The 56,892-nt window shown below is 59.2% G+C and carries 58 protein-coding genes and 2 tRNA genes (1 of these 60 running past the window's edge); 12 read left to right on the top strand and 48 right to left on the bottom strand.

Annotated elements, in window-relative coordinates; genetic code table 11:
* Nucleotides 1-44: 44 nt before the first annotated feature.
* Nucleotides 45-1,286, bottom strand: coding sequence for a DUF445 domain-containing protein (locus tag BFN67_RS01865; RefSeq protein WP_080917942.1), 1,242 nt, complete (start codon nt 1,284-1,286; stop codon nt 45-47).
* Nucleotides 1,287-1,496: 210 nt separating this feature from the next.
* Between BFN67_RS01865 and speB the strand changes: the two genes are divergently transcribed.
* From speB to BFN67_RS01850, 3 genes are read left to right on the top strand one after another with little or no spacing between them, the layout of a single operon-like run.
* Nucleotides 1,497-2,480: an agmatinase gene (gene speB, locus BFN67_RS01860; RefSeq protein ID WP_080917867.1), complete on the top strand. Its 984-nt coding sequence runs from the start codon at nt 1,497-1,499 to the stop codon at nt 2,478-2,480.
* 31 nt (nt 2,481-2,511) lie between these two features.
* Complete coding sequence (gene argC, locus BFN67_RS01855; protein WP_080917866.1) at nt 2,512-3,444, top strand: N-acetyl-gamma-glutamyl-phosphate reductase; 933 nt, start codon at nt 2,512-2,514, stop codon at nt 3,442-3,444.
* Nucleotides 3,441-4,286: an aminoglycoside phosphotransferase family protein gene (locus tag BFN67_RS01850; protein ID WP_080917865.1), complete on the top strand. Its 846-nt coding sequence runs from the start codon at nt 3,441-3,443 to the stop codon at nt 4,284-4,286. Before argC ends, BFN67_RS01850 begins: the two co-directional genes overlap by 4 nt.
* On the opposite strand, the gene BFN67_RS01845 is transcribed toward BFN67_RS01850, so the two are convergent.
* Nucleotides 4,276-5,367 carry a COX15/CtaA family protein gene (locus tag BFN67_RS01845; protein WP_080917864.1) on the bottom strand — a complete coding sequence of 364 codons (1,092 nt, stop codon included), beginning with the start codon at nt 5,365-5,367 and terminating at the stop codon, nt 4,276-4,278. The two genes, BFN67_RS01850 and BFN67_RS01845, sit on opposite strands and share 11 nt — an antisense overlap.
* A 163-nt stretch (nt 5,368-5,530) precedes the next feature.
* Here BFN67_RS01845 and BFN67_RS01840 point away from each other — a divergent pair, with 163 nt between their 5' ends.
* Nucleotides 5,531-5,746, top strand: coding sequence for a DUF2842 domain-containing protein (locus BFN67_RS01840; protein WP_080917863.1), 216 nt, complete (start codon nt 5,531-5,533; stop codon nt 5,744-5,746).
* 108 nt (nt 5,747-5,854) lie between these two features.
* Nucleotides 5,855-7,051, top strand: a complete 1,197-nt coding sequence (locus BFN67_RS01835) for a GNAT family N-acetyltransferase (protein ID WP_080917862.1) — start codon at nt 5,855-5,857, stop codon at nt 7,049-7,051.
* A 28-nt stretch (nt 7,052-7,079) separates the two neighbouring features.
* On the opposite strand, the gene BFN67_RS01830 is transcribed toward BFN67_RS01835, so the two are convergent.
* A complete protein-coding gene (locus BFN67_RS01830) occupies nt 7,080-9,299 on the bottom strand; it encodes a GumC family protein (RefSeq protein ID WP_080917861.1) in 2,220 nt (739 codons plus the stop codon).
* Between the two features lie 207 nt (nt 9,300-9,506).
* Between BFN67_RS01830 and BFN67_RS01825 the strand changes: the two genes are divergently transcribed.
* From BFN67_RS01825 to BFN67_RS01810, 4 genes are all read left to right on the top strand, one after another.
* The gene (locus BFN67_RS01825; RefSeq protein WP_080917860.1) at nt 9,507-10,070 is read left to right on the top strand and encodes a polysaccharide biosynthesis/export family protein; all 564 of its coding nucleotides are present in this window, start codon (nt 9,507-9,509) and stop codon (nt 10,068-10,070) included.
* A gap of 1 nt (nt 10,071) precedes the next feature.
* Entirely contained in the window at nt 10,072-11,208 is a 1,137-nt protein-coding gene (locus BFN67_RS01820) for a glycosyltransferase family 4 protein (RefSeq protein WP_080917859.1), read from the top strand.
* Nucleotides 11,209-11,295: 87 nt separating this feature from the next.
* On the top strand, nt 11,296-12,831 hold the full coding sequence (locus BFN67_RS01815; RefSeq protein ID WP_080917858.1) for an undecaprenyl-phosphate glucose phosphotransferase: 1,536 nt from the start codon (nt 11,296-11,298) through the stop codon (nt 12,829-12,831).
* The gene (locus BFN67_RS01810) at nt 12,828-14,051 is read left to right on the top strand and encodes an O-antigen ligase family protein (protein WP_080917857.1); all 1,224 of its coding nucleotides are present in this window, start codon (nt 12,828-12,830) and stop codon (nt 14,049-14,051) included. The genes BFN67_RS01815 and BFN67_RS01810 overlap by 4 nt, the downstream gene beginning before the upstream one ends.
* Nucleotides 14,052-14,089: 38 nt before the next feature.
* Here the strand turns inward: BFN67_RS01810 and BFN67_RS23815 are convergent, their stop codons facing one another.
* From BFN67_RS23815 to nusG, 18 genes are all read right to left on the bottom strand, one after another.
* On the bottom strand, nt 14,090-14,311 hold the full coding sequence (locus BFN67_RS23815; RefSeq protein WP_139788983.1) for a hypothetical protein: 222 nt from the start codon (nt 14,309-14,311) through the stop codon (nt 14,090-14,092).
* Between the two features lie 117 nt (nt 14,312-14,428).
* The gene (locus BFN67_RS01805; RefSeq protein ID WP_080917856.1) at nt 14,429-17,593 is read right to left on the bottom strand and encodes an AsmA family protein; all 3,165 of its coding nucleotides are present in this window, start codon (nt 17,591-17,593) and stop codon (nt 14,429-14,431) included.
* A gap of 168 nt (nt 17,594-17,761) precedes the next feature.
* The gene (locus tag BFN67_RS01800; protein WP_080917855.1) at nt 17,762-19,084 is read right to left on the bottom strand and encodes an O-antigen ligase family protein; all 1,323 of its coding nucleotides are present in this window, start codon (nt 19,082-19,084) and stop codon (nt 17,762-17,764) included.
* 11 nt (nt 19,085-19,095) lie between these two features.
* Nucleotides 19,096-20,268, bottom strand: a complete 1,173-nt coding sequence (locus tag BFN67_RS01795; RefSeq protein ID WP_080917854.1) for a tetratricopeptide repeat protein — start codon at nt 20,266-20,268, stop codon at nt 19,096-19,098.
* Entirely contained in the window at nt 20,243-22,666 is a 2,424-nt protein-coding gene (locus BFN67_RS01790; protein WP_080917853.1) for a GumC family protein, read from the bottom strand. The genes BFN67_RS01795 and BFN67_RS01790 overlap by 26 nt, the downstream gene beginning before the upstream one ends.
* 125 nt (nt 22,667-22,791) lie before the next feature.
* The gene (locus tag BFN67_RS01785) at nt 22,792-23,550 is read right to left on the bottom strand and encodes a polysaccharide biosynthesis/export family protein (RefSeq protein ID WP_080917852.1); all 759 of its coding nucleotides are present in this window, start codon (nt 23,548-23,550) and stop codon (nt 22,792-22,794) included.
* Entirely contained in the window at nt 23,547-24,365 is an 819-nt protein-coding gene (locus BFN67_RS01780) for a tyrosine-protein phosphatase (protein ID WP_080917851.1), read from the bottom strand. The genes BFN67_RS01785 and BFN67_RS01780 overlap by 4 nt, the downstream gene beginning before the upstream one ends.
* Nucleotides 24,366-24,623: 258 nt before the next feature.
* Nucleotides 24,624-25,136, bottom strand: coding sequence for a hypothetical protein (locus BFN67_RS01775; protein WP_139788982.1), 513 nt, complete (start codon nt 25,134-25,136; stop codon nt 24,624-24,626).
* A 90-nt stretch (nt 25,137-25,226) separates the two neighbouring features.
* Nucleotides 25,227-25,691: a hypothetical protein gene (locus BFN67_RS01770; RefSeq protein ID WP_080917849.1), complete on the bottom strand. Its 465-nt coding sequence runs from the start codon at nt 25,689-25,691 to the stop codon at nt 25,227-25,229.
* 6 nt (nt 25,692-25,697) lie between these two features.
* Nucleotides 25,698-26,825 (bottom strand): glycosyltransferase family 4 protein, encoded by a 1,128-nt coding sequence (locus BFN67_RS01765; protein ID WP_080917848.1) that lies wholly within the window; start codon nt 26,823-26,825, stop codon nt 25,698-25,700.
* Between the two features lie 136 nt (nt 26,826-26,961).
* Entirely contained in the window at nt 26,962-28,023 is a 1,062-nt protein-coding gene (locus tag BFN67_RS01760) for an EpsG family protein (protein ID WP_158083459.1), read from the bottom strand.
* A gap of 25 nt (nt 28,024-28,048) precedes the next feature.
* On the bottom strand, nt 28,049-29,179 hold the full coding sequence (locus BFN67_RS01755) for a glycosyltransferase family 4 protein (RefSeq protein WP_204842112.1): 1,131 nt from the start codon (nt 29,177-29,179) through the stop codon (nt 28,049-28,051).
* On the bottom strand, nt 29,176-30,384 hold the full coding sequence (locus BFN67_RS01750) for a glycosyltransferase (protein WP_080917845.1): 1,209 nt from the start codon (nt 30,382-30,384) through the stop codon (nt 29,176-29,178). The genes BFN67_RS01755 and BFN67_RS01750 overlap by 4 nt, the downstream gene beginning before the upstream one ends.
* A gap of 190 nt (nt 30,385-30,574) precedes the next feature.
* Nucleotides 30,575-30,898 carry an acyltransferase gene (locus tag BFN67_RS25160; RefSeq protein WP_425349730.1) on the bottom strand — a complete coding sequence of 108 codons (324 nt, stop codon included), beginning with the start codon at nt 30,896-30,898 and terminating at the stop codon, nt 30,575-30,577.
* Nucleotides 30,899-31,178: 280 nt separating this feature from the next.
* The gene (locus tag BFN67_RS01740) at nt 31,179-32,462 is read right to left on the bottom strand and encodes a lipopolysaccharide biosynthesis protein (RefSeq protein ID WP_139788980.1); all 1,284 of its coding nucleotides are present in this window, start codon (nt 32,460-32,462) and stop codon (nt 31,179-31,181) included.
* Nucleotides 32,463-32,541: 79 nt separating this feature from the next.
* Complete coding sequence (locus BFN67_RS01735; protein WP_245295124.1) at nt 32,542-33,855, bottom strand: sugar transferase; 1,314 nt, start codon at nt 33,853-33,855, stop codon at nt 32,542-32,544.
* Nucleotides 33,852-34,298: a VanZ family protein gene (locus BFN67_RS01730; protein ID WP_080917842.1), complete on the bottom strand. Its 447-nt coding sequence runs from the start codon at nt 34,296-34,298 to the stop codon at nt 33,852-33,854. The genes BFN67_RS01735 and BFN67_RS01730 overlap by 4 nt, the downstream gene beginning before the upstream one ends.
* Before the next feature lie 138 nt (nt 34,299-34,436).
* Complete coding sequence (gene nusG, locus BFN67_RS01725; RefSeq protein ID WP_245295123.1) at nt 34,437-34,955, bottom strand: transcription termination/antitermination protein NusG; 519 nt, start codon at nt 34,953-34,955, stop codon at nt 34,437-34,439.
* Between the two features lie 547 nt (nt 34,956-35,502).
* Between nusG and BFN67_RS01720 the strand changes: the two genes are divergently transcribed.
* A tRNA-Pro gene (locus BFN67_RS01720) sits at nt 35,503-35,579 on the top strand.
* Nucleotides 35,580-35,785: 206 nt separating this feature from the next.
* Here BFN67_RS01720 and BFN67_RS24260 read toward each other — a convergent pair.
* Together BFN67_RS24260 and BFN67_RS24255 are read right to left on the bottom strand one after the other, a co-directional pair.
* A tRNA-OTHER gene (locus BFN67_RS24260) sits at nt 35,786-35,861 on the bottom strand.
* Nucleotides 35,862-35,868: 7 nt separating this feature from the next.
* Nucleotides 35,869-36,033 (bottom strand): hypothetical protein, encoded by a 165-nt coding sequence (locus BFN67_RS24255; protein ID WP_158083457.1) that lies wholly within the window; start codon nt 36,031-36,033, stop codon nt 35,869-35,871.
* Between the two features lie 352 nt (nt 36,034-36,385).
* Between BFN67_RS24255 and BFN67_RS01710 the strand changes: the two genes are divergently transcribed.
* Together BFN67_RS01710 and BFN67_RS01705 are read left to right on the top strand one after the other, a co-directional pair.
* The gene (locus BFN67_RS01710; protein ID WP_080917839.1) at nt 36,386-36,622 is read left to right on the top strand and encodes a helix-turn-helix domain-containing protein; all 237 of its coding nucleotides are present in this window, start codon (nt 36,386-36,388) and stop codon (nt 36,620-36,622) included.
* A gap of 65 nt (nt 36,623-36,687) precedes the next feature.
* On the top strand, nt 36,688-37,179 hold the full coding sequence (locus BFN67_RS01705; protein WP_139788979.1) for a hypothetical protein: 492 nt from the start codon (nt 36,688-36,690) through the stop codon (nt 37,177-37,179).
* Between the two features lie 199 nt (nt 37,180-37,378).
* On the opposite strand, the gene BFN67_RS23810 is transcribed toward BFN67_RS01705, so the two are convergent.
* From BFN67_RS23810 to BFN67_RS01590, 25 genes are all read right to left on the bottom strand, one after another.
* Nucleotides 37,379-37,561, bottom strand: coding sequence for a hypothetical protein (locus BFN67_RS23810; protein ID WP_139788978.1), 183 nt, complete (start codon nt 37,559-37,561; stop codon nt 37,379-37,381).
* Nucleotides 37,554-38,408 carry a hypothetical protein gene (locus BFN67_RS01700; protein ID WP_080917837.1) on the bottom strand — a complete coding sequence of 285 codons (855 nt, stop codon included), beginning with the start codon at nt 38,406-38,408 and terminating at the stop codon, nt 37,554-37,556. The genes BFN67_RS23810 and BFN67_RS01700 overlap by 8 nt, the downstream gene beginning before the upstream one ends.
* A 125-nt stretch (nt 38,409-38,533) precedes the next feature.
* A complete protein-coding gene (locus tag BFN67_RS01695; protein ID WP_080917836.1) occupies nt 38,534-39,043 on the bottom strand; it encodes a GTA-gp10 family protein in 510 nt (169 codons plus the stop codon).
* Nucleotides 39,043-39,708, bottom strand: coding sequence for a hypothetical protein (locus BFN67_RS01690; RefSeq protein ID WP_139788976.1), 666 nt, complete (start codon nt 39,706-39,708; stop codon nt 39,043-39,045). The genes BFN67_RS01695 and BFN67_RS01690 overlap by 1 nt, the downstream gene beginning before the upstream one ends.
* 14 nt (nt 39,709-39,722) lie before the next feature.
* Nucleotides 39,723-41,408: a tape measure protein gene (locus tag BFN67_RS01685; protein WP_080917834.1), complete on the bottom strand. Its 1,686-nt coding sequence runs from the start codon at nt 41,406-41,408 to the stop codon at nt 39,723-39,725.
* Nucleotides 41,398-41,697, bottom strand: coding sequence for a hypothetical protein (locus tag BFN67_RS01680; RefSeq protein ID WP_080917833.1), 300 nt, complete (start codon nt 41,695-41,697; stop codon nt 41,398-41,400). Before BFN67_RS01680 ends, BFN67_RS01685 begins: the two co-directional genes overlap by 11 nt.
* The gene (locus BFN67_RS01675; protein ID WP_080917832.1) at nt 41,694-42,215 is read right to left on the bottom strand and encodes an HK97-gp10 family putative phage morphogenesis protein; all 522 of its coding nucleotides are present in this window, start codon (nt 42,213-42,215) and stop codon (nt 41,694-41,696) included. The genes BFN67_RS01680 and BFN67_RS01675 overlap by 4 nt, the downstream gene beginning before the upstream one ends.
* A 314-nt stretch (nt 42,216-42,529) precedes the next feature.
* Entirely contained in the window at nt 42,530-42,772 is a 243-nt protein-coding gene (locus tag BFN67_RS01670; RefSeq protein ID WP_080917831.1) for a cold-shock protein, read from the bottom strand.
* Between the two features lie 210 nt (nt 42,773-42,982).
* Nucleotides 42,983-44,101 (bottom strand): phage major capsid protein, encoded by a 1,119-nt coding sequence (locus BFN67_RS01665; protein WP_080917830.1) that lies wholly within the window; start codon nt 44,099-44,101, stop codon nt 42,983-42,985.
* A 12-nt stretch (nt 44,102-44,113) separates the two neighbouring features.
* Nucleotides 44,114-44,470, bottom strand: coding sequence for a hypothetical protein (locus BFN67_RS01660; RefSeq protein WP_080917829.1), 357 nt, complete (start codon nt 44,468-44,470; stop codon nt 44,114-44,116).
* On the bottom strand, nt 44,457-44,957 hold the full coding sequence (locus BFN67_RS01655; protein WP_139788975.1) for a hypothetical protein: 501 nt from the start codon (nt 44,955-44,957) through the stop codon (nt 44,457-44,459). The genes BFN67_RS01660 and BFN67_RS01655 overlap by 14 nt, the downstream gene beginning before the upstream one ends.
* Before the next feature lie 203 nt (nt 44,958-45,160).
* Nucleotides 45,161-46,294 (bottom strand): hypothetical protein, encoded by a 1,134-nt coding sequence (locus tag BFN67_RS01650; protein WP_139788974.1) that lies wholly within the window; start codon nt 46,292-46,294, stop codon nt 45,161-45,163.
* A 635-nt stretch (nt 46,295-46,929) separates the two neighbouring features.
* Nucleotides 46,930-47,103 (bottom strand): hypothetical protein, encoded by a 174-nt coding sequence (locus BFN67_RS24250; RefSeq protein ID WP_158083455.1) that lies wholly within the window; start codon nt 47,101-47,103, stop codon nt 46,930-46,932.
* Nucleotides 47,104-47,363: 260 nt separating this feature from the next.
* Complete coding sequence (locus BFN67_RS01645) at nt 47,364-48,845, bottom strand: YfjI family protein (protein WP_080917826.1); 1,482 nt, start codon at nt 48,843-48,845, stop codon at nt 47,364-47,366.
* Nucleotides 48,842-49,552 carry a DUF7146 domain-containing protein gene (locus BFN67_RS01640; protein WP_245295122.1) on the bottom strand — a complete coding sequence of 237 codons (711 nt, stop codon included), beginning with the start codon at nt 49,550-49,552 and terminating at the stop codon, nt 48,842-48,844. Before BFN67_RS01640 ends, BFN67_RS01645 begins: the two co-directional genes overlap by 4 nt.
* Nucleotides 49,553-49,653: 101 nt before the next feature.
* Nucleotides 49,654-50,064: a hypothetical protein gene (locus BFN67_RS01635; protein WP_080917824.1), complete on the bottom strand. Its 411-nt coding sequence runs from the start codon at nt 50,062-50,064 to the stop codon at nt 49,654-49,656.
* Complete coding sequence (locus tag BFN67_RS25280; RefSeq protein WP_080917823.1) at nt 50,061-50,270, bottom strand: helix-turn-helix transcriptional regulator; 210 nt, start codon at nt 50,268-50,270, stop codon at nt 50,061-50,063. The genes BFN67_RS01635 and BFN67_RS25280 overlap by 4 nt, the downstream gene beginning before the upstream one ends.
* 77 nt (nt 50,271-50,347) lie before the next feature.
* On the bottom strand, nt 50,348-50,761 hold the full coding sequence (locus tag BFN67_RS01625) for a hypothetical protein (protein WP_080917822.1): 414 nt from the start codon (nt 50,759-50,761) through the stop codon (nt 50,348-50,350).
* A complete protein-coding gene (locus BFN67_RS01620) occupies nt 50,761-51,993 on the bottom strand; it encodes a tyrosine-type recombinase/integrase (protein ID WP_080917940.1) in 1,233 nt (410 codons plus the stop codon). The genes BFN67_RS01625 and BFN67_RS01620 overlap by 1 nt, the downstream gene beginning before the upstream one ends.
* A 513-nt stretch (nt 51,994-52,506) precedes the next feature.
* The gene (locus BFN67_RS01615) at nt 52,507-53,046 is read right to left on the bottom strand and encodes a MerR family transcriptional regulator (protein WP_080917939.1); all 540 of its coding nucleotides are present in this window, start codon (nt 53,044-53,046) and stop codon (nt 52,507-52,509) included.
* 174 nt (nt 53,047-53,220) lie between these two features.
* Complete coding sequence (locus tag BFN67_RS01610) at nt 53,221-53,544, bottom strand: integration host factor subunit alpha (protein ID WP_080917821.1); 324 nt, start codon at nt 53,542-53,544, stop codon at nt 53,221-53,223.
* A gap of 129 nt (nt 53,545-53,673) precedes the next feature.
* Nucleotides 53,674-54,645 (bottom strand): beta-ketoacyl-ACP synthase III, encoded by a 972-nt coding sequence (locus tag BFN67_RS01605; protein WP_080917820.1) that lies wholly within the window; start codon nt 54,643-54,645, stop codon nt 53,674-53,676.
* A gap of 10 nt (nt 54,646-54,655) precedes the next feature.
* Nucleotides 54,656-55,726, bottom strand: coding sequence for a phosphate acyltransferase PlsX (gene plsX, locus BFN67_RS01600; protein ID WP_080917819.1), 1,071 nt, complete (start codon nt 55,724-55,726; stop codon nt 54,656-54,658).
* A 121-nt stretch (nt 55,727-55,847) separates the two neighbouring features.
* Complete coding sequence (locus BFN67_RS01595; protein WP_080917818.1) at nt 55,848-56,399, bottom strand: YceD family protein; 552 nt, start codon at nt 56,397-56,399, stop codon at nt 55,848-55,850.
* On the bottom strand, nt 56,389-56,892 hold the 3' portion of the coding sequence (locus BFN67_RS01590; protein WP_080917817.1) for a ubiquinol-cytochrome C chaperone family protein. Its footprint extends 69 nt past the window's final position; the window shows 504 of its 573 coding nt (coding positions 70-573); its start codon lies off the right edge, out of view — the gene reads right to left on this strand; the stop codon is at nt 56,389-56,391. Before BFN67_RS01590 ends, BFN67_RS01595 begins: the two co-directional genes overlap by 11 nt.

Raw genomic sequence — 56,892 nt, 5'->3', positions numbered from 1 at the left:
CTCATCGCCAAAACCGCCACAGGATAGGCAACAAACGCCTGTCGTCAATCGATGACAAACCGTTCCAATCCATAGAGTACAATTCCGGCCAAACCGCCAACAATCATGCCATTGAAGCGGATATATTGCAGGTCGCGACCGACATTGATCTCGATAAGCCGCGTAAGTTGCGCGAAATCCCAGCTCTTAACCTGATCGGCGATGAATTTCGACACGCCGCTCTTCTGGTTTTCCACGAATGAACCCAGCGCTACAACGAAACCCTGGTTCATGTCGTCCCGAATTTGCGGATCGGCTGTGAGTTGCTTGCCGATCTCCACGAACATGCCGGTCATCTGTCTGCGAATCGTCGAATCGGAGGCCGCCGCATCCTGTTCGATGAACTGCCGAAGGCTTTCCCACATCGTACCGGCCAGGCCGGTGAATTCCGGGCGCGCCATAAAATCCCGCTTCAGCAATTCAGCGCGGCGAGCATACTCTTCCGATGTTTTCAGCTTCTCGACAAAACGCCTGACGAAATGATCAAATTCGCGCCGCATGGGGTGAACGGGATCGGCATACACCTCCTCCAGCAGCGAACTTGCGGAGGCAACGATCTTTTTCAAAAGATAGGCATCGGCACGAAACAGGTTGAACAGCGACGGCAATTCCTCCCGGACCTTGTCGCGCATTGCCGTCAGCGCCTGCTCGTCATTGAGAAAGCGGCCGATCACCTTAATGAATTCGTCGAATAACATCTGATGGCGGCGTTCATCCGTGAAAGTGGACAAAAGCTCGGCAGCCAGCGGCGCAACCTGTACCTTTTCGATCTGCGCCCTCATGCGGGCGGCGACAAAGTCGCTCAATCCGGATTGCTCGACTGCGGTGAGCATTTGCGGAACCAAACGCGCGACGAAGCGCGAAAGCCCGGCGGACCGCTTCTCATCCGTCAGCCAGTCTGCGACGAGGACCGCGAAATCGACCTCCTCTAGCTTTTCGCGCACCGGACCGGGTGCCAGGAAGTTTATTTCGATGAAGCGACCGAGATTGTCCGCTATCCGGTCCCGGTTGGCCGGAATAATGGCGGTATGCGGGATAGGCAGGCCGAGCGGGCGCTTGAACAGCGCGACCACCGCATACCAGTCTGCCAACCCGCCGATGATGGCTGCTTCCGCAAACGCCGCGACGAAGCCCAGTCCCGGATAGCGCCCTTCCAGTATTTTCGCGGCGATAAACAACGCCGCACAAAGGCCGAGTGCGCCCGCCGCAACGATTTTCGTGCGTCGCAGCGCGGCAAGCTTCGCCATGCTGTCGGCGTCAACCGTCACATCGGCTGGATTTCGAATCGATTCTGGCACGGTCACTGCTCCGCTTTCCCTGACGGGCTGAACCTATCCGAATAGCATTTCGACAACCAAAAGCCTTTCGTCCTTTTCTCAGGAAAGGTCGGCAAAAGGCTGGCAAGTCGTCGGCCGGGACTGTAGTTGTTCCACCCCGACCAAATGGAGACGAGCCCGATGGCGAACCGCAACATCGATAACGCCTTCACCGCCCGTGGCAGCAAGGGGGCTTCATACGAGCCGACCTATGCAGGAGCGCTGTCATTCATGCGCCGCCGCTACACCAAGAACGTCAAGGAGGCGGATGCGGTCGTGTGGGGCATCCCGTTCGACGCCGCCGTCACCAACCGGCCGGGCGCGCGCTTCGGACCGCAAGCCATCCGTCGCGCCTCCGCCATCTTCGACAACGACCCGCAATATCCCTTTGCCCGCGACCTGTTCGAAAACCTCGCCGTAGTGGATTATGGCGACTGCCTGCTCGACAGCGGCAATCACGCCGGGGCACCCGCCGCCATCGAGCGCGAAGCGACTAAAGTCCTGAAATCCGGTGCGTTCCTGCTGACACTGGGCGGCGACCACTTCGTCACCTATCCGGTGCTGAAAGCCTATGCCGCCATTCACGGCCCGCTGGCGCTGGTACAGTTCGACGCGCATCAGGACACTTGGCCGGACGACGGCAAGCGCATCGATCACGGCTCTTTCGTTACCCGCGCGGTCAGAGAAGGCATCATCGACGCCGACCGCTCGATCCAGATCGGCATCCGCACCCATGCCCCCGACACGTTCGGCATCAAGATCCTGCATGGCCATGAGATCGACGAAATGCGCGCCTCCGACATCGCTTATGCCATTGTCGAGCGCACAGGCGGCAGGAAGACCTATGTCACCTTCGATATCGACTGCCTCGACCCGGCCTATGCGCCCGGCACCGGCACGCCGGTGGCCGGCGGTCCTTCCTCGGCACGCATTCTTTCGACGCTGCGTCAACTCGGCCAGATCGATATTGTCGGCGCCGATATCGTGGAGGTTGCGCCGGCCTACGATCACGCCGATATAACGGCCATAGCGGGCTCGACCGTGGCCCAGCACTATCTGGGCCTTCTGGCTGAGCGCAAGGCCCGGCTCTCCGGCACCGAGCCGGATCAGGGCCTGAACATCTGAATCTCGGGTTTTGAATACTGGAACGGCAGGCATGACACAAAAAATCTTCATCGACGGCGAGCACGGCACGACCGGCTTGCAGATCAGGGCGCGGCTTGCCGAGCGCAACGACATCGAGATCATTTCGGTGCCCGCCGAGCGCCGCAAGGACCGCGACGCCCGCGCCGAGTTCCTCAACGCCGCCGATATCGCCATTCTGTGCCTGCCGGATGACGCTGCCAAGGAAAGTGTGGCGCTGATTGCCAATGACACGACACGCGTCATCGATGCCTCGACCGCCCATCGTACAGCGGACGACTGGACCTATGGTTTTGCCGAAATGGACCGTGACCAGGCCGGGCACATCGCTTCAGCCAGGTGGGTCGCCAACCCCGGCTGCTGGCCGCAAGGACCGATCGCCATGCTGCGACCGCTGGTTTCAACCGGCCTCGTACCGGCCGATTATCCGGTTACAGTGAGCGGCATCTCCGGCTATTCCGGCGGCGGTCGCACGATGATCGAGGCCTATGAGGCGAAAGGTGAAAACGCTGTTGGATTCATGCCTTACGGCCTCACTCTCAAGCACAAGCATGTGCCCGAACTGCGTCTTTATGCCGGGCTTTTACAAGATCCGATCATGCAGCCGGCGGTCGGCAATTTCGCCCAGGGCATGATAACCGTCGTGCCGTTGCAGCTTTCACAACTGCCGCGCGTGCCGAAGGGCGCAGACCTGCACGCGGCCATCGCCGATCACTATGCCGCAATCAAGAATAGTGCCGTGGAAGTCGCACCCTTCGAGATTGTCGAGCGTCTGCCGGAACTCCAGCCGGAAGAATACAACGACACCAACCGTATGAAGCTCCATGTCTTCGCCAATGACGACCGGGCACAGGCCCTGCTGGTTGCCGTCTACGACAATCTCGGCAAGGGCGCTTCAGGCGCCGCCGTGCAGAATCTCGACCTGATGCTGGGCCTTGGCGCGTGACGGCTGCATCCAGCTTTCCTGCAAGCTGGAATGCCGATAATGCCATCCTGATCGCCGAGACATTTTCCAGCCGCATCTTCAAGGTGCGGTTGGCCGATAGCACGCCGGCAATCGTCAAGGCCCTGAAACCGTTCGACGATGCCGAGGACGAATTGCGCGGCGCACATCTGCTCGCCTGGCGTGACGGTGTCGGTGCGGTACGGATTCTCGCCCAGCACGGCCGAAACATGCTGCTCGAATATGCCGGCGAGACGATGCTTACTCATGTTCTGCAAGGCGAAGGCGACAATGCCGCCAGCGAAATTGCCGCCGAGGTGATGGCGAAGCTGCATTCAGCCTCCAGCCAGCCCGTCCCGCCCGATCTCCAGCCGCTGCGAGAGCGATTCCGCGACCTGTTCGCCAAGGCACAGGCTGACGACAGAGCCGATCGAAAAAGCCTTTACGGCGAAGCCGCATCCCTCGCAAAGCGGCTCTTGTCGAATCAGGATGATATCCGCCCGCTACATGGCGACCTGCACCATGAAAACATCATGCACGGTAGGCGCGGCTGGCTGGCCATCGACCCCAAGGGCGTCCTCGGCGATCCTTGCTTCGATGCCGCCAACATGCTCTATAATCCGCTGGACCGCGACGATCTGTGCCTCGATCCCACACGCATCGCCGACATGACGAAAATCTTTTCGCGCCGGCTCGGCCTTGACCCACGCCGCCTGCTCGACTTCGCCTTCTGTTATGGTTGCCTGTCAGCGGCCTGGCATGCGAGCGACGGCAACGACACGGACGAGAACCGTGAACTCGCCGTGGCCGCAGCTATCTCCAGGGTGCGCGCGCTCAACTTCTGACGACGATCTCGTGCGGTAGCGGATAGGCGCCCTTGGTGCCGCGCCAGTGTGCCGTGGCGAAGATCAGCACCACCATGGCAATCACCTGATGGGTCAGCGCCACATCGAGCGGCACATGCATGAGCAGCGTGGCGACGCCAAGCCCCGCCTGTGCGAGTGCCAGCGCCAGCAGCACCCAAGCCCGCCGCGCATGGGTCGAGCCCGGCAAGGCGCGGCTGGTGGCGATTGCATGCCACAAGATCACCACCAGCACCGTATAGGCAAACATGCGGTGGATGAACTGCACGGTCTTCGGATTCTCGAACAGATTGCGCCAGGCAGGCTCGATAACAAAAAGGTCGCCCGGAATGATCGCGCCATCCATCAATGGCCAGGTATTGTAGGAAAGCCCGGCATGCAGGCCGGCAACCAGCCCACCCAGATAGATCTGGAACAACACCATCAGCACCAGAATGCCGGCAAAGCGTTGCGTGCCGCGCGGCGCCGGCTCCTGCGAATAGGTCGCCAATCCGCGCGCAATATAGGCCGTTGCAATGATGATGATGCAGGCTGTCGTCAAATGCGTCGCCAGCCGGTATTGGCTGACCGACACGCGATTGACCAGTCCCGAGGCCACCATCCACCAACCGATGGCGCCTTGCAGACCGCCCAGAACCAGAAGCCCGACGAGGCGCGGCTTCAGCCTGTTTTCGAGCCGTCCGGTGAGCCAGAAGAACAGCAGCGGGATGGCTACCAGGAAGCCGACGCCCCGCGCCAGAAGCCGATGCGACCACTCCCACCAGAAGATGCCCTTGAACTGGGCCATGGTCATGCCTTCGTTGATTTCGCGATATTGCGGAATCTGCTGGTATTTCTGGAACTCTTCCTGCCACTCCTGTGCGTTGAGCGGCGGGATGACACCATGGATCGGCTGCCATTCGGTGATCGAAAGGCCCGACCCTGTCATGCGCGTGGCTCCACCCACCATGACCAGCCCGACCAGCACAACAAGCACGACATAAAGCCAACTCCGCACCAGCAAGCGGTTGTGCAGATCGCGATCGCGTGCCAGTTCCGGTGCGGTTTGTGCGAGAGCAGTCATGGATAAGCCTTCCCGGCGGATGAGAGCCGTGAATGGAGTGGACCATAGGGCCTGCACAGGCAAGATCATAGAGCGCGGCACGCCGTCGCGCCGGTTTCACCGCCTTGCACCCGGCATCGGCTGGCCTTATGCGATAGCCTTACAAAAGGCAAGATGACTGAATATGCCCATTCGCCTGAAGAAGCTGATCGGAACCATTCTCCTCGTGGCGCTCGTCGTGGTCTATGCCATCGTGGCCACGCTGGTGGCTGTGGCGCGACTGGCCGAAGCCGGCCCCCTCGCCCATTTCCTATTTTTCCTGATAAGTGGATTTCTATGGGTCCTGCCGGCCATGGGCATCATCAAGTGGCTCATTATCGAGCCACCTGCGAAGAATTGACGATTCTCATGCCGATCAATTCTTTCATATTTCGCGGCTAGAGTCCGGACCTGCTAATCTGGCCGGATGACGGGTGATCGGGCCGGCAGCGAGACAGGGCACACACGAATGAGCGGCGCGACGGCGTCAAACCGGCTGGAGAATCTTGCCGAGACCTCCCTGGAGGAGATTTCGGCCACCCTTACTGCGTCCGTAGCAAGCCCTGTGAATACGGCCGCGCTCGCCGCCTATATAGAATTTTGCGAAACGGCGCATTTCGCCCCTGCGCAAAGCCCCGCATGGATCCGCCACTGGGTCGATCAGGTCGCGCCAGACGCCGTGATCGCGACGCTGAATCACCGCGGCAAGCCGGTTCTCATGCTTGCGATGGAAATTATCCACCAAGGCCCTTTCGCGATCGCACGCTTCATGGGCGGCAGCCATGCCAATGGCAATTTTCCGACTAACGACCCGCGGTGGGCCGATGTCGCCGCGATGCCGACAACCCTGCGCCCCTTGTTCAAGGCAATCGCCGGGGCACGACCGGACATCGACCTCATTTCTCTGGAGCGCTTGCAACCCGACCTTAATGGCGTGGCCAATCCCTTGCTGGTTCTGCCCGGCCAGCACAGTCCGAATGTTTCGCTTGCGGTCGATTTAAAGGGCGGCTTCGATGCAGTGCTTTCTCGCATCAGCGGCAAGCGCAAATGCAAGAAGCATCGTTCACAGACCCGTAAATTTGAGGCGCTCGGCGGCTATCGTCGGCTATGCGCCTCCTCGCCCCGAGAGGTGCGGCAGTTTCTCGACACCTTCTTTGCGATGAAGGAAGCACGCTTTCGCCGAATGGGGATTACGGATGTCTTCGCCAGCGCAGACATTCGCCGCTTCTTCACCGCCCTTTTCATCGACGCGCTCGACGAACCAGAGCCATCTTATGTCCTGCACGCGCTTGAAGTTCAAGGCAAGCTCCGGGCCGTCACCGGCTCCAGTCGCTCCGCGAAGCGCCTGATTTGCGAATTCGGAGGCATATCGGAAGACGAAACGACCCCGATCGGGCCTGGCGATTTCTTGTTCTTCGAAAATATCAGGGAAGCGTGTGAACAGGGCTTCGACACTTACGACTTCTCGGTCGGAGACGAGCCGTACAAGCGGCAATGGTGCGACACCGAAACCTGGCAGACGGACGTACTGGTACCGCTCACCGCAAAGGGCCAGATGCTGGCTTTCACTCTGCGTCGTACGGCCCGGCTGAAATCCATGGTCAAGAACAGTCCCGCGATCTGGAGATTCGTAAAGCGACTGCGCAAAAACACCGGCCCTCGCTGAACCGGCGTTTTCTCGACGAACGACACCGCTATGCTGCGGAGCGTCCCGGTATTGGCGTCCCCGGTGTCTCACCGCCAACCGGCGTGACCAATATCAAATCCGGATAGCCATTCTCGATCAACGACACGGCAGCTTCGGTGACTGCATCGGTTGGTTCCAGCACGCTGACCAGCACAACAGTGCCGTCGCCATCAGCCAACCTGCGAATTGCCCAGGCGTCTGTCGGGCCACACTCCACCGCCACCAGATCGTAGGCTGTGGCCAACGATTGCATGATGATTGGCAACCGATCGGCCGCACGCATGGCGCGCACGGGGTCGGCAGTGCCGACGGGGATAACATGGCAATCGGAATAATGATCGGAATGGATCACGTCGCTGAACTGGGCTTGCGAAGCCAGCAAATTGGTGATGCCCGGAAACAGGGCGCTGTCCAGCATGGCGCGGGATGCCGCACCCGACGCCGTGAGATCGAGCAAAAGCACACGCCAGCCGGCATCAGCCACCGCGCGCGCCACCAGAATGGAACTCGCCGCCGCTTCGTCGCCTTCCGGCGAGACGAAAAGCGCGCGGCGCGCGCGCCCCGAGATCAGCTTTTCAGCAGCGCCGTCAATATTGACCTCGCCAAGGCTGGAGTTGGCGAGCGGGATATTATTTTCCAGTTGACGAGTCGCGTCGGCATCCGGCTGCCTTGCATCTTCAACAATAGCTGCCGCCGGTTCCTGTTCGGATTCGACCTCTGTCCGGGAATCGGGCTTCGGCTCGATGATTGGGGTGGCGGGTATTTCGACCGTCTCCGGCTCCGAGACTGGCATATTCACCTGTTCGACATCAGCGAAACGCGCGCCGGGCGCTGGACGCATGGCCCGACCCGAAAACAGCTCGCGCAGCAGCGTGCCGACCGCCATCAGCAACAATGAAGCAGCAAAAGCCGCACCAACAATAGGCACGATCTTAGGAAAATAGGGTTGAGCCGGGATGATCGCCCGCGAAAACACCCGCGCATCGACAGGCAGGTAATTACGGTCCTGCCGCGATGCCGCCTCGCGATAACGCGTCATATAGGATTCCAGCAATTGCCGCTGGGCGGTCGCCTGGCGCTGCAACGCGTTCAACTCGACCTGCTCTTCACCGGCCCGCGCCGAGGCAGCCTTCAGCTTGTTGACCTCGGCAATGAGTTGGTCTTCGCGGGACTGCGCGGTCTTGGCCTCGGTTTCGAGGCTTGCCAGCACCTTCTGCGCTTCCACTTGGATTTGCCGGTCAAGGTCGGCAAGTTGCGCACGCAAGCCCCGAATGCGCGGATGATTGTCGAGCAGCGTGGTGGACAAATCGGCAATCTCCGACTTGATCTCGACTTGCCGCTCGCGCAGACGTTGGATGAGGCTCGAAGACAACACCGCCGGGATGGCACCCAGGGAACTGCCTCCATTCAGCGCATTTCGCACACTGTCGGCCGTCGCCTCTGCCGAGGCTCGGCTGGCGCGCACCCGCGACAATTCGCTGGAAATTTCCGAAAGCTGCTGGGTAGCCAGCACCGCATTGTTCTGACCGATCAGGAGATCGGAACTGGCGCGATAGTCGGCGACCTTGGCTTCGGCGTCCTTCACCTTCCTGGAAAGATCAGCGATTTCCGGGGCCAGCCATTCCGTCGCCGCAGTGTTGGATTGCAGCTTGGCGTGGCCCTGCATCGCGATATAGGCATCGGCTATAGCGTTAGGCACCTCGGCAGCCAGCCGGGGATCCTGCGACGAGAATTGAATGACGATAACACGTGAGTTTTCAACATTATAGACGCTAAGCTTCTCGCGAACTTTCTTCAGGACGCGCTCATCCGCCGTTGTTTCACCCGCATCGGTCTGGAGGCCGACGGCCGTCATCAACCGACCGAGCGCCGACACTTTCGCACCGTCGAACTCCGGCAGTTTTGCCAGCCCTAGCTTTTCCGCAACCTGCTTGAGTATATCAGTCGAACCTATCAACTGAACCTGACTGGCCACCCCCTCCGCATCGAGGATGGGACGGTCGCTGTCAGCGCCGGCATTGGGGCGGGTGAAGACGGACTCGCGCGTCTCGATCAGGAGACGCGCTTCGGACTGGTATTGCGGCGTAGCGAACCACGCCGCGAGAAAGGCAATTCCCGCCACGGTGATGCCGACCAGGAGAATACGCAGCGAATTTCGTCCAAGGCTCGCAAAAAGCGCGCCCAGATCGACATCGAGGTCGGCCGCCGCCGATTGATTGCCTGACATTGCCTGCTTCCCGACGAGAGTCGGAACGCACCGTAAACAAGTATGGTAACTCCCGAGTTAATGCCGGTGGCGCGGAGAGTACGCAGCAGTGGCGGCTCGTAGCCGCTTTACCTTTACCGGGCATTAACCCTAACAGGAGGATAACAAGCGCAATTATTAAGCCTGCTGCGACACTCACGGCGGCCAGCCGAAGGTTATGACCCGGTCATGAAACGCACCGCTGCCCTGCTACGCGCTCTTGCCGCCGTCTCGTTGCTGGCGGGATGTTCCAGTTACCGTCCGGCACCGCCCGCCTTCCATGCAGTGCTGGCGCAACCCTATCATCTCGGCGCCGGCGATCAGGTGCGTGTGACCGTCTTCGAGCAGGATGGACTGTCCAATACCTACAGCGTCGATCAGTCGGGCTATATTTCATTCCCGCTTGTCGGTGCGGTTCCGGCGCGAGGCCATACCACGAAACAGCTTGAACGCGAGATCGCGAATAAACTGCGCCAGGGCTACATCCGCGATCCCGATGTATCGGTGGAGGTCGCGCGCTACCGGCCTGTCTTCGTCATGGGTGAAGTCGGGGCCGCCGGTCAATACTCCTATGTTCCGGGCCTCACCGTCCAGAAAGCGGTAGCCATGGCTGGCGGTTACAGCCCACGAGCCAATCAGGAAAGCGTCGATATCACCCGAGACCTCAACGGTAAGGTCCTGACAGGCCGCGTCGCCACGTCCGATCCTTTGATGCCTGGCGACACCGTCTACGTTCGTGAACGCCTCTTCTGACGTGTCAAACGGAAAACTCCGGATCGTTCACTGCTTCCGCGCTCCGGTTGGCGGCGTCTTTCGCCATGTGCGGGATTTGGCGGCGGCACAAGCGGCGGCGGGCCATTCGGTTGGTATCGTTTGCGATTCCAGCACCGGCGGCGACTTCGAGGAAAAATTGTTCGCCGCCATGGGCGACTGCCTCGCGTTGGGCGTCCATCGAATCGCCATGCAGCGCCATGTCGGACCAAGCGATATCGCCTCTGCATGGCGCAGCTTTCAGATCATCAGGAAATTGCGGCCGGATGTGCTGCATGGTCATGGCGCGAAGGGCGGCGTTTTTGCCCGTCTGTTCGGCTCACTGTTGCGGGTTCCACGGTCTCGCGTGGCCCGTCTTTATTCGCCGCATGGCGGCAGCCTCCACCATGATGAGGCATCACTGGCAGGAAAGTTCTACTTTACGTTGGAACGCGCCATGTGCCGGCTCACCGATACACTGCTGTTCGTCTCCGAATATGAACGACAGACCTATATTCGAAAGATCGGCAAACCCCGCGTGCCGAATACCCTGATCTATAACGGCATACAGCCCGGCGAATTTGAGCCCGTTCCCGCGCGGCCGGGCGCCGCCGATCTTCTTTACATCGGAACGATGCGCGACCTGAAAGGGCCGGACATTTTCATCGACGCCGTTGCAATGGCCCAAACACAGTTGGGCCGCAATGTCACGGCTGTGATGGTCGGCGACGGCGCCGATCTCCCACGTTATAAAGCGCGGGTTGCGCAACATGGCCTCACCGATCGCGTTCGCTTCCTGCCATCGATGCCGGCGCGTGACGCCTTTGCGCTCGCACATCTGGTCGTCGTTCCCTCACGCGCGGAGGCTATGCCCTACATCGTGCTGGAGACACTTGCCGCAGGCAAGCCAATGATAGCAACGGCGGTTGGCGGCATACCGGAAATCTTCGGCATCAACTCCCCGGCGCTGGTCCGGCCCGATCCTGCTTCCTTGGCCGAAAAGATCGCCGCCGCTCTGCCCGACCTCGATGCCTACAGCAGGATGATGCCTCAACCCGTTGAAGTGAAATCTCATTTTGGTACCGACGTCATGGCGGCGGCTATCGAGCGAGCCTACTTCGGCGCGCTGCAACGGAACTGATTCAAAGCGACCGATTGTTTCAAGGGTTTTTTAGCCCTCCCGTGCTAACGCTCGATAAGCGCTAGCGAATGTTTCCGTGGTACTTCCATGAATGAGATAGATCCGGCCAGCCGCTTCTCCATGGAGGCGGTGCGCAAATTCGAAATCCCGGACGAAGATCAATCCTCCTCGGGGTTAAACAATGTCGCCCGCAAGGTCGCCTCGCAGTATCGCCGAGACACCATGTCGCCTGTCATGGTCAGCGGCATCCTCCGATTGGTGGAATTCGCTCTGCTTTTCCTCTCGGGCATCGTCGTCTATTTCGGATGTATCGGCTTCTTCAGCTACCTTCCCTGGCAATATGCCTTGATTATTTTCGGCATGTCCGCGTTGACAGTAACACTGCTGGAACTGTCCGAGTGTTACCAGGTGCCGGCATTGATGCGTCCCGCCACCAATTTCGGCCGTATCCTGCTGGCTTGGGCTGCCAGTTTCGCACTCACCGCACTCGGCGCCTTTGTCCTCAAGATGTCGGAGGATTATTCGCGCCTGATGTTCGGCATCTGGTTCGTCGCCGGCTTCGTTGTCGTCTTCGGATTACGCCTTGTCATGGCGCACTTGATCCGAAATTGGGCACGCAACGGCAGCATGGAGCGTCGCGCCATTATCGTTGGCGGCGGCAAGGCCGCGGAATCACTTATCCGCTCGGTCGAACGGCAACCTTACAACGATATTCGTATCTGCGGTATCTTCGATGACCGCGACGACACCCGATCGCCGCCCATTGTCGCTGGCTATCCCAAACTCGGCACCATCTCCGAACTGATCGAATTCGCACGCATCGCCCATATCGACATGATGATCGTATCGTTGCCGATCACAGCCGAGCGGCGCGTTCTGCAACTCTTGAAGAAGTTGTGGGTGCTGCCGGTGGATATCCGGCTTTCGGCGCATTCCAACGCGCTCCAATTCCGTCCCCGCGCCTATTCGCATATCGGTTCGGTGCCGATGCTCGATATCTTCGACAAGCCGATCAACGACTGGGATTCGGTGGCCAAACGTGCCTTCGACATCGTCTTCAGCCTGCTCGGCATTCTCGTGTTTTCACCGATCATGCTTGCGACAGCCATTGCCATCAAGCTCGACTCGAAGGGGCCTGTTCTGTTCAAGCAGAAGCGCCATGGCTTCAACAACGAGATCGTCGAGGTCTTCAAGTTCCGCTCGATGTACACCGACAAGGCGGACCCTTCAGCACGCAATGCCGTCACCAGGAACGACCCACGTGTCACGCGCGTCGGTCGCTTCATCCGCAAGACCTCGATCGACGAATTGCCACAATTCTTCAACGCGCTGGTCGGCTCCCTTTCGCTGGTCGGCCCTCGCCCGCACGCAGTTGCAGCCCAATCGCACAACCGGCTTTATTGCGAGGTGGTCGAAGGCTATTTCGCGCGCCATCGCGTCAAGCCGGGCGTGACGGGTTGGGCGCAGATCAATGGTTGGCGCGGCGAAGTCGATAATGACGACAAAATCCGCATGCGCACCGAATACGACCTTCAGTATATCGAGAACTGGTCGCTGCTGTTCGACCTCAAGATTCTGTTCCTGACGCCCATCCGCCTGCTCAATACGGAAAACGCCTATTGAGCGCGCTGACCCATGAACTACCGCCGGCCGCGATCAACGCCAAGCTGATCGCGCTCATCACCAGCGGCGCCGTATTCCTCGGAATTTTCCTGTCCGGCTTCGTGATCGACGAGCCCGCGCCCTATGACCTCTATCTGGCAGGCCTGATTGTGACATGGGCGCTGTTCGGGCTGCGCATCTCACGCCCCGTCACGCCGCTTCTGACGCTTCTGGTGCTTTTCAACATCGGCGGCATGCTTGCCATGACCCAGATGGCAGACCTGGCGCAGACACCGCTCTATCTGGCCGTATCGCTGTTTCTTGCCCTTTCGGCCGTCTTCTCCGCCCTCATCATCGAAGCGCGTCCCGATTTCTATCGCCTGATCTTCGTTGCCTATGTGGCTTCGGCGGTTATGACGGCGCTGCTCGGCATAGCCGGTTATTTCAACATGTTCCCCGGCTCCGACATCTTCACCAGATATGACCGCGCCACCGGCGCCTTTCAGGACCCCAATGTCTTCGGGCCATTCCTGGCGCTTCCGGGCATCTATCTGCTTTACCTGCTGTTGACCGGCCCTGCCCGGCGCATACCCTTGCTGGCATTGCCGCTGCTCATCATCTGCGGCGGCATCTTCTTTTCCTTCTCGCGCGGTGCCTGGGGTCTCTTTGCCGTATCCGCGGTCTTGCTTGCCGGCCTTCTATTCCTGCAAAGCCGCAGCGGTCGCTTCCGTCTGCGCATCATTGTCATGGCGATCGTCGCGATAGCCCTCATCCTGATCGCGATGATTGCCGTCTTGCAAATTCCCGGCGTGGCCGACATGCTCTCGACCAGAGCCAAACTTGAACAGGACTACGATGCGGCGCGGATGGGCCGCTTCGCCCGCTATTCAATTGGTTTCATGCTGGCCCTGGAACACCCTTTAGGCATCGGCCCGCTGGTCTTCGGCAAGATATACGGCGAAGACACACATGATATCTGGCTGAAGACACTGATGGATTATGGCTGGCTGGGCTTCGTTTCCTACCTCGCCCTGACCTGCTGGACCTTGGCCGCCGGCTTTCGGCTTTTGCTACGAAACCGACCGTGGCAGCCTTATGTGCTGTGTGCCTACATCGTCTATGTCGGCCACATCGCCCTTGGCACTATCATCGATACCGACCATTGGCGCCATTTCTATCTGTTGCTTGGCTTGATTTGGGGCGGCATCGCACTGGAATACCGCTATCAGCGCGGAGGGTGACAGTTTTTCGTCAGAAACAGAAAGATCGAAGTGACCGATTATTGAACAGGCACTTCGTCCCCGTCCACAGCGCGAAGCCTTAACTGTTCCGCCACAAGCACCAGTACGGCGTCGACAACATGGTTTCGATCCCATCCGGCAGCCACGGCCAGTTCAAGTAATTTCGTGACTGAAGGCTCCAGGGCGAACTGGCAATCTCTTTGGTAGTTGGGATGAGTAAGAGGATGATCAGGTGGATTGATCCGGTTCTTACTTGTCATTCTCGGTCCACTTAAGGTCGCTCCTCCAGCCCTTTGCGCTCGCAATAGTTGCGCGCTGCGTCCGCTTCGTCAATCTCGCCAAAAGGTACAGCGTTAATGACCTGTGCGGCTAAGGAATTAACGCAAAAGCTGATCGAGAAGAGAACCGATTTCGCCCTTTGGCGAAGCGTCCGGTACTGACGACTCTTGTGGCACCGCCGGGCTCGCCGCAGGTTGCATCGAAGTTCCGGCCTGGCCTTGTTGGGCTGCCTCCGTACCTGCATTCGGGGCGACGCCCGGCGACGGTTCTGGTTTTGCAGCTTTCCCCTTGATGAGATCGCCGATGATCGCCTTGGCGGCACTTCCGGCATCGCTTTGACCAGCACCTGGCTGGCCCTCGTCCTGCTGTCCGGTGCTCTGGCGCTGCCCCGACAAGGCACCGCCTATGATATCGGCCAATCCCGAGCCCGTGCCGTTGCCGGCGTCATTCCCGCCGCCCTTGATCAGATCGCCGATCAGGTCGGCGGCTCCCTTGCCGCCGCTGCCTGAGCCCGCTTGCCCTGGAAGCAATTTGTCGAGATTGAGCTTTTCGGTCGGCAGGCCGAGCCGGCTCAACATCTCCAATGCTCCCTTCGGATCCTTCATAAGCTTGCGCAAATCGGGATAGATTCGAGGTGCCGAAAGCGAGCCATCGACTATGACCGGCACGCCTATGCCCTTTGCTTCGACATTTCCACCCTGTCCGGACAGTGAGGCGACAACCCGCGGGTTAAGATGAATTTCGAGCGTCTGCCCGGCGAGATCGATCGTGCCCGCGCCGTCCATTCGCACAAGCGGGCCAAGCAAGCTGATATCATTCGTTTCGGCGATGCCGTTCTTTATGGCAAAGGAGGCGCCAAGTTCAGTGAACGTCGTCTTCTTACTTTCGTCCTGCTTGAAGCCGCTGGCAAGCAGTCCGACCAGATTGTTGTAGACTTCCGCAATGTCTATGCCGCGCAACGCGCCGTCGCTGAACTTCACCGACGCGTTGCCGTCGAGCGAGCGCCGCAAGGCCATGGTGGTTTTTCCGGCTCCCGAAATAGCGATCGTCGTATTGAGCTTGCCCTCGAGTCGGTCGAAGCCGGCGGCATCGTCAAGCAGCGGTGCCGCGGCCACACCGGCAATCGCCATGTCGAGCTTGATTGCCGGAACCTCTCCTGATCCGTCCGCCGACATCTCAGCCGTGACTGTGCCGCCGTAAAACGGACTTTGCGACACAGTCAGATCGGCAACTCCGTCCCTGATGACCAGCGTGGTTTTCACGGGTCCGGCAAAGACCTTGCCGTAACCGATCTTGTCGGCAGCAACATCGATCTTTGCATCCAGCCCTTTTAGAAAAGAAAGATCGAGGGGCGCATCGCCAGGCCTTGAGGATTTTTGCTTTGTGCCCGCAGTGCCCTCTGCCTCGCCGGCAAGGGCCGCAAAATCGAGCTTCTCGAAATTGAGCGACGTGCGGATATCGAGCGGCGTTCCAAGTTTGAGAGATCCCTCGCCCGATGCCTTCACCCCATTCAAAGCGACGTTCGTCTTCGAAAATGTCACGCCTTGTGGACTGGCGTCTACGGTGCCCTTGAAATCGAAGGCCTGCAAACCGCCGGCACCATTTTGGCCAAGCCATTTCAGGAGTCGATCCACCGATGGCGATGCTGCGGAAACCTGTCCCTTGAATGTACCGGCGCCGCTCACAGTACCGTTCACGCTGGCGCGCAAGTAATTCGATGCGACAGAAAGACTGACCGGCCCTGATGCCTCGGCGATAGAGGAACTGGACAGGAAATCGGCCGGAGCGAGCTGCGACTGGAAAGCCACTTCCTGGCCCTGCCAGGTGAGTTTTCCCACCAGATCGACAGGTTTGCCGATATCTCTGATTTTCATGTCCGCGTTCAGCCCGGTGATGTCGCCGGGCGGCTGGGCGTCATTGCCGGCAAGCGCCGCCATCGAAACTTCGCCCTGTCGGATACCTACGGTCCCGCTCAGATTGAGGCTTTCGCGCAACCGTTCGGTCGTTAGTCCGCGAAAGGCAAAAGCCGTATTGACAGTCACCTTTCCCGTCATGGGAACAGCCTGCCCGAGCAGTTTCGCCATTGCGCCGATATCAAGGCCCGAACTGACGATCTTGCCCTGCATGACAGGCACAGCCTTGCGCACGTCAGTCGAGACCGATGCGGCAATGCTGCCGGCATCGAGGCCAAGATGCTCCAGCTTCGCTTCAAGCTGCCCGTTATCCAGGGTTCCCGAAAGTTGGACGTTGGATGCCGTAAGCGCGCCGCTGACCAGTTGCTCGATCGTGACGCTAATATCGGCATCGATATTCGACAACATGAGCAGGTTTGGTTCGCCAGAACTGCCGGTGGACGCGGGTGTCTCGCTCTCGTCTGCGTCACCAGCCTCGGCCAAGGCTCCGATGTCGACACGTTTCGCCGTCAGATCGGCCAGAAAGCGAGACCGCTCTCCGGGTTGAAACAGCACATCCAACTGGAAAGCCTGACCGCCAAGATCGAATTTCCCGCCTCTGATCTGATAGCTGCCATTTGCGTTCAGACGAATTTCACCGCTGGCGCTAATCGCGGCAACGAGAGGAGATGGCGCACGCTCGATTGCCGCCTCAAGGGAAATTTTTGCCGGTTGCCGCTGAAGGATGGGTCTGAGTGCCGAGAGCGTCCCATCCAGTTCCATGCGCCGCCCATCTTGCGTGGCCGCCAGCGAGAAGGCGACCTCCCGGTCGAGATCCGGTGCTTTCAAATCCACATCGATCCCACTGATCGTGCTCGAGTTTCCCGCACCGCCAACGGTGGTCAGACTGCCGTTTTCAATCGTGATGCGATTGACCGCCAATCGCTCCAGCGTGTCGACAAGCGAGGCAAAAGGATCGATCTTCGTCTTGTCGGATGGCGCCTGCCGCGCTTCCGCCTTCGATGCGGACGAAGTGATCGTGACAGCCGGATCAACGAGTGCGATGGACTGAATCTCGAACTTGTCAGACCATAGCGAGGACATCGTGATCGCGGTCGAAAACCCGGGCACCACGATGGAAACATCGCCCTCGCCGGTCGCTACGCTGACGTCCTTGGCAACCACCGCCAGGCCGGGCAGGAATGACAACCGCACCGGCCCTTCCAGCCTGATATCCATGCCGCTTGCCGACGACAATTGCCGCCCCAATTCGGAGCGCGCCCAGTCAGTCGAGATCAGCGTGGGAAGGACGAACAGCAGCCCGACAGCGACGGTCGCGACGATAATAAGCGAGGCGGCAATTTTTTTCATGTCGATCAGCCAGCATGATCGGAAAGAATCAAGTCCGGATGACCATACAACAGCGCGCGCCGGTTTTCATAACCGCCCCGCCTTCGGCCCGATGCGTCTTGCTCCAGTAATGAAGCGATGTGGGACGGAATGCCACGACAATCGGGGCGCAATGTTGGGCAATTACAATTATGGCGGCAAGATCTCGGGCGGCAGACGATCATCATCTGTCGGCGGCTGCATCCCCACATCGGCAAAGAACAAGGCATTGAAGAAGGCGAAAATCATCGCGACCGCCATGGTTCGCAAGGAATAGTCCACCAGCGAATGCAGCAGGATGACGACGATTGAGAGCAGTGCAAGGCGTTGCAGAGGGCGTTTGCCGACCCGAATTGCTCGCATCACCACCGCAGCGGCATAGATGCATAGAATGATGCCGGCGGAGACCCCGCCCTCGAGCAGCAGTTCCAGAAAATCGTTATGGGCATGGTTGACATATTGGACATGCACCATGTCGCGGGTTTCATAAAACGGATAAACCAGATCGAACGTGCCAAAGCCGGTGCCCCACAGCCAGTTGCCCTGAATGGCGCGCCAGGTGGTAAGCGCGAATTCCCGGCGCCCGAAATCAGGGTCGAGCTGTTCGGCACCCATATGGATGAAAGCGCCATAGCCATAGGCAATAAAACCGGCGGCCAATGCCAAAAGGACGATGGTGCCGACACGGCCTCGCCAGATCAGCGCGCCGACGGAAACGGCGACCACGCCCATGCCGATCAGGATACCGGCACGCGAGCCGGCAGCCAGCAGGACGAGGAAGATCAGCACCAGCAGAATGGTCGCGAGCGCCGGTCGGCCGCGGAAGAAGCCGAAATAAACGATAAGCGGGATGCTCGAAAACACCAGCGTCGAAAAATGGTTCACATTGGCGAACATGCCGACCATGACGCTGTAGCCGAGAAGATCGCCCAGGGTGGTGTTGCCGCTGAACGAATATTGCAGGCCGGCGGCGATCAGATTGCAGATCAGGCCGATGACGAAGAACGGCAACAGGCCAGCGAGGTTTTCGTGCGACAGGCTGGTCGCGGCCATGAAGAACAGGATCGGCACCAGCGCAAATATCACCGCCTCGATCGTGCGCGCCACGCTGAGGCTGATGGGCGCGGAGTCGATGGCCGGAAGGTCTGAATTGACGAATGGCAACAGGGCGGCGGGCCGGCCCCACTCAAGGGTCGAGACCGGAAGCGGCAACAATTGCACAATGCCGGCGAGCAGAACCAGCGCCCCCACGAAAAGGCCCCAACGCGCGGCCCTGGATGAGGCGCCGCCCAGCAGCACATAGGTGGAGCCGGCGATGATAAGCACCTGGAGAATGGCATCGACCAGAACGCCACGCTGCGTGGCGCCGCCGACAAGCAGGCAGGCCAGCAGGCACAAGCCCAGAACGATGCGCCGGCTGCGCCCTTCTTGCCCGATGGCGGCAGGCGCTGCGGATAAAGCCGATTCAGTCATGCCGGATGCGCTCACGACTGCACCATCGAAATGCGGATGTTCTGGAACAGGATGCGGCCGCTATAGCGTTCGCTCCAGCTTTCGGCGATCGCATTGGTGCGCAGGCTCAGCATCTGGATCGGACAGTTGTGCGGAACCGAGAATGGCGCGCTGACAACCCTTTCCTTGTAATCGCCAGGCGGCACGTCGAGCCGCAGTATAGTCTTGCCCGGATCGCGGCAATCCAGGCTCCATGTCAGGCCCTTGGGCAATTTGGCGGCAAAAGCCGACGCTTCGAACGCGATTTCGTAATCGCCGGACGGAAGCATGATATATTGCTCGATGCCGACCCGTAGCACCGGCGTCTCATTAAACACCAGAGACAGCCCCTCGCCGGACTGGCTCAAGTCGCCGCCAGCAGGCAAGGTCAGCGTCGTGCCGGGCTGCTGGCGAATGGACCAGTCGAACACCCGGCCCGATGGTTCTTGCCGGAAAGCGCCATCAAAGACGAATCCGGAAAGGTCCTTTTCCTCAGGTGCCAGCGTCAGCAGAAACGTGCGATAGGCGAGATCATATTGCTTGTGCCTCAGCAGGCTCGACAGAACCCGCGCCGTTTCGGGCCGCGTCGGCGGCATGGGGGTGACGGCAAGGTCGCGGATAAGGCGTGCGGCAAAATCCGGCCCTTTTGTCGGCCCCGCGCTCAGCGCGTTGATCAGACGCCTCCGCCATGGCGGATCATCGCCAAGCCGCGCCAGCAGCATCGCGTAGGCATCCGGGCTCGAGTAGATGGCCGGCAGGGCTGGCGCCAGCGGCTCGATCCGGTCTGGCCAGCGCCGGAACAGAACGTCGAGCTGATCTGTCGCCTTTCTGTAATTCTGCTTTCCAATATCCCGCTCGATCGCCCATTGCAGGGCATGTATTTCGGTCTTGGCCAGAAGCAGCGCATGGTCGAACAGGGCGTAGGCGGCATCGTCTTGCCCGCGCCGACGCATGATCTCGCCAAGCAGACTGTAGATGCGGGCGTCTCCGGCATTGAGCGGGATGGCCGCACGAACATCCTGCTCTATCGTCTTGAACTGACCATTATCGTCGCCCTTACCGAGCGCCTCCACGCCCCATGCCACCACCGCGTCCGCATTCAGCGGATAAAGCTTGAGTGCCAGTTGCGGATTTGTCTGCTCAAGTCGCCGACTTGATGCGATCACCAAGATTGCGAATATGCCGGCGCATGCGGTGAGACATAGCAGCAAACGACCAGATTTTCGCATGTTCGGTCGCTGTTCCTTCCTTCGCTCCCTCATCACCCCCTTTCCTGCCTCCTTCCCGAAGCCCATCTCCGATCTTGTTTTCGATCTTCGGCGTAGCCTCGCCATAATTGTAGTAGTGGTAGTTCAGGTATTTGTAGCTGTAGTTATAGTCGAGCTTGCCAACCGCGAACTTGGTGAAGACCGCGCCGATCACATTGGCTCCGGAAGCCCGGAGGCGCTTCAGCGCCGCGCGCGCTGCCTTGCGTGTCACCTGATTGAACGAGACCACCACCAGCGTCGCCTCAGCCAGCCGGCTGAGGATCGGCGCGTCGGACAAGCCGATAATGGGCGCCGAGTCGATCAGCACGATGTCGTAGGTCCTGGCGAGCTTCTGCAAAAGCAGGCCCATACGCGTCGAAGAGAGAAGATCGGCCGGATTGGGCGGAACCATTCCGGCGGTGATGACGCTGACATTCGGCTTGGCCTGTTTGATGAGCTTCGGCAGATCGTTTTTGTTGATGGTGCTGGTCAGCACGTTGCTGAGGCCGATAGCATTGTCGACCTTAAAGACACGATGGATGCTGGGCTTGCGCAAATCCGCATCGATGACCAGCACCCTGGCGCCAAGTCCTGCGAAATCCTCCGCCAGCTTGTAAACGGTGGTCGACTTGCCTTCGGAAGGCTCGGAGCTGGTAATAAGCAAGGTGCGCGGCGCGCCCTGCTCGCCCGAAAACTGCAGCGAGGTCCGCAAGGACCTGTAGGCTTCCGACAGGCCGGACTTCTGGTCCGAGATGGCGCGGCTGAATTCATACTCATCGACGGCCGGAACAATCCCAAGAATCGGCAGATGCAGTTCCTTCTCGACCTGCTCCGGATTGGCGAAGGTGTTGTTGAGCAGTTCGAGAATGTAGATGATCGCCGCGCCAAGCGTCATCGACAGCAGCAGCCCTATGGCTACATTGAGGGCAAGTCGGGGCGAGTAAGGGCCGCGCGGCAGGACCGCGAGATCGGCAATGGCGGCGTTCTGGTTCCTCAGTTCGGAACCGACATCGACTTCGTTCAGCTTGGAGATCAGGCTGTCATATTGCGAGCGGTTTGAATCGACCTCCCGCTTCAGGATCGTATATTGGATGTTCTTATCCTGGAAAGCTGACTGCTCATCCTCCAGTTCAGCCAGCTTGGCCTTCAAATCGCTGACCTTGGTCTGTGTCTCGGCGTATTTAAGGCGAATTGAATCGGTGATCGCCTTGACGCCCAGATCAAGCTGCTTGTCGATCTCGCGGATCTGCGAGCTAAGCTGCTGCATTTCCGGAAAATCCGGCTTGAACAAAGCCAGCTTCTGCTGGTACTCGGCATTCAGTATGGCTGACTTCTCGCGCAGTTTCCCTAAGCCCTCGCTCTTGAGCACCTGCTCCAGACTGGCGCCCTGACCATTGTCGATCTGCTGAACAAGACGGCCATAATCGAGATTTTCCTGGACAGCTTCCGCCAGCGCCTTGTTGATCTCGGTCAGGTTTGCCGCAATCAGGGAATTATCGCTTCCCGTAACAGTGATGCCCGCCTTCTTGGCGTAATCGACGAGCGCTTCTTCCGATTTCTGGAGCCGCTGCTTGACCTGTATCACCTGCTCCTGAATAAATTTTCGGGCTTGCGAAGACGTGTCGCTCGCCTGATCGACGCGCTGGTCGATATAACTTTGCGCCACCTGGTTGGCGACTTCATAGGCGTATTTCGGCTTCTGGTCGGAATAGGTGATGGAAAGCAGGCTGGTGTTGGGAATTAGGTCAACCGTCAGATTCTTGAGAACCCTGTCCACCGCCATGCGTGCCCGCTGTTCGGGCGTGTATTTTGAAAGATCATCACCATTCCCCGCGATGCCAAAGGCACGGCTCAGCAGGTTTACAGGTGAGAAACTGGCATTGGGAAACAGGAAATCCTCGCGCTCGCTCAGACCCAGGGCAAAAACGACGCGCTGCGCCAATGAGCGGCTCGACAGTTTCTCACGCGCGGTCAGGAAGGCGCGCATGTCGCTGCTCTCGGCCGTGACTTCGATATCCTGAAAAACCTTGGCCGACGGCATCAGGACTTCCAGTTGCGCGGTCGCCCTGTAGCGCGGCGTCATCATCATGGTGATCGCCAGTGCGCTCACCAATCCCACGGCCACCAGCGTGGCAAGCAGCCAACGATAGTGAATGACATAAAGAAACAGGCGCAGGACATCTATTCCCCCTTCCTGTTGGGGTGGCTCATAGGCGTAGTCCTGGATCAGCAAGCGCGGATCGTCATAGCCGCCCGCCAGGGCAAGCGGCCCATTGCCCCCATGAGGGGCGCCAATATGGCGTTGGCGATCAAGCATTGATGTTGTCCATTCCCCGCATATCCCAATTTCTTTCACTCGACGGCATCATTCCAGAAGCGCCACACATGGCATTGCCAGCCACCGCTCCGGCACCGCTCACCGGCCCGCCTTGGCGAGAACGCCTATGGGATCACCGCCAACCGGCTGGCATTGACGGCAACCCCCAAAGCCTCTTTCAGATTGTTGATCGCGACCCGGCTTTCGGACGTGAACACCATGACCGTATCGCCACCATAAATGCGCGGGTTGACGAGCCGGCCACTGCGAATTTTCTCAACACTGTAGTTGGCCACCAGCTTGCGACCGCCGACATCGCGGTAGACATAAACCTTGTTCTGGTCGGCGATATCGCGAAAGCCTCCGGCTAAGGCGATGGCATCGAGCAATGTCGTCCCGGCAGTGACCGGATAAAGGCCCGCTTTGCGAACCTCGCCATCGATCGTCACACGCTGCCCCGCCGAGTCCTTCAAGAACACGGTAATGTCGGGCGATTGCAGGTAGGATTTGCCATAGGCTTTCTCCAATTCCTGCTCCAGTTGACGCACGGATTTGCCCGCGGCTTGCACGACCCCGATCAGCGGCAACGAAATGCGGCCCGACGCATCCACCTGCACCGTCTTGTTGAGCGACTCGGCCTGGAAGACGCTGATCTCAAGGACATCGTTCGGCGACAGCAACTGCTCGGTGCCGCCCTCTGTGCCAAGCGGTGGCGGCAGCGTCTTTACCAGCCGCAGGCTGCCGTCCGCCGTCGATGTCGCGCCCGATCGCAGAGACAATACGTCCGAAGGCGCGGCACCCGTATTGGCGGTGCTGGTGCAGCCGGCAAGCAGCCAAAGACATGCCACGAGTGCCGGAAGAACACTGCTGAGTGCCTTCGTCATGATGCGCTCCCCAAAATGCGATGCACGACGCGCCAGGCAAACCCGTCACTGGTAACCCGCCGGCGTGTTCCGGCCCGTCTTCCCGATCCGGTCAGAGCCGCCGGCTCCGCATTGGCGAGGATTGCCGCGGGACGCTCGACGAACATTTGTTCCGCCTGCTCGTCGCCGACCAGTTCGGCAACGGTCTGGTAGGCATTTGCCATGAGCGGCTTGCGCCACGTCGTCCCATGGGCGTCGCTGGCAAAGAAACTGATCAAATCTTCCTTCAGCATTCTATGAGCCAGTTCGCTGGCCGCAGGCCCGAATGCGCCGAGAATGGAGCCGGCGGTCACCTGCATCGGGCAACCGCTGTCGGCAAGGCGCCGGATCATCTCGAAATGTCGCCCCACCCACAGCAGCCGCTCCGGATGCGTGATAATGGGCACAAAGCCGGCTTCGAGAAGCCGGTCCACGAAATCCTCCAGCTTCGGCGGCAGGATCTCATGAGGCGGCTCCAGCAGGAAATAACGCGAATTGTTCAAGGTGGGCACATCACCGCTGCCCAACCGTTCGATGAGATCGGGTGCCAGATGAACATCCGCGCCGCAGAACAGCCTCAACGGAATATCTTGCGCATCGAGCACCGCCTGCAAGGCATGCAGCGCCGGTATGATCGTCTCACTGGAGTTCGGATATTTGCCGGGGAAGATGTGGGGCGTGCAGGCCATTTGCGTCGTGCCGTCAGCCACCGCCATGCGTGCCATTTCCACTGACGTAGCCACATCGGGAGCGCCGTCGTCCAGCCCCGACAGAATATGGGAATGAAGGTCGATCACCCGAAACAGTCCACATGCGGGATGTATCGGCCGCCAGCCAAGATGCGATCAAAACCCGCTTCCGCCTCAACCATATGGCTGAGGGCGATTACCGCGGAGAGAGGGAAACCTGGAAGATGAGTGGCCAATCCGGACCCAATCACATTGTCGGATATTAGGCGGCTACGGCGAGAGACCACTCGCGCGTGCCTGATTCAGAGGAACCACGACGCCTTCGGCTTATTGCCAATTCCGCTTGGCCGCCTGCTGGCTACAAGCCTATTTACTCACCGAATTATTGTCGTCGGCTATGGCTATGGCCGCATTACCAGCCGCGATGCCGCCAAAAATGGTGGCCGGAGTCACAAAACCACCGCTCCCGCCGGCAGCAGCCGTCGTCGACCCGCCAGCCGCACCGGGTGCCTGTTGATTGACGGCAAGACAAAGCTGCCCGCCCTGCGGCCTGACCTGAACGATCGTATTGGCGCGCAAATGCAGGGTGCAATTGTTGCCGAAGCTGACGGTTGATGTCGATTGTGGGCCGACAATCACGGAATTGCCAGCCTGAAGCAGCATGTTGGATTGCGCCGGAACCGACCCGTTCGCCTGGGAGACAAACACGTTTCCGCTGGCACTCTGGACCAGGCCGGCAGTGCCGGCAGCAACCATGCACCCGCACTCTGCTGATTGAGCATAAGCACTACTCAGGCCCGCCACGCTCCCCGCGACGGCGAGTGCAAAGCCCAACAGTACCGATGAACCACCCATCACCTTGGAAACAGCCCACATCATATATCTCTCATTTAGATTTCTACCATCAATAGCATGATACGTCATACTACTCAACCATAGGTTATATAACCTTTTTCGCACTTATATGCCTCAACAGGCGTGATACACACCTCCAGATTGCGCCGGCAGGTCGCACAAATAACCAGAATCGGAGAGCTTTCGGGCGATGTCCGATCCGTCCTTCGTGCGGCACTGCGCCACGATCGCGCCATCGAAACTCGGAGCGGCCCGGCCGTCGCAGGGCGTGCCACCGCCGACCTGCACGCACTCGACTTCGGTGCCCTGAAACCTCCGCCGGGCCTGCTCGCGCACCAGCGGCTCCATGGAGGCCGGCTTGGCGTATAAAACACCGCACAGCATCATCTTGCGCCCATGAACCCGCAGGTCCGTCATGGTGCGGATATCGAGCCTGCCGCTGAATTCGAGGGCAGGTTTTGCCGCAGCAAACCCGCGCTGCCCCGCCTCGCGATGGCTGCGCCCTACCAGCAGATAAAGCATCAGCGTCGCGAAACAGAGCGAGGCAAGAACAAGAAGCGTCAGCTTTCGCAGCGTCATGGCCGGTCAGCCGGCTTTCGGCACCGCCTGACGGACAGCTTCCAGGCAGGATTTGATGACCAGCCGCTCGTCGAACTCGCGCTCGGCCTTGAGTCGGCTTTGCCGGCCCATCTCGGCTCTTTGTTCCTGGGACAATTCAACGAACCGCATCATCTTGCCCGTAAGATCGCCGGCATCGCGAGCTTTACAGAGCCAGCCATTGATACCATCGTCCACGACAGTGCGGCATCCCGGCGTATCCGTCGTGATCAGCGGCCTGCCCATCGCCGCCCCTTCCAGCAGGCTGCGCGGCGTGCCTTCCGGATAATAGGAAGGCAATACGACACAGTCGGCGGCGGCGATATGCGGCCGCACATCGTCGGTCACGCCGAGATATTCGGCAATACCTTCGCGAACCCAGCTTTCCATCGTCTTGCGTGGGATGGCGGAGCGGTTTTCGACATCGAGAAAGCCAAGCAGGCGGAAGCGCGCCCGCGGAACCCGCGCCCTCACCTGCCGCGCGGCCTCGACGTATTCACCAACGCCTTTGTCCCACAGCATGCGCGCAATGAGAATGAAAACAGGCCCGTCCTCGCTTGGGACTGAGAAAGCCGGCGCAAAACGGACAAGATCGACGCCGGAGCCCGGCAGCAACCGTGCCTGCGCCGCATGCGCCAGCCCGGAACGGAGGAAAAGGCCACGATCGTCGGGATTTTGAAAAAACACACAAGCCGAGCGGGCGAGCGCCACGCGATAGAGCAGCTTGACCGTGCGGTTCAACCAGCCCTGGCGCGAGAAGGCTACCCCAAGCCCGGCGATGTTGTTAATGGCCGGAATAGTCAAACCGCGCGCGGCCAGCGAACCATAAACATTCGGCTTGATGGTCCAGCCGAAAAAGACGTTTGGCCGTTCACGCCGCATCAGCCGCAGATAGCGCAGGAACAGCACCGCATCCCTGAACGGGTTGGTGCCCTTATTGTCCATGGCGAGCGGGATATGACGACAGCCGAGCCTCGCCAGCCGCTCGGTGTAGGTGTCAACCGGACACGCCACCACGACATCGCATCCCTCTTTCACCAAGGCTCGGATCAGCCCTGAGCGAAAATTCACGATGCTCCAGGAGGTGTTGCTGGAAAGGAGGATCTTGCACCGCATTGGTGTGGCAATAGCGGCATGACCCTGCAACGACTGAGAGGCATCCATTCTCAGGTTCACTTTGCGGATTGGGAGTGTGATTATCGAGGTGGTGAGGCCGGTTCAACCAACATGGCCAACCAGCAGGATGAGCGCGTTATGAAAGCAGGGGGTAGAGTTGGTAGGGCAACCAATCCACCGCATGAGAGGCAAAATTTAACCAGACGAACTGAATCGCCGCCGAATAGAGCACGACCCCAAGAGTGATGACATTGATCCCCTTGCCGGCCGAAGGAAACGCATCGGGCAGCCGCGCCAGAACAAAAATTTGCAAAGGAATAAGATAAAGCCCCAAACGATCAACAACCGTCGAAGACGATGAAATGGCAAGCAGGCCGACCATTCCAAGTGCCGCCCACGCCATATTGGTCCATAGTCTTCGCTCGCTCTCACGTAGAGGGAAGCGCCACCGGCAGAACAGGAAAATCGCTGCCGGCAGCGCGTTCATCGCCGTGCGGATCATAGCACCCTGAGAATCAAGATCGGCTTTGACGTAGTTGGTCACGAGCCTGTCGAGGCTGTCTTCGAGAAAAAGATAGTAAAATAGGATCGTCGCCACGCCGACCCAGGCAGCAGTCCACAGGCGTCCCCGCCTGGAAGCAAGAGCTGCGAGTGGCACCAGCACAACGGCAGTCTTATGAAATGTCGCCGCCAATGCGATCCAAAATACGAATTTCATATTCGACTGGTCTCGTGTCAGCGCGACCAGCCCCAGTAACGTCAGCCCGATAGCCACGCTCTGGCGGCTGTAATTCATCGCGACCACGATAATCAGGTAAGGAACGGCAACGAGCAAAGCCAGCCATGGACGCGGCTGGATTCGGACGAATGCAACAAGACCCCAGGCGAAGATCAGCCCACAAGCGATGTTGACTATCCAGATTTCATAGAACGTTCGCGCGACGAACCAGTTGAGAAGCATGTAACCGGGGTCGCTGCGCGCCATCACCACACTGAAAGGAAAGTAATGGGCAATGTCGAGAAAACGAATGTAAGCCCCCCAATCGGTGCCCACCTGATAGCGAAAGCCGATCATGCCGGTAACCAGCAGCGTGAAACCAAGATAGCGTGACGAATGTTGTATTCGACCAAGCCGCCTCGGTTGCTCCTGCAGGGCGGCGAGTGCCGGCACAGCGAACAGAATCCAGTAAGGCAGCATGGTTATGCCGTCGCCAGTGCGCCGCTCATGCCGCGTCCCACACCTGCCGGTAGCGCGACACCATCCCGTCGAGCGAGAATTCGCTGACGATCCTTTGACGCGCCGCATATTGCCGGGCGCACCAACGCGGCGCATCCTGCAATTCGTCGAGTGCATCGGCGATTGCCTCAGCCAACGCGGTCGAGTTCTTCGGCGGCACCACCCAGCCGATATCGCCGACAATCAAACCCGCATCGCCGACATCGGTCACCACGCAGGGCGTACCACAGCCCATGGCCTCGGCCACGACATTTGGGAAGGCTTCGCTGTAGGATGACAAAATATGCAAGTCCAACGCATTCATGACGGCGGGGACGTCTGCCCGCCTCCCCAGAAGATGAATTTTGTCGGGACCGCCTGATGATTGCAGCAACCGGCCAAGCGCTGCATTATTCTCATCGCATTCATTGCCGACCAGAACCAGATGCAGCCCAGGATGCTTCGCGCGCAGGATCGCAGTGGCGCGGATGAGATTGGCGTGATCCTTTTGCGGGTCCCATCTGCCAACCAATCCGATAACGCTGGCCTCAGCGGGAATGCCGATTTCCCGTCGCACACGTGTGCGCGAACCGGCATCGGGCGAAAACACGGAAATATCATAACCGTTTGGAACGACTTCAAATTTGCGTGCGTCATAGCCACTAGCGACATGAACTTGACGCGCCCCGTTCGCGCAGGCAATGATCGCCTTGGGCATCCAATACGAAAGCCGGGCGCAGAGCCAATCGACAATGCGCGTGCTACGCCCCGTCGTGCCCGGCACCAGGGTGGTGTGGTGAATGCCCCAGACCACGCGCCGGCAACCGACCAGACGCGCGACAACGCCACCGACAAGATTCGCATGATACATCCATGTCTGTACCACATCGGGTCGCTCACGCCGCAATAGGCGGTAAAGCCGCGCCAGTCCGCGCAATGTGAGCCGTCCCTTCGGCATGCCGAGGGCGTGGACGGTCACGCCGGCCGCTTGCAGCATCGGTCCATATTTACCGGTATCGCCAAGCGACACTACGGCATGCCGCGCCCCCGATCTGTCGGCGGTGAGAAGGCGATACAACACCGCTTCCGCGCCACCATCAGAAAGACCGGTGATGATGTGGATGATTGTCAACGTCACTGCGAAGATGGCAACCTGTACTCGGTAGATGAAACGGCTGCCCGCAGATCGCCAAAAGTAGACATTTCGGATCTGATCCGATAGGCTTGCAGTGTTTCGAGAACTGCTCGCGCGCGAGATTCCCAGCTATGCTGTTCTCTCACATCCATGATTTCTGCCTGCTTGGCCGCCACTAGCTTGCGATCATCGCGAAGCCGCTTTAGCAGCGCAGCCAATTCATTCTCTGTGCGAACGGCCCAGCCAAGGCCATCACGTTCAACGGTGTCGCCCATCTCGCAATCAGCATTGGTGACGATGGGTAGGCCCCAGCCGATTGCTTCTCCTTGCTTCACCGGCATGGCAAAACGCAGATACTCTCCCATTCGCCGCCACATGATGAATACGTCAGCTTCCCGATAATGCTGCTCGAGTTGCGCACCACTGTGATGCACGACGTCAACGTTGCGCAATTTGCCATAACGGGCGCGGACTTTCAGCCAATCCATTTCACGGCAACAGAGTGTAAGTCTGACTCCGCCCATAACCTCAATGGCACGAAGCATAGGATCAATGTCATATTGCTCTCCACCAACACCGCCGACATAAAAGAGGCGCAAGGGCTGATCCGCTTTTATAGAACGCATCATTTGCTGCAATTTTCCGCCAGGCGGCAGCGCGGATACACCGGCTCTTCCGCGCACAAACGGAATATAGTCCTTCATCCGCATGGAAGGCAGAAATACATGATCGACATGCCGCGCGATCTGCCAAGCCTCCAGCCAGTAAAATGCCAATGCAGGCTTTTTGTAGAACGGCAGGCGTCGAGATAAATGCGGGAAACGCCAATAGACATCGCGATAAAACACACTCACTGGCGCACCCATGTCCCGCAAGCGGGTAAATTGCCTGAAATCTTGGGATGGAGCGCGGGGCACGCGGTCCGGGTCGGCGAGCGCAATCGGCAATGTGCTGAATTCAGAATAAACTCCGAAAATCGACTGTCCCGACGACAGGGTGGCCGCCCATTTATCTTGCCGCTGCCGTGAATCTCCATCGATTACTGCGACCTTAACGCCAAGATCCCGGAAAGCACGCAGCATGGCCGCCGGCCGAACTGCGCTGCCAGAAATGGGATCGAGCGCAATTGGCAGCGGTGAATGGAAAATCAGTGCCTGGTTACCAATCTCCCCCGACCAATCAATTCCATGATGTTCAGGCTCAATCACGTGCTTATTGGTTCCTGTCCTGTAAACGTGCCGAAGCTACTGCGATGAGCGGATGCGCAGATCGTGTCTGAGTGAAATATCACTCGCACTCGAACCACACATGATAGGAATTGAGGCCAAAGCGTCCGCTGCGGACACTCCCATAGCGGGTGCGCAGTTTGTCAACGAGCGCCCGACGAGAACAGAACTGTTATAATCTCGCCGCCTCGGATGTATCGTTCTTCCGGGAAATAACGCGGACAAGCTTCGCCGGGACTCCCGCTATTACACAGTTTCCTTCTGGAAATGATTTCGTCACAATCGATCCCGCCCCCACGACTGTGCCCCGTCCCAAGATAACGCCAGGGAGAACTATGCTATTCATCCCAATCCAGCATTTCTCCCCGATCTCGACGTCTTCTGAAGGAAGATGTTTATCGAGATTCTCAGGATCGTGATTAGATGTAATTATTCCGACGTTCGGAGCAATATAGCACCCACGTCCGAGCCGAATCGTTCCAGAAAAATTCTGCATATACACGCCCGGACTCTGGAAATTATTCAGGTCATCCGGATGAAACTCGATTCTTTTCCCGTTGGAAATTCGGCAAGTCAGCCCAACTGGAAAGGGCATCGGCCTATCAAGCCGCAAGATGTTTCGTTGCCATATCGCCCGTAAACTCCAGATATATCCATCGAGCGAGTCGGCAAAATGACGCCCAACAAGGTAACGCCGATCAAAGAATAATATTAAAAAAAATATTATTATAGGAGAAATGAATACAATGGCGATTTTTATATATTCTTTCATAATACTAATTAATAATATTTAGCAATTTTAATCTGGAAGATATAATAAAGATCACAAGGCAGACGCCATAGAAAATTGCGGACGCGCCTATCATCGCGCCGATCATCAAGCCGCCGCCGGACTGCGCAGCGATGCTCACTGCTCCGATACGCACGATCGCGCCAAAAAGCGTCAACACCAGCATCGCCCGCTGGCGGCCCACTACATACATCACCAGCGACACGGGAGAGGATATGAATTGCAGCGCCATCCATGGCACCATCCAGGCCACGATTTCGCCGGCGCGGCTCCACTCGGCGCCGAAGACGATGGGAAACAGGATCGGTGCAAGCACTCCAGCCAGGATGAGCGGTCCCATGCCCAGTACGACGAGCTTGCGCATCGTCGATAGAGTGAAATCGGCCAGACGCCCGGCGCGAAATTCCTCCGGCGCGCGTGAGACATAGACCTGCGAGATGGAGGAACCGAGGAGCTTCATTGGCGCGGCCATCACCTGTTGGGCCAGCAGAAGAAAGCCCGCCTCCGATGGAGAAAATGCCGCGATGATCAAAATCGGCACCTGTGCTCCGGCCATGTTGACCAGCGCCTCCGGCGCGGAATAGAGCGGAAAGCGGCGGTAGGCTGCAAAGGCCTTGACAAGCCCCCGGCATGACACGCCGGCCAGAGCTGTGCGGTCTTCGCGCAGGGCATCGATCCCCAGGCGGAATCCGCCGGCGCTGGCGTTCAGCAAATTGCCAAGCATCAGGCCAAGGGGCGCGACGCCAGCCCAACCGAGGGCAAGCATGGTCGAGACGCCGGCTGCGGCCTGGGTAATACGCGTCATGGCGATGCTGCCGAAACGGCGCGCGCGCGTGGCCCAGAATTGCAAAGCCGAATAGCTGCCCGACAGAAACACGCCAAGCGGGACGAGCCATAGCCAGGGAGCCAGCGCTGGCTGGCCCAGAAGGCCGGCGATCCGCTCCGCCGCCAAAAGAACTGCGATCAGCCCAAGCAAAGCCGTGCCAATGGCAATCAGCAGCGCCAGAACGAGAAGGTGCGCTGCGTCGCTGTCGTCCCCTGCAACGGGGATAGCCACGTCGAAACGCAGGCAGGCAATGGCCGAAATCATGGTTACCGTGCCGAGGTAGACGGCCAGCAATGCAAAGTCCTGCGGTGAATAAAGCCGTGTCACGAAGGGCATCGCCGCAAGCGTGATCACGCGCCCGCCGACCGTTCCGGTTACCAGGCGCAGGACATCGCGCACCATGTCGTTGCCGGTCAGCCTGGCAAGGCGGGCCTGCAGGGTCATTCCGAGGCGGCGTCCTGGACGGCGTTGATCCAACAGGGCCTCTTGCGAAAGATGTGGATGCAGCGGCAAACGATGACGCCTACTTCGCCCCGAAGCCGGTCAGCATGGTTCGGATCGTGCGCAACGCCACCACCAGATCGAGCCAGGGCGAGAAATTCTTGATGTAGTAGAAGTCGTAATAGAGCTTCTCATGGGCCTTATCGAGCCCGTTGACGTGGCCCTGATTGACCTGCGCCCAGCCGGTGACGCCCGGATGGACAATATAGCGGTAGCGGTAGAACGGCAGTTCCACTTCGTACCAGCGCGACAGGACAGCCGGCTCCGGCCTTGGGCCGATCCAGCTCATCTCGCCGCGCAGGATGTTGATCGCCTGCGGCAGTTCATCCAGCCGCGTGCGGCGCAAAAAGCGGCCGAGGCGGGTGATGCGCGGGTCGCCCTCATGCGTGACCGCCTTCTCCTTGTCGGAAATGCCGCGCTTGTCCTCGGCCTGCATGGTGCGGAACTTGTAGAGCGTGAAGGTCTTGCCGCGATAACCCATGCGCTCCTGGCGAAACAGTGCAGGTCCAGGCGATTCAAGTCGGATCGCCAAGGCTATGATCAAAAGCAGCGGTGCGGCCAGAACGAGGACGACCAGCGCGCCCAGCCGGTCGATCGTCTGCTTCACGCTGAAATAAACCTGGTTGGGATTGAGCGAGCCAAGCGTGTTTTCCGAAAGATGCTCGATCGCCACCCGGCCCGTCAGCGATTCAAGCGTCTGCTTGACATTATAGACCGGCAGGCCAGCCAGCACGCAGCCGGTTATGAAGCGCTCCCATGCTTCGGGAAGATCGGCCCGCAGATCCGCGACAACACCCTGCACCCGCCCCAGCCTGGCATCCGGTGACGCCAGGTGCTCCCATACGACGCCCTTGACCTGCATCAAGCGCTCAACATCGCCTTGCGGGATCATCGCCAGGCGATAAGGCTCCAGCCGGCGGATGAACACGCTCAGGCCGAAATACCACGACGAGGAAATGAGGAACGAAGCCCCCGCCTGAAAGCGGCTATAGTCAAGACGCAGGAAGAAGATGAGAAGAAACACCAGCCCGTAGCTGATCGCAAACGCCGGCAATATCGTGCTGAAAGTGGCAACACCGGGAAAAACATCCAGCCTTTTGTAGATCATGTAGCCGACGAGATGTGCGGCCACACCGGCCATGATGGTGACTTGCACGGTAATCACGACAGCGCCCTGCCAATCGATCGCCAGACGTATGAAAAAAGGCAGCCCCACGGCGGCAAGCATCCCGCCCAGAAGCTGATAACGCAGCCGAAGGAGCGGATGCCGCATATTGCCCGCCGGCCGCTCATCCGCGACGGATGACACAAGCCCCGTCATGCCGGGATGGCTCACAGTGCGTTACCTTGCACGACGAATGCCCGCCTTCGTGCCAGAATGCGCCGCACCACCGCCGAAAGCGCCCAGCCGAAGACAACTCCGGCCGTACTCGCCACCCAATCCAAAAGGCTGGCTTCGTGCAGCGAATCAATCAACTGCGCGAGTTCCAGAAGCCCCGCCGACAGGATCAGGCCGACGACGACGATCCAGGTCCGATTCCACGCGAGTAATCCGGCAAAACTCAGCCAGCAGAACGCGACCACATGTTCCGCGAGATCGAAGCGGATCGGCAGAATATTCCTGGCCGGCTCCGGGAACGTGCTCAACAAGCCGAACCAGAGGATCAGCCCCGCTCCTCCGGCGAAAGCGACGATCGGGACATGCCGCCGCGCACGCGGGAACTCCCACGCCGAGGCGCCACGACAAAGCCACGGCGACGAGGCCGCGTCACCCGTCACGGCTCGCGGACAATGTCTTGCTTGCGCTATTTGCAGGCCCCGCCCAACGAAAGTCGTCCACGCTACCGCACACCGGGTGCAGCGGCACCCAGCGTCAAACAATGCTGCAAGCGCGAGGTCGCGCCTGCCTCCACCTGCTCAGGCAGGCAGCAGATTCTCGGCCGTCGTGCGCACCGGCACATGCGTGGCCAGAAACTCCAGAAGAACGGTCACCCGACCCCTATCATCGAGGGCAGCGAGATTTCCGATCTGTCTGGCAAAAGGCCCGGCCACCAGTTCAACCCGGTCGCCGATCCGCAATCCGCCGCTGAAATCGACGATACCCCCGGCGTCGGCCCTTGCCCTCAGCGCATCGACGAAACCACTCTCGACGATCGCCGGGCTTTCACCGCTCGTGATGATGCCGACCGCCCCGAATGTGCCGTTGACGGATCGCCAACGCACCGCCGACAGAGCCTCCAGAAAGAGATAGCCGGGAAACAACGGTATCGTACGCACGGATATCTGACGCGCATGCCGAACGGTCCGGCGCATCTGAGGCAGAAACACCGCAAAGCCCTGGTTTCGAAGATTGCGCGCAGCCAAAACCTCTTTTCGAGGTTTCGTGGCAACAACAAACCACTTTGCAATATCGTCAAGGTTGAGCGATTCCGACATTTGGCTCGACTGCCGCCTCAGATCCCGCCTTGCCGGCATTCGCGAAATCTGACCCGGTTTGCCATTCCTGATGCCCCGCGCATGTTGCAGCCATGTCCGCTACGGCAAAGAACCCTTTCGGCCTTCATACCGACTAAGGGATCACATGGCATCAAATCGAAATCAATCATAAGTTGCTCTATCTGACATATTTATCAATAATATCAACATACAATGTCGACATCTAGAGTTTTATGTCACGCTAATTCAACTTATAGTTTAGTTGATTTCATACCATTTTGATCTTGTCAATGATTCAATCCAGGCGATCTGGCGCGGGCACTTTGTGACAAGGCTGCCGGAGCAATGCAGGATGGGATTCGAGCAGGACGAGGATTCTGGATCAAACTGGCGGGACGAGGCTGCCTCATCTACGAACGCGCCGGGAACGTGCGTGACCATTTCAACGCGGTTCTGGTCAATTCAGCACAAATGATCGGCTTCTGTTCTTCAGGCAGGATTTTGGTCTTGCACTCAAAGCCTTGTTCTTCTAAGGCTTTGCGCGGTCCGGAGTGTAGCGCAGCCCGGTAGCGCACTTGACTGGGGGTCAAGGGGTCGTCGGTTCGAATCCGGCCACTCCGACCATTAAAAACAAAGACTTAGCCGATTCCCCCAGAATGGCTATAAAGTTTTTAGCCACATTGTAGCCAGTATATAGCTAGAACCTCTGCCGCATCGCTGCAACAGGGGTTCATTGCGGGCCGGTGGTGCAGGGTGTGCCCAATTTTGGGCATACCCTCGACCCTAGCCAGCGCGGCGCGGGTGGTGACCCCGGCTGGTGCGCTGGATGATGGAGCCCGCGGCCAGATTCGAACTGGCGTGATCCTCTACGGTTGGCGCTTTAGAAGAGCGCACCGATACGCGGGCAATCTCGTTACCGACCCTCAATCATGTCGGTGTAGATGCGAACCGACTCTAGAAGCAGTTCCCGCATCTTCCCTTCCGCATAGGGAAGCCGCAGCAATGCGACCTGGCGGCGCACTTTGAGAAAAACTGGATCGCGGAAATCCTCGGCCTTCAAGTACGGATGGTTGGCCATGGCGATCACCCTAACACGGGATCAAGCGATACGTGCCAACCCACTCCTCCCCGTCAGCTTCGCGCCAATGAACGAGCCAGCGCCCGTTGCTATCGAAGATAGCCCGAACGGCAGAGCGCTTGCCGGGGTTGCATTCCCTGCATGTGCAGTTGCCGGTGTCACGCTCGCCAAGGCCGGTGCACTCGACGCAGGGCAGGCGTTTGGCGGTTTTCCTGTTTTTGGCGGTGACGGAGGTAGTCATGTACTTTGGCTCCTTAACGAAAAACGTTTACGATTCTTGTAAAGCGTGAATTTTACACGATGTCAACGGTTTTCGTTTGTGCTACACGATTTTCGGAGCAATGGAGCCAACATGACAATCACGGCAGAACAATCGAGGGCGGCACGTGGTCTGCTGGATTGGTCGCAAATGCGGCTTGGAGTGGCATCGCATCTGAGCGAAAGCACCATACGGGATTTCGAGAAGGGTCGCCGGATCCCCTCAGTTAACAACCTCGCCGCCATCCGAGTCGCCCTCGAATCAGCCGGCGTCCTGTTCATCGACCAAAATGGCAACGGGCCGGGCGTGAGGCTGCGGGATCGAAGCTGATTTATCAGCGTCCTAACGTTCTAGCTGAAGGTAGGGCCGGATATACGCGTGGGGGGCTAGCACCGATGACTGAAAACGAAAAAACATACGACCTACGGATACGCGCTGCCGAGCGCGCGCACGATTCTCGTCGCAATGCGCTTGAGCAGACAGGTGGACAAGTGCTTGCATTTTCCAACGGAGCTATGCGAGCGCCAGCTTTAGTGGCGGCTGGTGGCGTTGCCGCTGCTTTAGGCTTCTACAGCGCTAACTACTCGCGATTGTCCAGTTCGCCGGGGAACCTAGCCACGTTCAACGATATTCTCTTTTGGCTGTTTTGCAGCTTGCTTTTGACCGTCATTGCACCCGGCCTCGCGTATTTCAGTCAGATATTTTTCTCAGAAGCCATGTCTGAAGAGGAGTATTGTTGGGAGGTTCCATTCGTTAGGGACACGCCAAAATCTAAGCGGTGGCGACTAGCCGGAAACATTGTCCGCTGGATGGCGATCCTCTCTGTAACGACATCGATTTGTTGCCTCGCGATTGGTGGCGTCAGGTTCCTAGCGCTTGTGAAGTAATGCCACTCCGCACATTCTCCGCAGTTCCGAACCCTGACAAGCTTCGACTTGACACCAGTCAATGTTCTTGTATTGTTCTCGCACTGCCTTGCCTGCAGTAAGGCCCGACCGTCTCCCCGCCAACCCCCAAGCCTAACGGTCGGGCCGCCCTCTTTTTAAATGACTTCAAGAGGCCATGACGGTGGGAACGATCGTTCCATCAACTGTGCCAACAAGAATTCTTGAGCAGATAATTATGCTCGCGCTCGTCTTCGGTCGGAAAGGGTGAATGTTGCTCGTACATCAGGCGTTGCGCGTCGTCCTGAGATACAACGAGAGGCGAGTCGTTATCAGGCTTACCAATCACTTCACGCTCTGGTCGAAGCTGCTCTCTGTCAGACATGGTCGGTCTCCTGGTTGAGCTGTGGTGGATAATAATGCTTTCGCCTTATCCATCGGAAACGTTCAAATCGGGTAACCGTTGCAATATCGATATCACCGGAAACGTACTCTGGAACTGCGCGAAAGCGAAACACCTTCTTCGTCATATCAGCAAGAAAATCGGCGAGGTCAATCGCATCTTGGATTGGCATAAGGGGATGAGCTAAAGGGAGGTGGAGCGCGGCCGGCAGATTAGCATAGAGTTTTGGATGAGATTCTGGTGTGATGTCGTTCTCCTTTAGAATGCTGTCCAGCCGCCAACCAAAACCGTTTATCAACCGTAGTATCGGGTCTGGCTGTCCGCCGCACCAAACTCCCGCCGTATCTGAATTCGCCACTAGGATTGGTTGATTGGGTACGCCCTTGAAGACTGAAATCTTCCAAAGTTCGGGTGTTTCCTCGCCGTCGGAATACCCGCCAATCCAGAGCTCGAACCCACCGGTAATTGCACCATCCGCCGCTTCATTTGCCTTTTTGAAGCGGTTTTCTATGAAAAAGTCATGAGCCATCTCCGCAACAGTGCTCATCTTATAGCCCGGACCTAAAGGCGTTTCACCAGTGTCGGAAATCATTGATCGAAACTCTTTAGCTAGCGTAGCAATCGACGCTTTTCCAAAGTTACCAATACCGCATGTCATCGCCATGATGGGATGAGTACGGTGGATCTGAAACAGCTTGTTTCCATAACGATAGACTTGCTGTATCGGATTTCCGTCTTGGTCCAGTTTCCCAGATCCATCCATGGATGTGGCGCTATCCGAAGCAAATACCATGCATTCGTTGACCTTTACGCACACACATACGGTCATCTGCCTCCCCCTTTTGGCGCGAATCGCACTGGCCACCCTGGAATTATCTACCCAGCTTTCATTAACTGACGCAATCAGCCTCTCATTCCATCGACTATCCGCAACGTTGCCCCGACCTTCGTATCTCACCTGGCATCCTGCCTAATCCACTCCCACAACTCATCTTTTTCCACCTCGGACAGCCCGCCGCCCTTCGACGAAAACGCTTCCACGGCCGCCAGGAACTCCCACAGCGCCATTGCGTCGACGTCAGCCGGCCGTAGGCCCATGGCGAAGCCGGAGCGGTACGCGGACTTCCGGTTGAACGGCTCACCCTCGCCACCGCCCTTTGCGGATGGTGCCTCTAGCGCATTCGCGATGATCGCAACCGCAAGCGCCACAGCGGCATGAACCTGCCCACCAGACTGGCGCGTCCGGTCGATCACAGCGCAAGCGTCCGCAAGCGACACGCCGGCGCCAAGTAGGCCGTGGAATAGAACGGCCTCTAGTTGCTCGATGCGCGTCTTCCCGGCAAGCATGTCGCTGAGAACGTCCCATGCGGGGCGGCCGCATTCATCTTCGATGGCGAACAGCCCGGCTAAGGGAAGGCGGAACACAGCCCGCCTCCCAAGCCAGTCGGCAACTACGGGGCGCATTATGCCGCCTCGGCAAGGTCACCGCGAAACGGATCGATCTTCTCGCCTATGATGTCGGGCCAGGTCCGCAGCCGCTCCACAGTAATGCCGGACGCCGTGACCGTCGTCAGGTCCACATGGCCGCCTATGCCGTGAATCGCGGGCAAGTCTGGCCTTGCCGGGTTTATGTCGCTCACGCGGCGCATCCGCTCGAATAGCTCAACACCGCAAGATCGTAGGCCGGCGCTGAGATCGAGGCCCGCCGGATCGATGGGTGCGCCACCTCCCCACTCGCGGCCAACGTCGTAAAGCTTGAAAGGCTCGAGCCAGTCCAAGCCGTAGGCGTTAGCATTCGACGCATAGAGCAACATCGGGCCGCGTGTTTCACTGATGGTTGCCACCAGCATCTCGATCATCGCCGGTTCCGATTCGGTCGCGGCCGCCTTATCGGCCAGCTTGTCCAGCGCCTTGGTAATCCCATCAATCGTGTTGTCGACGCTGCCGATCATATCGGTGAGCAGGAAGGCGTAGGCCACAAGCTCGACTGCCTTCGCCGCACCGCGCCCGGTGATCGCCATCGGTATTTTGTCCGAATACCAAACTTTGCGCCTGATGGCGGTCAGCGTGCCGTCATCTTCGTACACGGCCCCATCGGTCAATAGTTCAATCTTGTCGTCATGGGCCAATGCATAAAACGCGCTCACCGAGTGCCTCCAATGTTGAGTGTGAATGTCGATCCAAGGATGGCGCCGCCGCTGCCACCGATCCCAAAAAGCTGATCGAGGCCGGAATTAAGCAGCCGACTGCCCAGTTGCTTCAGAGCGTCAGACAACACGTCGCTGGCGTCCTTACCCTCAAGCAAGCCGCCAACGAGCGTGCCGGCAAAGTCTCGCGCGGCCTGTTGCGCATCTTCAGCCGATTGCCTGATCTTGCCTTGCGCTTCCGCCAACCGGTCGGCCTCTGCGCTGGCGCTGGCATAGGCGTCAGCGGCGTTCTCGATCTCGGCCGCAAGTTGCGGTGTGATCGCCTTGCCCGCCTTCTGGGCAGCGGTGAGGAGTTCCTGCTTGCTCCTGGCTTTTTCGATCGCATAGCCGTAATCGTCGACCAGTGGATTGATGCCCAGCATGGCCGCCGTCTCGGCCTGAATGGCGGCGGTGCGCTCCTTTATCTGCTCAATTTCACGAGCGTAATCGTCCTGTCGAGCGCGACCGCCACGTCCGCCTTTGCCGCTGCTGCTTGGCAGGGCATAGTCCGCCAGCGAGATCGGTTTGGTGACCGTACCGTTGTTGACGGTGACCTCAGCAGGCTTCCTATCGCCCTTTGGTGCTGCGGTGCCCGCAAACGCGCCGTCGATGCGGTCCTGAATCCGACCAGGACCAATGTACGGTTTCGCCCCGTATGACTCGCCGATTTTCGCCAGACCGGTTGCCTGCCCCAAGTCGGCCGCCGCCTGGATAGTCGCATCCACCGCCTTGTTGATCCATCCGACAAAGCCAGCAATTGGGCCATCGCCAACTCCGGTGAACACGCCGCCGATCTCCTGGATCGCCTGCGTCAATGGCCCGTTCAGAAAGTTTGCGAGGATCTGGCTGGCATCGGTGGAGTCATTGATGCGGGTGGCGGTGTCGACCAACACGTTCTGTAGGCGCACGAAGGCCCCGGAAACGGTTTGCTCCGCGCCGGCAAGGCGCTGGTCAATTACGCCCGCACCAGCCTGTATGCCGTCAAAGAACGCCTTGCTGGATACCTGCCCGGACTTTACCAGCGCGGTGAGTTTCGCAACCGAGCCGCCAGCTTCCTTGATGCCGGCCGCCGCAGCCTGCAGGATGCCGGGCATTCCGTCGATCAAAGAATTATATTCTTCGGCCTGAATCTTGCCGCCGCCAAGCGCCTGCGAAAGCTGTAAAAGCGCGCCGGATGCCTGGGCTGCATCACCGCCAGACAGTTTGATGGCCTTGCCGACCGTATCGACGAGGCCGACGATCTGCGCGGAGGTAACCCCTAATTCCTTCTGCGCCAAAGACACGCGGCTATAGAGCGTCACCAAGCCTTCGATTGGCGCCTGATTTTTTTGGGCGGATGCGAAAAGCCGATCATAGACCTTGGTTAGTTCATCACCCGACAGGCCAGCAGCCTTGAGCGCGTTCTGGATCTTGGTCGCGCTGTCCAGCAGCCCCTTCACCGCATTCGCACTGAACCCGGCTGCGATGCCGCCCAGAAGGCCGCGTCCGAGCCCGACATTGAACTCGCGCGATATGCCACCAAGTGAGGAACGAAGGCGACGGCCAAGCCCGTCAGCCTGGCGCTGAACCTGCTGCACGCCCTTTTGAAAGTTTGCGCTATTCAGCCCAAGGTCGACGTAAATGCCGCCAATATTATTTGCCATTCGTTGCAGCCCTTACCGTATCGAAATAGCCTCGAAGGGCGCCGCCAATCTCGGCTGCGGTGGCGTCGATACCGTGCTCGTCGATCAATCTGCCGGCTTCGTGTTCGTCGATGTACAATACCGGGAAGTTCGGCCAACGGGCGGTGGCAAGGCCAGCCGCAAGCAGCGCCCGTAGCGTCGACAGCGCCGGACCCTCCTTTGCTTCCAGTTCGGTGATGATCTCGACGAATGGCTTTCCAAGCGCCCGCTCAGCGGCGCATATGGCGTTCGCGTTAATTTTGAGGTTCATTTGATACCTTTCTTCGCCGCACGCGCTGCAATGCGCTTGGCGGATTTTTCCATTTCGATTTTCAGGTCGGCCGCGATATCTCGTGGCACGGTCCGTTCGCCTTGCCTCAGCGCCGGCCCCATGAAGGGTTGGCGAGGATAATTGCGATTGCTCGTGCCAAACTCGACAAAAATTGCGTGCGGTGCCGTTGCTTGTACCCGGACCAGGGCGGATGCCCCGCGGCCTGCGGCGGCACGGTTGGCTGCGCGTGCCGCGGACACCGCATCTGCATCCGACGCCCCGCCACGTTTGGCCTTTCCATAAGCCGCTTTGCCCGCGTTGCTGCGGATTACCTTCGTGCCGATGGACCTTTTGAGGTCGCCTTCATCGACTGGCGCGAGCATTTTGGCGTCCTCGACAATCGGCTTGGCGGCCCGCTTGAGCGCGCGTTCGAGGATGCCGCGCTGTGTGGATTTCTTGAATTGTTCGAGATTTCGCTTCAGGTCGGCGAGCCCCTCGATTTTGAATGCGGTTGCCATGTGTCTCCTATGAAAAAGCCCGCGCGATGGCGGGCATGGTGACTTTAGGCGTCGGATGCGACCCCCATATTTTCAATTGCGGATGCGCGCGCGTTGGGGCCTAACCGGTGTGGGGTCAACGCATGCCTACACTTTCGGATACCCCCGGCCTGTCGCTGCTCCACCACCTGTGGCCGCCGCCGTCCGACTGCGCAGCAAGGTCGCGGAGGCTACGGACGATCTCTGACTTATCGACGTGGAAGCGCTCTGGATCGGTATGGCTGGGGAACAGGAACTGCACTGCTAGAGCGATGCGCTCAAGCTCCGCAACGAGATCACCCGAACACACGCGCGACCTCTTCTTCCTCGGCCGTCACAAGACGCAGGTTGACTGCTTTGGTGCGACCATCGACGCCAAGCTCTAGGCCGTAGCGATAGCGCGCACCGTGTTCCGGTGATCGCCGGTCGGGTATTGCTGAGACGTGCACGAACACGCCACGGCCATCAGGCTCCGCGTCATCCGTTATCCGACCGAAGCCGCGATCTTCATTCCAAAATTGAAAGGTGCCAATTGGCATTGTTTGTCCTGTCTTTCTATGACTGTCCGGGGAAAGAAAAGCCGACGCCCGAAGGCGCCGGCAATAGCTGTACGGGAACCGCTCGCGCGGCTGGATTATGCCCGGATCAGCTGAGGTGCGCTGCGGCAGTGATTATGACTCATGTTGGGCGGCACCACTGCGCGCTTGTAGGCTTGCGCTTTAAGCCCAAGGAAGCCGCCGCCCTATTGGTTAGCCGCTGACTGCGGGATAAAGATCGCCGTAGATAAAGGCTTCGGGCCTGAACACGGCGAGGGCCAATCTTGATTCGATCCGGACAGTCGCGAGGTTCTTAACAAAATCGTCCTCGTTCTCGGTCGACAGCAGCACCTCGACGTCGAGTCTATCGAAGATCGTCGCACCGTCCTGGAAGGCACCAACGAGGAACTCGCCGGCGGCCATTGCGTTGGTCGCGACCACCGGAAGATTCCAAAGGCGCTGGTCCTGCAGGCCGAACGGGCTCTGGGCGCTGATATAGCGCTTGTCACCATCTTTGATGCCCAGCATCCGGCGCCAATCACGGCGGTTGAGGACGATAGCGTTGACGGGAACCTCAGCGTCTTCAGCCTGACTGATGGCCTGGTTCACGCGATCGAACGCGGTGTCAGCCGTGTCGGAGAAAACGGGGGCGTAATCGGTAGCCTGCGGAATGATGCCGTTCAGATTCTGGCCCGTGCCAGAACCAGAAAGCACCTGCTGTTCTTCAACGAATTGAAGCCCATATGTACCGCGCCGGCCTACGTAGGCAGCCAGGGCGGGCGCATCATCCAGCATCTGACGCGAAATCTTGAAGGTATGCGCAATAGTGCGCACGGGCGACGTAACGAGATTGAATTCCAAGTCCGACTTGGGCTTCGTGGTGCCCTCGGTGACCGGGCGGGCGTTGTTGGTAAAGCCCGTTTCCTTCGCCCATTCAACAGAACTGGACGTGGTGCGAGCGGAGCCGATCACATCGCGAAGGCGCAACTCTCGCTGGTAAGGAGACACAATACCCGGAACTCGATGGCCGGGCACAAGGCTGGTGCCCGCGGAGCGACCCGCACCAACGGTGCTATTGCCGGAAGTAATGTCGGCGCGTTCGTCCTGGAGCTTGACGACAGCGCGACCGCGGAACGTGGACGTCAGGTTCTGAACGTCCTTCGAATCCAGCAAGGCGGCGGAAAGCGGGAAGTCGTCGTTGGCAGCAACATAATCGCGGGCAGGCTCGCGCGCAGCCCGCTTTTCAAGTTCGCTGAGGCGGGTGGAAAGGTCAGCGGTCTTCTCGTTGAAGCCGTTGCCGAGTTCGGTAATCATGTGAGCCAGATCGGCCATGTGTGTAGTCTCCTAGATATTGCCGCGCTCGATGGCGGCGTTGATTGTTTCGCGGGCGGTTACGGGGGGAACCCCGCCGCTCGTCAAAAGCGCGTAATTAACCTGCCGGAACGCTGACTCACGCATCTGCGCGAGCGACGCCGAGCCCGTGTAGTCGTCGGGGTTTCGCCCCTCGGTCTGGGCATTGCGGCGATTGGCAAGGTTTGCCGCGCGGTCTTCCTCGGGAAAGTAGACGCCGAAGGCGTAGTCAGTGAGAGCGTACGTCCCGTCCTGCCTCCGCCCTGCCAGCAACTCGGCAACGTGGGGCGGCAGTTCTACATGCTCGACCGCGGCCTTAGCGGCTGCGTCGATCAATTCAGTAATTTCCATTGTGGATCCTTGTGATTGCTGCCACAGCGTCTGCTGTGCCGGGTGTTAGACCCTGTATCTCGGCGACGATTGCCGACAGGGTTGCACCCGTGCAGAACCGCGCAGGGCCGTCTTCTGCGGGTGAGCCGAAGACGATGTAACTGCCGTTCACAGTCGCGTGGGCACCGCCTTCACGGACGATGATGTCGCCCGGCTGCGCTTGGCCGGACAGCACTGCCCGCAGTGATTCCGCTAACCTGTAACCGTCAGTGGACGTCATACCGCCATAGTCGCGTGCGCGGCTGGCGGCAGTTTCGACGCCGTTCTCAGCCAGCACAGCAAGCGTAAGGCTGGCCATTTCGTCGTCCGAAAGGTCGGGCGGTGTCTTCTTGGCCTCGGCCAGTGCGATCATGCCAGCGTGCTGAAGCCGATTGGCAATCGCCGCGACGCGCCCGCGCTTCAAGGAGAGGCGGCGCGCAAGTAGTTCAACGGCCTCCGAAAGTTTCACGGCTGCCTCCTTTATTTTCGCAAATGATAGAAAAATGGGCCGCCAGTAACGGCGACCCAAGTGCTAAGGACAACAACAGAGTGATGAAATCCGCTGTCACTATATACGCGCCCACGCTACGCTATTTGGCACCGCTTATTTAAGCCATACATCGGCGCTTACGCGATCTTTCTAGATCGGCTAGGGCAATACCAAAAACAAGCTTAGGCCGCCTGTGCGGCGGGCTGTGGGCGATTGTCGTTACTCGCAAGCAATGCTCTGCCGGCCGCAAGTAAAGCCCTTCCTCCGGCACGATCACGAGAGCCGCCTTTATAGCCAAGGACGGCGCCAATCGATTCCAGATTACCGCGGCTGGCCACTTCCTGAAGGATCGGCGACAGGGCCTTCGTTGCCGGCGTTTGCCACGATGGTGCTGGAACGCTGGCCGTCTGTTTTGCGCCTGTGATGCCAGCAACAAAGCGGGAGCCTCGGGCGATGACGGTCGGGCAGCGTGTGGCCGGGAATGGTAGCATCTCGAAAGGAACGGAACCGTCAACGCCAAATGCCACTAATTCCGCCCGCGCTTCTGCAACGCCGTACCGACCAACGCGATCAAGCTGCCCACAGACGTCGAGCGATTTATCAGGAGCGCGCCGCTGCAGGGGTGTCCGCATTGGCATGAGCGCCGGCTGGCCGCTCATTGGACGCCGGTAGCCATCAACGCGCAGTGGTGACGAGATAGCCGCGGGCATGGCGAGATAGCCGGCAATCGCGGCTTTGGTCCTGTGGGGGCGCTTGCCGCCACGCGGCTTGCTGGTGGTATACGATGGTCGCTGTTCCTTGCCGCTGGCGTCGATATAGCTGATCATGAGACCGTCGCGTTGCTTGACGGCACCCTTACCGGTAGCGAACACCAAACCGGCCAAGTGCGCGCGCGGGCCGTCAAAGGTCGGTCGAAGGTGACCGCCTTCCGTTGGCGACAATGACCCACAAGCACAATGCATGCACCAGCCTAGCGGTGCGGAGCGCCCCGTATAGGGGAACTCGATCCAGCCGAGGGCGCGGCAGATATCACGCTCGCTGGGTTTGATCTCGTGCAACGACTCGGCGTGGATCTCATCCGGGCCGTCTTGCGTAGGTTCCGACATGTTGGCGAGAGTCACTGGCGCGCATGTCGCGTCAGTGTCGTCTGCTCCGTCCCGCACGAAATGCTCTGCATCGTCAGTGCTGCGGTCACGCGCGTCGAGATATCCCGGCTCGGCACCACGGTGTGTCTGGTGGCGGGAGTCGCGGATTTCCTCCAGCACAGCGAGCGCGGCGGCAGGATCCTTTTTTGCCAGCCAGCGCAGTGCCGGCATTCCGCCTCGGAATTTCGTCATCTTTTTGTCTGTCCTTTGGATTGCCGTCTTGGCGCGGCTCAAATTTGGGTTAGGCGCAAAACTTTTTTCTACACGTTTTGCACAACGTCTGGATGGCGGCGGTACGGGCTGGTGAGGGTCTGGACTTTTGATAACGCCCCCCCGAAAAAAGAGATGGAAACCTGCGGCGTTTCGTGCGTCTGAGCCCGACCGGTGTGGGCCTGAGCAGGTGCTAGACTTCTGATAGGCCCGGCCTCTGATTAAAAATCAAAGCTGCTTTTTTAGTTGCGAATGCGAACACGGCGGGTCTGGCTGAGGTCGGGCATGTCGAGTTGCATGTACCCCGACCGGCGGGCGAAAAAGTCGGGGGCCGCATCTCCCATGACCGACGCATCCAGGAAGAGAAATCCGTGGCCAAAATGAAAAGAGAAAAGTACCCACTTTTCCCTCCCCATTTTGCACGCGCGTAAGCGTTCCTAGTCGCGATGGTCAGGGAGAAAGCCCGCCTTGAGTTCGAAGTGCCCCCGGTGCCTCGCGCGCTTGCGCGCACGCGCGAGGAAAAACTGTAATAGCGTTCGCTGCGTGTTGCCCCACCGGTCCGCAGGGCTGGCGGCCTGGAGACTGGAATACCCCCGTCATGCCGCCGCGTCCGTCTGGTCGTTCTGGTTGTCGGGCTGGAGGTGCGGGAATTCACGATAGAACGCCTCCCATGAAAGCCTTCTGCCGAGCCGCGGCTTGGCCACAGTGACGGGGCGGCCGGTCACATCGCGGATGGGTTCGTCGGTGGTGGTCTCGGTGGTGGTGGTCATGCTGAAGCTCCAGTAACGTGAGTTAGTAACCGGGTTGCGTAAAACGTAACCTCGGCCTTTTTTCCGTTTGTTTTCAATAACTTGACAGGTCAAAACAGTTACGACGGTTATTTTGGGGGGGTATCCATTCCAGATCCAAAACTGGACCCCCCATCAAATAACTAACGTAACCTACTATAGTCTTATATCTATATGATATTGCTTGCCTTTTTGGCTTGAGTTACGGAAAAATAACTCCGACGTAACCCAGTTATAACTCCTCACAACCCTCGGCCCGCGAAGTACCTGCTCGATTTCGGGCCACCCCTGGGTCCGGGTTCCTTTTCGACGTGCCGAGCGCGACCGGATAAAATCAGGTCGGAAAGCACCTCAGCGCGTATGCGTGAGGTGTGTCCCTCTGGTAGCGCACGGATGATGCCGCCTTCAGTGATGCCCTTATCCTTCGCGCGGGCAATGACGTCGCGCACGGTCTTGGAAATTGCCTCTTTTTCGTTCTCGGCAACAAAGCGGTCGACGGCCTGCACCATGTCAGCGATACAGCGGCGCGCAAGGCCGGATGCCCATTCCCAGATGCGCACGTCTACCAGCGGACGCGACCACGTGTGTTTGGTACGACCACGGGCAATCCGTTGCTCGCTTTTGGTCGTGCTCGTAACCGCCAGGATGAGTGCAAGTTTAATCGCATACTCGGCCGTGCGTGCGACGAACGGCGCGGTCTGCTCGCTCACCTCGCGCGTGGCTTTGATTTCGGCGCGCTTGAATACTTTCAGGGCCTCGATTGCATCGTCGGTCCATGCGACGCCAATTACCGGCAATGGCAGTTTGCCCCCCTCCTGCGCGGTGCGTTCAAGCACTTGGCTAACGTTGGGTTTGTCGTCGACGTGACGATTGATGCCAGCAAGCTTGATTGCGCGATCGATGATTTTTTCGGGCACGGTCCCGACCGGCATGTCCGGTACGACCAGTTCGGCTTCCGCTGCCCGCTCCAGGCTGAACAACAGGAAACGCGGAAGTAGCCCGTCCTCAGCCGATGCATTGCGCATGGCTGACCAGAACTGGCCGGGTGTCGCGGTGCCATATATATTCAGGTTCGGGTTATGGATGGTGACGGCCTTCGTGTTCGCGTACTCGGCGCCCCCGAACAGTGAAGACGACGCGGAGAAGAAATCGCGCAGGTCCGTCGAAATTCCACGCAGGTGCGCACCCGATTTACGGTCAGTGATATCACGTACGAATCCCCCAAACTCGTCAATCAGGCAGATTCTGTTCGGACAATCCTGAAGCGCATTCCGAAGCGCTGACGCGGACATGATACGCTCCGGGCCATAAAATTTGTCCAGCCACCCGTCTGCGGCCTGTCGGAGTCGCTTCAATTGACCTCGCGCATGGTCCTTGCCGAATCCAGACGGCGCGAGCGCCACAACATACATGTTCGCCCGCGTGTCGCGTGTGGTGGTGCCGTAGCGCCGGCCAATCAGCGAGGCAACGAAGGGCAGAACAGCCGACAGCGCCAACTCCCGTGACGGGGTTTCAGCCGAAGATACAATCCAGTCCACGCATTCTTCGACAAAGCCGCCGGGGCGCGTGAAGTCGGCCAGCACCTTGTCTGGCTGTAGAAATTCCGGAATCTCGGCCGGCTGCTCGTCGTCAAATTCCCATTCAGGGCTATTGTCGTTCGCCGCCTCACGCTTCGGAGCCTCCTGGCCCGGCTCAAATTTCCACGACTTCTCCTGCGCGTTCATGCCGCCTCCTTCAAATCTGCATAGTCCCTGCCGACTTCCGCCAGCATCCGCACTTCAACCTCCTTACCCGCCGCATGCCACCGCTCGGCGCATGAGAAGGCATCCCGTTCACCGGTTCCGCTGCGGTCGTTATCGGCGAAGATGGTCAAAGTCTCGATGCCCGCAAGAACCGGGAACCGAGCCATGTTGCCGGCCGACAAGCATGCCCAGACTGGCCGAAAGGGCGCCGCCAGGGCGGTTTCGATGCCCTCCGCAACGGCAAGGCCCGCTGTCACGTCCTCGTCTGCCGACAGCCGCACAACGCCGCCTGCGGCAGCGCCTAGCATCATCTTTCCCGTACGGTTGCCTTCGTGGTCGAGGAACGTGCGGTGAAGGCCGATGGGGTCGCCGGTAATGGCGTCGGTAATCTGGGCAACCATCATGCGCTTGCCGTGATGGAAGCGCAGCGCGTCGCTCTCGTAGGTCAGGCCACGCGAGCGCAAGTAGGTCTCGGCCAGCGTTCCGGCGATGGGAACCGAGCGCGCCCATATGCCAGCGGCGCTCTTCTGCTTGCGTGCGCGGTCTGGGTCAAAGGTCGGGACTGGCTCGCGGTACTCGACGGGACGATCGGCGGACAGGCCAAGAACTGCCTTGACGTGATCGCGGCATTCCTTCCAGTCGTCGTCCGCGAAGGAATTGACGATGAACCCTGTGTCCGTGAATGTCACCGATAGAGAACGATCAGCCCTGCCATGACCTGGGCCGGGGCAAAGGATTTTGTTGCGGCTATATATCTCGCCGCCCAATGCGGCTGCGGCGGAATGGAGGCTCATGCTGCGGCCCACGCCGGCTGAGATGCCTTATTGCGCCCGTATGTCGTCATGTCGGTGGCGTCGTCAGGCACGTTTGCCATGTCGGGGAAATACCAACGCACCACCTTGCCATCGTCGACGCGGCACGTGAGCGGGCGGAACAGTACATCCTCCGCATTGTGTAATTCTTTGATTCCGATAGACCTGAGAAGTCGGGCAAATTGTCTATTTGTCGGCGTGAACGCGTAAACACCGGCAAGCCTTATCTCGACACCGCCATCCGGCGAGTTCTCGATGCTTTCCACTTCGGTGACGATATCCTCGCCATCCGGTATTTCCTCCGGCTCGTAGGCGTTCCAATATTCCTCGCGTGTGGCATCGAATCCGCCGACGATGAATGAGGTGTATTCGATTCGAATGGTATTCATGCCGCTGCCCTCGCTGCACGCAGGTTATCGTTGGCTGGTGCGCGACGGTTTGCGGCCACCCATGCATCTAGGTCATCAGTGCTGTAAATGATGGTCTTGCCAAGCTTCGCGAAAGCCGGCCCAGCGCCGAAGCAGCGGGCCTTGTCGAGAAAAGATTTGGACAAGCCGACATATTCTGCGGCTTGTCGTACTCGTAGGTTTGCCATGAACACCTCCTTTTGTTTGTGGTGGCATGACGTACCTACGCGTTTCCGTTTCGCGAATTTAGGCGAATAAATCGTATTTACTTGCGGCGTCCGTCCCGCGCCTCCCATTCTTCATAAAGTTCACGGGTCGCGTCTTCCGATGCCTCGCGGGCATCGTCATATTCCTTGATGGCCTTTCGAACGTGCGTCTCAGAGTAGCCAAATTCATCGGCCACCTGGCGCAACGCGTCCTCATACTTCACACCATCAGAGCGGAGCCAGGAAAACTGCTCGCCAATTTGCAACCAAAATTGCGGAAGTGATTTTTTGCGTCCTCGTGGTCGCTTGTGTCGACGAATCATGTCGGCAGCGATCTTCTGCACGACCTTATCCGCGTTGCCGGCATTCAATATATCGTAGGTCAACCTCTCGGCGTCTTTTGTGCGCCCTTCTGCGATGGCAGCCGAGATCGGCAAAGCCTGCAGACTGAAGCCCTTCGGAAGCGGCGCCATCACTTCACCCCCATCGCGGTCGCAATCTGGTCAGCAATGACGTCCGCGGCCCGCCTCGACGCGTCGTCTGCGATATGGGCGTAACGGGCGGTGGTGGCGGAATCGGCGTGGCCTAGCAATTTGCCAATGACGGGCAAGCCCATTCCCGACCATGCGCCAACGGACGCAAAGGAATGTCGGAGATCGTGTATCCGTAAACCCTCCAATCCGGCTCGCTTGCATATCGCTGACCATGGACGCTTCAGGTCTGCGCGCGGCTTCTCATCTGGCATTCCAGCACTCTCGCCAGCGATGACGTAAACGCCGATACGCGGAAGAGCGGAGAGCACATCTTGCGCGGCAGTCGACAGGACAACAGTTTTTCTGCCCGTCTTGCTGTCAGGCAGAAACAGAAAACCCCGCTCGGCGTCGACTTCGGACCAGCGCAGATGGAGGATTTCGCGCAACCTGCATCCCGTCAGCATGATGAGCCTGATAGCGCCAGTCACAGACGGGTGCATCACAACCCGCTGGCCTTTCGGGGCGTGCTTGGCATTACCCGCGTTTACTTCGAAGCCGACCGTCTCTGCTTCTCGCATGGCGTCTCCGAGCCGAGCCATTTCGGCAGCGGTCAGGAATCGCTCGCGCCCTTCCTCGCGGTTACGGTCAACGCCGGCAGCGGGATTAAAGCCCTCCGGAACGTGGCCATTCTTGGCTCCCCAGCCATACGCGGCCGACAAAAGCGCGACGGCACGATTGGCCGAGTATTTGCCGCGCTTCGATATGGCAGCATGTGCGCGCTGCACGTCAACGCGTGTCAAAGCTGTCGCCTTCGTTGTGCCGATCTGCGGATCAATATGTTTGGCCAGTGTGATCTCGTAGAAAGATCGCGTCGTCGGCTTCATTTCCTTTTCGGCAACATAGTCCGCTACCAGCTTTTTGACGGTGGCGCTTGCCCGATCGTTTGCACGATCCTTGGCAAGGTCTTTGCCAAGGCCGGCGTGGGCAATCGCCCTCCGTGCGGCCTCGCGCGCTTCGCTGGCCTTCAGTGTGCCGACGCGCCCTAGCTTCATGCGCTTCTTGCTACCGCCAGCAACCGGCCGGAACTCGGCGAAGAATGTGCCCGTACCGCCCGTTGTTCGATAGAAGCCGAAACCCGTCAGATCGTCATCGAAATAAAAGGTCGTGCGGTTCGGCTTGGCGCCTTCCATGACACCCGAAACTGCCGCCGCAGTGATCTTGATTGTAGCCATACCCGCCTCCTTTATAGCCACTATGTAGCCAGCGTTTAGGTAGACTCGGGATATTAGTCAAGAGGACATTGGTTGCAATGCGTTGCAATTCTGCGGTTTATGCCCGTCACGTGCAACGTTAGGAATGGCTATAAAACATATATACTAAGACTGGGGGTCAAGGGGTCGTGGGTTCGAATCCCGCCACTCCGACCATTTTCAACTTACCGATGTTCGAATCATGTCTGCAGCGAAAGCTATCGACAGCACCGATATGAACGCTCTTACGTGAAGCAGGCATACGATTGCGGGTGTTATCGGCGGGCGAAAGCAACCAGACGCCGATGCGGCCGATACGTCGTCCCTGATTTTACGGTTGGCGGCTCGCCTGAACCCGACCGGCTAAAGTGCATGGAGCGAATCTAAAAGATCGCGGCGCGCTTTGGTAACGGGCGGAACAGAATCGGTTACGCCCATCCATACCGGATAACGCAACAACATTCCTGTCTGTGGCAACCTTTGCGCACTGCCGGCTTAGCGCACCTGATCGAGAAGGCGCTTGCATTCCAGCAGGTCGAACAGGGCTTCCTGCAAAAGTGCGCGGTTGTCTCGCGAAAGCTTGCCGGCATCGGCCGAGACCGGCCCCTCCTCTTCGCCCTTGCCAAGGCTGAAGAAGCGACGGCTCGGCTTCGTCTTCGGCTGTCCCACCAACATCTCATCGTCGGTGCGTGGCTGCGCACCAGGGGTCAGCGGCACGGCGTCCGCCTGCTTGCGTTGCGAAATCGCCTCGACAGCGGCCATGTCGCCATTGCCTATGGCGATCAGGAACTGGTTGCCGTTTTCACGCAGGAGTTTCTGAACGCCCTTGATCGTGTAGCCCTGGTCATAGAGCATATGGCGGATGCCCTTGATCAGTTCGACATCCTGCGGCCTGTAATAGCGGCGACCGCCGCCACGTTTCATCGGCTTGATCTGGTTGAACCGCGTTTCCCAAAACCGCAGCACATGCTGCGGCAGGTCCAGTTCCTCAGCGACTTCGCTGATGGTCCGGAAGGCATCGGGGCTCTTGTCCATGGTCACTTCCTCGAAGGTCACATCCTCGAACTGGACAGGGATTCGACGCTGCGTGGCGCCGAATCGCACCATATTTCAGCGGGTTACAACCTTCCATTCAACCCTCGGCGCCAGATGCGGGGCGGTTTTCAACCGCATAATACACCTGTCATTCCGTCGGCAGGCACGAAAAACCTATGTGGCTTCCTTGGCCTTGTTGTTTTGATGTGCCCGCAAAATGCGGTTCTTTAATACATTGGAAGCCTTGAAGGTCATCACCCGGCGCGGCAGGATCGGCACTTCCTCACCCGTTTTCGGGTTGCGGCCGATGCGTTCGTTCTTCGAACGGACATGAAAAGTGGCGAAGGAGGACAGTTTCACCGTCTCGCCCCGCACGATCGCCTCGCAAATCTCATCGAGAACGGCTTCCACCAGTTCGGCCGATTCCGTTCGCGACAGGCCGACCTTGCGGTAAACCGCTTCCGCGAGGTCAGCACGCGTGAGTGTCTTTCCCCCCATCCGAGAGTCCCATCGTTGGAAAATTGTTGATCATTACAAGCAGCGACGGAGCCTAAGTAATTGATCCGCCAAGGTCAAGGACAGAACCGGCAGGTTCGGCACGCCTGCGCATGACGCACGGTCACCGCCCTACCAGCGCAACAGTACCGCGCCCCAGGTGAAGCCGCCGCCCATCGCTTCAAGCAGCACCAGATCGCCACGCCTGATACGGCCGTCCGCCGCCGCGACGGAAAGCGCCAGCGGCACCGATGCCGCCGAGGTATTGCCATGGAGATCGACGGTAATCACCACCTTGTCGTCGTCTATGCCGAGTTTTTTGGCGGACGCGTCGATAATCCTTTTGTTCGCCTGATGCGGCACGAACCAGTCAAGATCGGCGGCCCCAATGCCGGCCTGGCTGAACGTCGCTTCGATCACGTCGGTTATCATCCCGACGGCATGTTTGAACACTTCGCGGCCTTCCATCCGAAGCTGCCCGACCGTCCCGGTGGTCGAAGGCCCGCCATCGACATAAAGCTTGTCCCTGTGCGTGCCGTCGGAGCGCAAGCTGGCCGCCAGGATCCCCCGATCGGCGATTGTGCCTTCGCCTTCCGCCGCCTCCAGGATCAGCGCGCCGGCGCCATCCCCGAACAGAACGCAGGTCGAGCGGTCGGTCCAGTCGAGGATACGCGAGAAGGTTTCGGCACCGATCACCAGAACGCGGCGCGCAAGCCCGCCCTTGATATAGAGATCGGCAGTCGTCACCGCATAGACGAAACCGGAACACACCGCCTGCATGTCGAAGGCGAAACCTTGCCGCATGCCAAGCCGGTTTTGGATTTCGACCGCTGTTGCCGGAAACGTATTGTTTGGCGTGGATGTCGCCAGCACGATCAGGTCGATGTCGTCAGGCGTCAACTCGGCATTGGCCAGTGCCGAGCGCGCCGCCGCTTCACCCAGAGAGGCCGTTGTCTCGTCGTCGCCGGCGATATGGCGCTGGCGGATGCCGGTGCGTTGGGCGATCCACTCGTCAGAGGTCTCGACCATGCCCTCGAAATCGGCATTCTTCATGATTCGGCGAGGCAGCGCGGAACCGATGCCGCGCACAACTGATCTGATCAAGGGTTTTGTCCTATCCTTCTTCGTCGGTTTCGACGTCGGATCGCCTAGCCCCGGCGGCCTTGGGATTACGCGCATGAAAAAGGTCGAGATCGGCCTCAATGCGGTCGAGCAGCCGGTTACGCACCATGTCGTAGCCAAGATCGACTGCGGCCGCGAACCCGTCCGAATCGGCCCCGCCATGGCTTTTCACCACAATGCCGTTGAGCCCGAGGAATACGCCGCCATTGGAACGCCCGACATCGAGCTTTTCCCGCAGACGATCGAAAGCCCCCTTTGCCAGAATATAGCCCAACCGTGACAAAAGACTTCGGCCTATCGCTTCGCGCAGATAGGCGGCAAACTGGCGAGCCGTGCCCTCGGCGGTCTTGAGCGCGATATTTCCGGAAAATCCTTCCGTGACCACCACGTCCACCGCGCCCTTGCCAATATCGTTGCCTTCGACGAAGCCACGATAATCCAGCGATGCCAGATTGGCTTCGCGCAGCATCTGCCCGGCCTCCTTGACCTCTTCCTGGCCCTTGACCTCCTCGACACCGACATTGAGCAGCCCGACGCTCGGCCGTTCAATGCCAAAGACCGCACGCGCCATGCCGGTGCCCAAAATGGCGAAATCGACGAGTTGGTGGGCATCCGCGCCAATGCCCGCACCGACATCCAGAACCACGCTTTCGCCACGCAATGTCGGCCAGATCGCGGCAATTGCCGGGCGATCGATACTGGCCATGGTGCGCAGACAGAATTTCGACATCGCCATCAGCGCGCCCGTGTTACCGGCGGAAATGCAGACATCGGCCGCATCGCTCTTGACCGCCTCGATCGCCTTCCACATGGAAGACTTCCAGCGGCCATGGCGCAGCGCCTGGCTCGGCTTTTCGTCCATGCCGACTGCAACGTCGCAATGCACGAGTTCGCTGTTCTCGGCCAGCCGGGGGTGTTTGTCGAGGATCGGGCGAACCAGATTCTCCTGCCCGTAGATGATGAAATGCGCATCAGGTCGGCGGGTCGCGACCGTCATGAGCGCGGGAATGACCACGTCCGGCCCATGGTCGCCGCCCATGGCGTCAATGGAAATCCTGATCACGCGATATTCATCTCATCGTTTCCTAACACTTCACAGCCTGCTTATAAGGCCCCGCGATGCTCGGCGAAAATAGCTGTTTTAAGCCGACGCACAACCAATTTTCCTTCTCATCGCCCGGCTTTCAGTTTTTGGGGAGCAGCGCACGCAGCTTTCGCTGGAATTCGCTTTCTTCCTTATCCTCGTCGTCGGCTTTGGTTTCCAGATGCGCGCCGGCCCGGCGTGGATAGGGGTCGATGGCCAGGCCGAAGAACTGCTCGGCCAGCGCCCCGACATCAACCGTATCGCCAATGAAGGTTTCCGGCGCATCCGGTCCCTCGGCGTCGATCAATATCTCGCCGCCGCCGCTAAAACCTTCACGGCCGAAATTGGAATCTTGCGGCAGGAACAGCCCATCGACCGCCTCTTCAATATGAGCGGTGACGGGATCGAGCGTGACCACGCAGGCTTGCGTAATGTCGGCCTTCACCGATCCGGACACCTTCACGCCGTTGCGCTTCCAGCGGCTGACGAGAAGCTCGGCGCGGTACACCTCCACCGAAAGCAGCCCATGCGCCTCCGCGAGCGCGGCGCGCTGGGCTTCGTCAGCTTCGATCACGACGGGCAGGCCGGCTTGCGGCAGGCGCGCGACATGTGCAGCGAACGACACCGGGCTTTGGGCTTCGTCATGCTGCATTGTCGTCTCCCGATGCCGGCGGAAAGCTGATACGGCCTGCACAGATTGCTTCCGAAGCCTGCGACGCCAACGCCTGTCTCACCCTCATCACATAGGCGGCAAGGTGCTGCGATTCCAACCAACCGTCCGGATCGGGCCAACCATTCGCATCGGGATAGACATTGCGGGTAAGGGCTGCCGCCAAGGCCGGCTGGTCATCGCGGTCGAGCGCGTCGGCATAGGCAGCCGTACGCCCGTAATACATCCTGGCCAGTTTCTTCATGCGTTTCGGCACGCCGACATCGCTGATGCCAAGCTCACGCAGCGAATGCTCGACATCCTTGAAGAACTCGTCGATCAGCACCTGGGCAATCTCCGGCGACGCACCCTTCTCGCCATGCAGGCGGTGCTGGAACACAAGCATCATAAGCGACAGCATCTCGAAGCGGCCGAGCGGCGTATCCGGCACTTTCCATTCGGAATAAAAGCGTGGCTGCCGCGCCGCTGCCACGAT

Source organism: Manganibacter manganicus, from assembly GCF_002075885.1.
Taxonomy (GTDB): Bacteria; Pseudomonadota; Alphaproteobacteria; order Rhizobiales; family Rhizobiaceae; genus Mesorhizobium; species Mesorhizobium manganicum.
Note: the sequence above shows the minus strand (reverse complement) of the source record. Positions and strands in the feature narration are given on the sequence as shown.

Excerpts from the sequence above, each read along its gene's own strand:
- BFN67_RS01670 (WP_080917831.1), bottom strand. The coding sequence starts at position 42,772 with ATGCCAATTGGCACCTTTCAATTTTGGAATGAAGATCGCGGCTTCGGT.
- BFN67_RS01610 (WP_080917821.1), bottom strand. The coding sequence starts at position 53,544 with ATGGGGGGAAAGACACTCACGCGTGCTGACCTCGCGGAAGCGGTTTAC.
- BFN67_RS01620 (WP_080917940.1), bottom strand. The coding sequence starts at position 51,993 with ATGGCTACAATCAAGATCACTGCGGCGGCAGTTTCGGGTGTCATGGAA.
- BFN67_RS01765 (WP_080917848.1), bottom strand. The coding sequence starts at position 26,825 with ATGCGGTGCAAGATCCTCCTTTCCAGCAACACCTCCTGGAGCATCGTG.
- BFN67_RS01710 (WP_080917839.1), top strand. The coding sequence starts at position 36,386 with ATGACAATCACGGCAGAACAATCGAGGGCGGCACGTGGTCTGCTGGAT.
- BFN67_RS01840 (WP_080917863.1), top strand. The coding sequence starts at position 5,531 with ATGCCCATTCGCCTGAAGAAGCTGATCGGAACCATTCTCCTCGTGGCG.
- BFN67_RS01805 (WP_080917856.1), bottom strand. The coding sequence starts at position 17,593 with ATGAAAAAAATTGCCGCCTCGCTTATTATCGTCGCGACCGTCGCTGTC.
- BFN67_RS01760 (WP_158083459.1), bottom strand. The coding sequence starts at position 28,023 with ATGCTGCCTTACTGGATTCTGTTCGCTGTGCCGGCACTCGCCGCCCTG.
- speB (WP_080917867.1), top strand. The coding sequence starts at position 1,497 with ATGGCGAACCGCAACATCGATAACGCCTTCACCGCCCGTGGCAGCAAG.
- BFN67_RS01615 (WP_080917939.1), bottom strand. The coding sequence starts at position 53,046 with ATGGACAAGAGCCCCGATGCCTTCCGGACCATCAGCGAAGTCGCTGAG.
- nusG (WP_245295123.1), bottom strand. The coding sequence starts at position 34,955 with ATGTCGGAATCGCTCAACCTTGACGATATTGCAAAGTGGTTTGTTGTT.
- BFN67_RS01865 (WP_080917942.1), bottom strand. The coding sequence starts at position 1,286 with ATGGCGAAGCTTGCCGCGCTGCGACGCACGAAAATCGTTGCGGCGGGC.
- BFN67_RS25280 (WP_080917823.1), bottom strand. The coding sequence starts at position 50,270 with ATGGCAAACCTACGAGTACGACAAGCCGCAGAATATGTCGGCTTGTCC.
- argC (WP_080917866.1), top strand. The coding sequence starts at position 2,512 with ATGACACAAAAAATCTTCATCGACGGCGAGCACGGCACGACCGGCTTG.
- BFN67_RS01705 (WP_139788979.1), top strand. The coding sequence starts at position 36,688 with ATGACTGAAAACGAAAAAACATACGACCTACGGATACGCGCTGCCGAG.
- BFN67_RS01680 (WP_080917833.1), bottom strand. The coding sequence starts at position 41,697 with ATGAACCTCAAAATTAACGCGAACGCCATATGCGCCGCTGAGCGGGCG.
- BFN67_RS25160 (WP_425349730.1), bottom strand. The coding sequence starts at position 30,898 with ATGCAGAATTTTTCTGGAACGATTCGGCTCGGACGTGGGTGCTATATT.
- BFN67_RS01775 (WP_139788982.1), bottom strand. The coding sequence starts at position 25,136 with ATGATGTGGGCTGTTTCCAAGGTGATGGGTGGTTCATCGGTACTGTTG.
- BFN67_RS24250 (WP_158083455.1), bottom strand. The coding sequence starts at position 47,103 with ATGACCACCACCACCGAGACCACCACCGACGAACCCATCCGCGATGTG.
- BFN67_RS01835 (WP_080917862.1), top strand. The coding sequence starts at position 5,855 with ATGAGCGGCGCGACGGCGTCAAACCGGCTGGAGAATCTTGCCGAGACC.
- BFN67_RS01695 (WP_080917836.1), bottom strand. The coding sequence starts at position 39,043 with ATGCGCCCCGTAGTTGCCGACTGGCTTGGGAGGCGGGCTGTGTTCCGC.
- BFN67_RS01645 (WP_080917826.1), bottom strand. The coding sequence starts at position 48,845 with ATGAACGCGCAGGAGAAGTCGTGGAAATTTGAGCCGGGCCAGGAGGCT.
- BFN67_RS01740 (WP_139788980.1), bottom strand. The coding sequence starts at position 32,462 with ATGACCCTGCAGGCCCGCCTTGCCAGGCTGACCGGCAACGACATGGTG.
- BFN67_RS01815 (WP_080917858.1), top strand. The coding sequence starts at position 11,296 with ATGAATGAGATAGATCCGGCCAGCCGCTTCTCCATGGAGGCGGTGCGC.
- BFN67_RS01770 (WP_080917849.1), bottom strand. The coding sequence starts at position 25,691 with ATGACGCTGCGAAAGCTGACGCTTCTTGTTCTTGCCTCGCTCTGTTTC.
- BFN67_RS23815 (WP_139788983.1), bottom strand. The coding sequence starts at position 14,311 with ATGACAAGTAAGAACCGGATCAATCCACCTGATCATCCTCTTACTCAT.
- BFN67_RS01650 (WP_139788974.1), bottom strand. The coding sequence starts at position 46,294 with ATGCCGGCACTGCGCTGGCTGGCAAAAAAGGATCCTGCCGCCGCGCTC.
- BFN67_RS23810 (WP_139788978.1), bottom strand. The coding sequence starts at position 37,561 with ATGTCTGACAGAGAGCAGCTTCGACCAGAGCGTGAAGTGATTGGTAAG.
- BFN67_RS01825 (WP_080917860.1), top strand. The coding sequence starts at position 9,507 with ATGAAACGCACCGCTGCCCTGCTACGCGCTCTTGCCGCCGTCTCGTTG.
- BFN67_RS01665 (WP_080917830.1), bottom strand. The coding sequence starts at position 44,101 with ATGGCCGATCTGGCTCACATGATTACCGAACTCGGCAACGGCTTCAAC.
- BFN67_RS01635 (WP_080917824.1), bottom strand. The coding sequence starts at position 50,064 with ATGAATACCATTCGAATCGAATACACCTCATTCATCGTCGGCGGATTC.
- BFN67_RS01830 (WP_080917861.1), bottom strand. The coding sequence starts at position 9,299 with ATGTCAGGCAATCAATCGGCGGCGGCCGACCTCGATGTCGATCTGGGC.
- BFN67_RS01595 (WP_080917818.1), bottom strand. The coding sequence starts at position 56,399 with ATGCAGCATGACGAAGCCCAAAGCCCGGTGTCGTTCGCTGCACATGTC.
- BFN67_RS01625 (WP_080917822.1), bottom strand. The coding sequence starts at position 50,761 with ATGGCGCCGCTTCCGAAGGGCTTCAGTCTGCAGGCTTTGCCGATCTCG.
- BFN67_RS01800 (WP_080917855.1), bottom strand. The coding sequence starts at position 19,084 with ATGACTGAATCGGCTTTATCCGCAGCGCCTGCCGCCATCGGGCAAGAA.
- BFN67_RS01660 (WP_080917829.1), bottom strand. The coding sequence starts at position 44,470 with ATGGAAATTACTGAATTGATCGACGCAGCCGCTAAGGCCGCGGTCGAG.
- BFN67_RS01700 (WP_080917837.1), bottom strand. The coding sequence starts at position 38,408 with ATGACCGTATGTGTGTGCGTAAAGGTCAACGAATGCATGGTATTTGCT.
- BFN67_RS01685 (WP_080917834.1), bottom strand. The coding sequence starts at position 41,408 with ATGGCAAATAATATTGGCGGCATTTACGTCGACCTTGGGCTGAATAGC.
- BFN67_RS01845 (WP_080917864.1), bottom strand. The coding sequence starts at position 5,367 with ATGACTGCTCTCGCACAAACCGCACCGGAACTGGCACGCGATCGCGAT.
- BFN67_RS01675 (WP_080917832.1), bottom strand. The coding sequence starts at position 42,215 with ATGGCAACCGCATTCAAAATCGAGGGGCTCGCCGACCTGAAGCGAAAT.
- BFN67_RS01790 (WP_080917853.1), bottom strand. The coding sequence starts at position 22,666 with ATGCTTGATCGCCAACGCCATATTGGCGCCCCTCATGGGGGCAATGGG.
- BFN67_RS24255 (WP_158083457.1), bottom strand. The coding sequence starts at position 36,033 with ATGGCCAACCATCCGTACTTGAAGGCCGAGGATTTCCGCGATCCAGTT.
- BFN67_RS01785 (WP_080917852.1), bottom strand. The coding sequence starts at position 23,550 with ATGACGAAGGCACTCAGCAGTGTTCTTCCGGCACTCGTGGCATGTCTT.